The sequence below is a fragment of the Sphingomonas lacunae genome (genome assembly GCF_012979535.1).
GTDB lineage: Bacteria > Pseudomonadota > Alphaproteobacteria > Sphingomonadales > Sphingomonadaceae > Sphingopyxis > Sphingopyxis lacunae.
On the sequence record NZ_CP053015.1, the window covers coordinates 2,843,964 to 2,900,708 of the forward strand.

At 63.0% G+C, this 56,745-nt stretch carries 55 protein-coding genes, 1 tRNA gene and 1 pseudogene (2 of these 57 running past the window's edge); 27 read left to right on the forward strand and 30 right to left on the reverse strand.

Annotated elements, in window-relative coordinates:
- The 4 genes in view from GV829_RS13590 to GV829_RS13605 are tightly spaced (at most 13 nt apart) and all read right to left on the reverse strand, a layout consistent with a single transcriptional unit that may run on beyond the window.
- Nucleotides 1-554 carry the start of an NAD(P)(+) transhydrogenase (Re/Si-specific) subunit beta gene (locus tag GV829_RS13590; protein ID WP_169947505.1) on the reverse strand. It extends 901 nt beyond the left edge of the window, so only the first 554 of its 1,455 coding nucleotides appear in the window; the start codon lies at nt 552-554; its stop codon lies off the left edge, out of view.
- Nucleotides 555-559: 5 nt separating this feature from the next.
- Complete coding sequence (locus tag GV829_RS13595) at nt 560-853, reverse strand: proton-translocating transhydrogenase family protein (RefSeq protein WP_169947507.1); 294 nt, start codon at nt 851-853, stop codon at nt 560-562.
- 10 nt (nt 854-863) lie between these two features.
- Nucleotides 864-1,988, reverse strand: coding sequence for an NAD(P) transhydrogenase subunit alpha (locus GV829_RS13600; RefSeq protein ID WP_169947509.1), 1,125 nt, complete (start codon nt 1,986-1,988; stop codon nt 864-866).
- 13 nt (nt 1,989-2,001) lie between these two features.
- Nucleotides 2,002-2,121: an aa3-type cytochrome c oxidase subunit IV gene (locus tag GV829_RS13605; protein ID WP_169947511.1), complete on the reverse strand. Its 120-nt coding sequence runs from the start codon at nt 2,119-2,121 to the stop codon at nt 2,002-2,004.
- Nucleotides 2,122-2,343: 222 nt separating this feature from the next.
- On the opposite strand from GV829_RS13605, the gene GV829_RS13610 reads away from it, so the two are divergent.
- Together GV829_RS13610 and GV829_RS13615 are read left to right on the forward strand one after the other, a co-directional pair.
- A complete protein-coding gene (locus tag GV829_RS13610) occupies nt 2,344-3,750 on the forward strand; it encodes a sigma-54-dependent transcriptional regulator (RefSeq protein WP_169948393.1) in 1,407 nt (468 codons plus the stop codon).
- Between the two features lie 97 nt (nt 3,751-3,847).
- Nucleotides 3,848-4,636, forward strand: a complete 789-nt coding sequence (locus GV829_RS13615) for an SDR family NAD(P)-dependent oxidoreductase (protein ID WP_169947513.1) — start codon at nt 3,848-3,850, stop codon at nt 4,634-4,636.
- Nucleotides 4,637-4,646: 10 nt separating this feature from the next.
- Here GV829_RS13615 and folP read toward each other — a convergent pair whose 3' ends face one another.
- The 6 genes from folP to glmM all read right to left on the reverse strand — a co-directional run bounded on the left by folP (nt 4,647) and on the right by glmM (nt 10,431).
- The gene (gene folP, locus GV829_RS13620; protein WP_169947515.1) at nt 4,647-5,801 is read right to left on the reverse strand and encodes a dihydropteroate synthase; all 1,155 of its coding nucleotides are present in this window, start codon (nt 5,799-5,801) and stop codon (nt 4,647-4,649) included.
- Entirely contained in the window at nt 5,801-6,922 is a 1,122-nt protein-coding gene (locus GV829_RS13625; protein ID WP_169947517.1) for a site-specific DNA-methyltransferase, read from the reverse strand. Before GV829_RS13625 ends, folP begins: the two co-directional genes overlap by 1 nt.
- A 217-nt stretch (nt 6,923-7,139) precedes the next feature.
- A complete protein-coding gene (locus GV829_RS13630; protein ID WP_425505420.1) occupies nt 7,140-7,727 on the reverse strand; it encodes a ribonuclease HII in 588 nt (195 codons plus the stop codon).
- Nucleotides 7,715-8,863, reverse strand: coding sequence for a bifunctional hydroxymethylpyrimidine kinase/phosphomethylpyrimidine kinase (thiD, locus tag GV829_RS13635; RefSeq protein WP_169947521.1), 1,149 nt, complete (start codon nt 8,861-8,863; stop codon nt 7,715-7,717). The genes GV829_RS13630 and thiD overlap by 13 nt, the downstream gene beginning before the upstream one ends.
- Nucleotides 8,860-9,084: a DUF1272 domain-containing protein gene (locus GV829_RS13640; protein ID WP_169947523.1), complete on the reverse strand. Its 225-nt coding sequence runs from the start codon at nt 9,082-9,084 to the stop codon at nt 8,860-8,862. The genes thiD and GV829_RS13640 overlap by 4 nt, the downstream gene beginning before the upstream one ends.
- Nucleotides 9,085-9,087: 3 nt before the next feature.
- Nucleotides 9,088-10,431: a phosphoglucosamine mutase gene (glmM, locus tag GV829_RS13645; RefSeq protein ID WP_169947525.1), complete on the reverse strand. Its 1,344-nt coding sequence runs from the start codon at nt 10,429-10,431 to the stop codon at nt 9,088-9,090.
- 104 nt (nt 10,432-10,535) lie between these two features.
- Between glmM and GV829_RS13650 the strand changes: the two genes are divergently transcribed.
- On the forward strand, nt 10,536-11,867 hold the full coding sequence (locus GV829_RS13650) for an MFS transporter (protein ID WP_169947527.1): 1,332 nt from the start codon (nt 10,536-10,538) through the stop codon (nt 11,865-11,867).
- Between the two features lie 93 nt (nt 11,868-11,960).
- Nucleotides 11,961-12,410 carry a peptidylprolyl isomerase gene (locus GV829_RS13655; RefSeq protein WP_169947529.1) on the forward strand — a complete coding sequence of 150 codons (450 nt, stop codon included), beginning with the start codon at nt 11,961-11,963 and terminating at the stop codon, nt 12,408-12,410.
- A gap of 69 nt (nt 12,411-12,479) precedes the next feature.
- On the opposite strand, the gene GV829_RS13660 is transcribed toward GV829_RS13655, so the two are convergent.
- The 3 genes and pseudogenes from GV829_RS13660 to GV829_RS13665 all read right to left on the reverse strand — a co-directional run bounded on the left by GV829_RS13660 (nt 12,480) and on the right by GV829_RS13665 (nt 14,086).
- Nucleotides 12,480-13,028 carry a lysozyme inhibitor LprI family protein gene (locus GV829_RS13660; RefSeq protein WP_169947531.1) on the reverse strand — a complete coding sequence of 183 codons (549 nt, stop codon included), beginning with the start codon at nt 13,026-13,028 and terminating at the stop codon, nt 12,480-12,482.
- A gap of 81 nt (nt 13,029-13,109) precedes the next feature.
- Nucleotides 13,110-13,184 (reverse strand): annotated as a pseudogene (locus tag GV829_RS14465) (zinc-ribbon domain-containing protein); the annotation flags it as partial.
- Nucleotides 13,185-13,207: 23 nt separating this feature from the next.
- A complete protein-coding gene (locus GV829_RS13665) occupies nt 13,208-14,086 on the reverse strand; it encodes a LysR substrate-binding domain-containing protein (RefSeq protein WP_169947534.1) in 879 nt (292 codons plus the stop codon).
- Between the two features lie 381 nt (nt 14,087-14,467).
- Here GV829_RS13665 and GV829_RS13670 point away from each other — a divergent pair, with 381 nt between their 5' ends.
- The 6 genes from GV829_RS13670 to GV829_RS13695 all read left to right on the forward strand — a co-directional run bounded on the left by GV829_RS13670 (nt 14,468) and on the right by GV829_RS13695 (nt 25,261).
- On the forward strand, nt 14,468-16,825 hold the full coding sequence (locus tag GV829_RS13670; protein WP_169947536.1) for a CDC48 family AAA ATPase: 2,358 nt from the start codon (nt 14,468-14,470) through the stop codon (nt 16,823-16,825).
- Between the two features lie 208 nt (nt 16,826-17,033).
- Nucleotides 17,034-18,452 (forward strand): magnesium transporter, encoded by a 1,419-nt coding sequence (gene mgtE / locus GV829_RS13675; protein ID WP_169948396.1) that lies wholly within the window; start codon nt 17,034-17,036, stop codon nt 18,450-18,452.
- Nucleotides 18,453-18,528: 76 nt separating this feature from the next.
- Entirely contained in the window at nt 18,529-20,643 is a 2,115-nt protein-coding gene (locus tag GV829_RS13680; protein ID WP_425505421.1) for a dipeptidyl-peptidase 5, read from the forward strand.
- Complete coding sequence (locus tag GV829_RS13685) at nt 20,640-21,059, forward strand: hypothetical protein (protein WP_212612131.1); 420 nt, start codon at nt 20,640-20,642, stop codon at nt 21,057-21,059. Before GV829_RS13680 ends, GV829_RS13685 begins: the two co-directional genes overlap by 4 nt.
- A gap of 52 nt (nt 21,060-21,111) precedes the next feature.
- Nucleotides 21,112-23,817, forward strand: a complete 2,706-nt coding sequence (locus tag GV829_RS13690) for a valine--tRNA ligase (protein WP_169947538.1) — start codon at nt 21,112-21,114, stop codon at nt 23,815-23,817.
- Nucleotides 23,818-23,821: 4 nt separating this feature from the next.
- Nucleotides 23,822-25,261: an MATE family efflux transporter gene (locus tag GV829_RS13695; RefSeq protein ID WP_169947540.1), complete on the forward strand. Its 1,440-nt coding sequence runs from the start codon at nt 23,822-23,824 to the stop codon at nt 25,259-25,261.
- A gap of 265 nt (nt 25,262-25,526) precedes the next feature.
- On the opposite strand, the gene GV829_RS13700 is transcribed toward GV829_RS13695, so the two are convergent.
- Together GV829_RS13700 and GV829_RS13705 are read right to left on the reverse strand one after the other, a co-directional pair.
- Nucleotides 25,527-25,910, reverse strand: coding sequence for a hypothetical protein (locus tag GV829_RS13700; protein ID WP_169947542.1), 384 nt, complete (start codon nt 25,908-25,910; stop codon nt 25,527-25,529).
- 207 nt (nt 25,911-26,117) lie between these two features.
- Nucleotides 26,118-27,710: a hypothetical protein gene (locus tag GV829_RS13705; protein ID WP_169947544.1), complete on the reverse strand. Its 1,593-nt coding sequence runs from the start codon at nt 27,708-27,710 to the stop codon at nt 26,118-26,120.
- A 215-nt stretch (nt 27,711-27,925) separates the two neighbouring features.
- Between GV829_RS13705 and uvrA the strand changes: the two genes are divergently transcribed.
- Entirely contained in the window at nt 27,926-30,913 is a 2,988-nt protein-coding gene (gene uvrA / locus GV829_RS13710) for an excinuclease ABC subunit UvrA (protein WP_169947546.1), read from the forward strand.
- Between the two features lie 189 nt (nt 30,914-31,102).
- Here uvrA and GV829_RS13715 read toward each other — a convergent pair whose 3' ends face one another.
- Together GV829_RS13715 and GV829_RS13720 are read right to left on the reverse strand one after the other, a co-directional pair.
- Nucleotides 31,103-31,426, reverse strand: coding sequence for a TraR/DksA family transcriptional regulator (locus GV829_RS13715; protein ID WP_169947548.1), 324 nt, complete (start codon nt 31,424-31,426; stop codon nt 31,103-31,105).
- Nucleotides 31,423-31,671 carry an HP1242/YdcH family protein gene (locus GV829_RS13720; protein ID WP_169947551.1) on the reverse strand — a complete coding sequence of 83 codons (249 nt, stop codon included), beginning with the start codon at nt 31,669-31,671 and terminating at the stop codon, nt 31,423-31,425. The genes GV829_RS13715 and GV829_RS13720 overlap by 4 nt, the downstream gene beginning before the upstream one ends.
- Nucleotides 31,672-31,886: 215 nt before the next feature.
- On the opposite strand from GV829_RS13720, the gene GV829_RS13725 reads away from it, so the two are divergent.
- Nucleotides 31,887-33,122, forward strand: coding sequence for an acyltransferase family protein (locus tag GV829_RS13725; protein WP_169947553.1), 1,236 nt, complete (start codon nt 31,887-31,889; stop codon nt 33,120-33,122).
- Between the two features lie 242 nt (nt 33,123-33,364).
- Here GV829_RS13725 and GV829_RS13730 read toward each other — a convergent pair whose 3' ends face one another.
- Nucleotides 33,365-33,871: a DUF4402 domain-containing protein gene (locus GV829_RS13730; protein ID WP_246202898.1), complete on the reverse strand. Its 507-nt coding sequence runs from the start codon at nt 33,869-33,871 to the stop codon at nt 33,365-33,367.
- 297 nt (nt 33,872-34,168) lie between these two features.
- Here GV829_RS13730 and GV829_RS13735 point away from each other — a divergent pair, with 297 nt between their 5' ends.
- Complete coding sequence (locus tag GV829_RS13735) at nt 34,169-36,034, forward strand: M1 family metallopeptidase (RefSeq protein ID WP_246202899.1); 1,866 nt, start codon at nt 34,169-34,171, stop codon at nt 36,032-36,034.
- A 41-nt stretch (nt 36,035-36,075) separates the two neighbouring features.
- Here the strand turns inward: GV829_RS13735 and GV829_RS13740 are convergent.
- A tRNA-Gln gene (locus GV829_RS13740) sits at nt 36,076-36,149 on the reverse strand.
- 210 nt (nt 36,150-36,359) lie between these two features.
- On the opposite strand from GV829_RS13740, the gene GV829_RS13745 reads away from it, so the two are divergent.
- The 8 genes from GV829_RS13745 to GV829_RS13780 all read left to right on the forward strand — a co-directional run bounded on the left by GV829_RS13745 (nt 36,360) and on the right by GV829_RS13780 (nt 41,954).
- Complete coding sequence (locus GV829_RS13745; RefSeq protein ID WP_169947557.1) at nt 36,360-37,673, forward strand: FAD-dependent oxidoreductase; 1,314 nt, start codon at nt 36,360-36,362, stop codon at nt 37,671-37,673.
- Nucleotides 37,674-37,747: 74 nt separating this feature from the next.
- Entirely contained in the window at nt 37,748-38,077 is a 330-nt protein-coding gene (locus tag GV829_RS13750; RefSeq protein WP_169947559.1) for a PilZ domain-containing protein, read from the forward strand.
- A 63-nt stretch (nt 38,078-38,140) separates the two neighbouring features.
- Entirely contained in the window at nt 38,141-38,524 is a 384-nt protein-coding gene (gene crcB / locus GV829_RS13755) for a fluoride efflux transporter CrcB (protein WP_169947561.1), read from the forward strand.
- Nucleotides 38,525-38,532: 8 nt separating this feature from the next.
- The gene (locus tag GV829_RS13760) at nt 38,533-39,732 is read left to right on the forward strand and encodes an RluA family pseudouridine synthase (protein ID WP_169948404.1); all 1,200 of its coding nucleotides are present in this window, start codon (nt 38,533-38,535) and stop codon (nt 39,730-39,732) included.
- Nucleotides 39,732-40,349 carry an FMN-binding negative transcriptional regulator gene (locus GV829_RS13765; protein ID WP_169947563.1) on the forward strand — a complete coding sequence of 206 codons (618 nt, stop codon included), beginning with the start codon at nt 39,732-39,734 and terminating at the stop codon, nt 40,347-40,349. Before GV829_RS13760 ends, GV829_RS13765 begins: the two co-directional genes overlap by 1 nt.
- The gene (locus GV829_RS13770) at nt 40,346-41,026 is read left to right on the forward strand and encodes an HAD-IA family hydrolase (RefSeq protein WP_169947565.1); all 681 of its coding nucleotides are present in this window, start codon (nt 40,346-40,348) and stop codon (nt 41,024-41,026) included. The genes GV829_RS13765 and GV829_RS13770 overlap by 4 nt, the downstream gene beginning before the upstream one ends.
- Entirely contained in the window at nt 41,023-41,268 is a 246-nt protein-coding gene (locus GV829_RS13775; RefSeq protein WP_169947567.1) for a hypothetical protein, read from the forward strand. Before GV829_RS13770 ends, GV829_RS13775 begins: the two co-directional genes overlap by 4 nt.
- Nucleotides 41,265-41,954 carry an ATP12 family chaperone protein gene (locus GV829_RS13780; protein ID WP_169947569.1) on the forward strand — a complete coding sequence of 230 codons (690 nt, stop codon included), beginning with the start codon at nt 41,265-41,267 and terminating at the stop codon, nt 41,952-41,954. The genes GV829_RS13775 and GV829_RS13780 overlap by 4 nt, the downstream gene beginning before the upstream one ends.
- Nucleotides 41,955-42,017: 63 nt before the next feature.
- Here GV829_RS13780 and GV829_RS13785 read toward each other — a convergent pair whose 3' ends face one another.
- The 6 genes from GV829_RS13785 to GV829_RS13810 form a co-directional block, all read right to left on the reverse strand.
- Nucleotides 42,018-42,848 carry a crotonase/enoyl-CoA hydratase family protein gene (locus tag GV829_RS13785; protein WP_281356141.1) on the reverse strand — a complete coding sequence of 277 codons (831 nt, stop codon included), beginning with the start codon at nt 42,846-42,848 and terminating at the stop codon, nt 42,018-42,020.
- A complete protein-coding gene (locus tag GV829_RS13790) occupies nt 42,845-44,374 on the reverse strand; it encodes an acyl-CoA synthetase (RefSeq protein WP_169947571.1) in 1,530 nt (509 codons plus the stop codon). The genes GV829_RS13785 and GV829_RS13790 overlap by 4 nt, the downstream gene beginning before the upstream one ends.
- A gap of 109 nt (nt 44,375-44,483) precedes the next feature.
- A complete protein-coding gene (locus tag GV829_RS13795; protein WP_169947573.1) occupies nt 44,484-45,218 on the reverse strand; it encodes a response regulator transcription factor in 735 nt (244 codons plus the stop codon).
- The gene (locus GV829_RS13800; protein WP_169947575.1) at nt 45,202-46,125 is read right to left on the reverse strand and encodes a transposase; all 924 of its coding nucleotides are present in this window, start codon (nt 46,123-46,125) and stop codon (nt 45,202-45,204) included. The genes GV829_RS13795 and GV829_RS13800 overlap by 17 nt, the downstream gene beginning before the upstream one ends.
- Nucleotides 46,115-46,999: a HEAT repeat domain-containing protein gene (locus GV829_RS13805; RefSeq protein WP_169947577.1), complete on the reverse strand. Its 885-nt coding sequence runs from the start codon at nt 46,997-46,999 to the stop codon at nt 46,115-46,117. The genes GV829_RS13800 and GV829_RS13805 overlap by 11 nt, the downstream gene beginning before the upstream one ends.
- Before the next feature lie 118 nt (nt 47,000-47,117).
- The gene (locus GV829_RS13810) at nt 47,118-47,261 is read right to left on the reverse strand and encodes a hypothetical protein (protein ID WP_169947579.1); all 144 of its coding nucleotides are present in this window, start codon (nt 47,259-47,261) and stop codon (nt 47,118-47,120) included.
- Between the two features lie 183 nt (nt 47,262-47,444).
- Here GV829_RS13810 and GV829_RS13815 point away from each other — a divergent pair, with 183 nt between their 5' ends.
- Nucleotides 47,445-47,954, forward strand: a complete 510-nt coding sequence (locus GV829_RS13815; protein WP_169947581.1) for a PaaI family thioesterase — start codon at nt 47,445-47,447, stop codon at nt 47,952-47,954.
- Nucleotides 47,951-48,352, forward strand: coding sequence for a PaaI family thioesterase (locus tag GV829_RS13820; protein WP_169947583.1), 402 nt, complete (start codon nt 47,951-47,953; stop codon nt 48,350-48,352). The genes GV829_RS13815 and GV829_RS13820 overlap by 4 nt, the downstream gene beginning before the upstream one ends.
- A 75-nt stretch (nt 48,353-48,427) precedes the next feature.
- Here the strand turns inward: GV829_RS13820 and GV829_RS13825 are convergent, their stop codons facing one another.
- The 4 genes from GV829_RS13825 to argH form a co-directional block, all read right to left on the reverse strand.
- Complete coding sequence (locus tag GV829_RS13825; protein ID WP_169947586.1) at nt 48,428-49,192, reverse strand: precorrin-2 dehydrogenase/sirohydrochlorin ferrochelatase family protein; 765 nt, start codon at nt 49,190-49,192, stop codon at nt 48,428-48,430.
- Nucleotides 49,193-49,219: 27 nt separating this feature from the next.
- Nucleotides 49,220-50,482 (reverse strand): diaminopimelate decarboxylase, encoded by a 1,263-nt coding sequence (gene lysA / locus GV829_RS13830; RefSeq protein WP_169948410.1) that lies wholly within the window; start codon nt 50,480-50,482, stop codon nt 49,220-49,222.
- 68 nt (nt 50,483-50,550) lie between these two features.
- Nucleotides 50,551-50,799 carry a hypothetical protein gene (locus tag GV829_RS13835; protein WP_246202900.1) on the reverse strand — a complete coding sequence of 83 codons (249 nt, stop codon included), beginning with the start codon at nt 50,797-50,799 and terminating at the stop codon, nt 50,551-50,553.
- A complete protein-coding gene (argH, locus tag GV829_RS13840; RefSeq protein WP_169948415.1) occupies nt 50,796-52,175 on the reverse strand; it encodes an argininosuccinate lyase in 1,380 nt (459 codons plus the stop codon). Before argH ends, GV829_RS13835 begins: the two co-directional genes overlap by 4 nt.
- Before the next feature lie 271 nt (nt 52,176-52,446).
- Between argH and GV829_RS13845 the strand changes: the two genes are divergently transcribed.
- The 4 genes from GV829_RS13845 to GV829_RS13860 all read left to right on the forward strand — a co-directional run bounded on the left by GV829_RS13845 (nt 52,447) and on the right by GV829_RS13860 (nt 56,414).
- The gene (locus tag GV829_RS13845; protein ID WP_169947588.1) at nt 52,447-52,848 is read left to right on the forward strand and encodes a TlpA family protein disulfide reductase; all 402 of its coding nucleotides are present in this window, start codon (nt 52,447-52,449) and stop codon (nt 52,846-52,848) included.
- Nucleotides 52,849-52,931: 83 nt separating this feature from the next.
- The gene (locus GV829_RS13850) at nt 52,932-53,846 is read left to right on the forward strand and encodes a sulfite exporter TauE/SafE family protein (RefSeq protein WP_169947590.1); all 915 of its coding nucleotides are present in this window, start codon (nt 52,932-52,934) and stop codon (nt 53,844-53,846) included.
- Nucleotides 53,837-54,634, forward strand: coding sequence for a TIGR02186 family protein (locus GV829_RS13855; protein WP_425505422.1), 798 nt, complete (start codon nt 53,837-53,839; stop codon nt 54,632-54,634). The genes GV829_RS13850 and GV829_RS13855 overlap by 10 nt, the downstream gene beginning before the upstream one ends.
- A 100-nt stretch (nt 54,635-54,734) precedes the next feature.
- Nucleotides 54,735-56,414, forward strand: coding sequence for an ATP-binding protein (locus GV829_RS13860; protein WP_169947592.1), 1,680 nt, complete (start codon nt 54,735-54,737; stop codon nt 56,412-56,414).
- Nucleotides 56,415-56,480: 66 nt separating this feature from the next.
- Here GV829_RS13860 and GV829_RS13865 read toward each other — a convergent pair whose 3' ends face one another.
- On the reverse strand, nt 56,481-56,745 hold the 3' portion of the coding sequence (locus tag GV829_RS13865; RefSeq protein ID WP_246202901.1) for a cell wall hydrolase. The gene runs 1,007 nt beyond the window's last position; 265 of the gene's 1,272 nt are visible here — the last part of the coding sequence; its start codon lies beyond the right edge, outside the window; its stop codon occupies nt 56,481-56,483.

The window sequence follows — 56,745 nt, forward strand, 5'->3', positions numbered from 1 at the left end:
ATCAGGTGACGGGCGGGCAACAGGATCGGCGCACCCGACATTTTGCCGGCGAGTTTCAGGAAAGCGATGACCGAGCCCGAGAAGGTGATGGCGCCGATGGCTGCGCCCAGGCCCATTTCGACCCGGCTGACCGGGGAAATCACCCCATCTGCGCCAGCAATGCCAAAGCCCTGTGGTGCCAGAAAGGCGGCAGCAGCGACGGCAACAGCCGCAAGGCCGACGAGACTGTGGAAGGCGGCGACCAGCTGCGGCATGTCGGTCATGGCGATGCGGCGGGCGGTGACGATGCCGATGACCGCACCCAGCGCCAGAGCGGCGACGATCATGCCGATGACGGTTATGTCAGGCCCGACATAGCTGTTGGTCGCATCCCCCAGCTTCATCGGCACATGGGTAACCAGCGTGGTGGCCACGGCGATCGCCATGCCGGCCATGCCGAAACGGTTGCCGCGTTGCGAGGTCGATGGGCTCGACAGGCCGCGCAGCGACAGGATGAAGCAGACGCCGGCGACGAGATAGGCGAGCAGCGCCCAGGCGGGAGTGGCGTGTTCCATGGCGCTCAGCGATCCTTCTTCTTGTACATCGCGAGCATCCGCGCGGTGACGGCAAAGCCACCGAAGATGTTGATGCTGGCCATGACAATCGCGGCGAGGCCGAGCCAGCGCGCCGTGGTGCCACCCGCGCCGATCGCGGGCGCGGCCGCCGCAATCAGCGCGCCGACAATGATCACCGAGGAAATGGCGTTGGTCACCGCCATCAGCGGCGTGTGCAGTGCCGGGGTAACCGACCAGACCACATAATAGCCGACGAAACAGGCCATCACGAAAATCGACAGAATCGAGATGAAGTCCATGATCGTCGTCCTAACTGGCGAGCAACCGCTCATTGATGACCTTGCCGCCCTGGGTGAGGCGGATGGCGGTGCCGATTTCCTCGTCAAGGACGGGTTTGCCCGCTTCCTTGTCCCAGAAGGCGGAGAGGAAATTGTACAGATTGCGGCTGAACAGCGCCGAGGTATCGGCGGCGAGCGTCGAGGGGACATTCTGCGCGCCGATTATCTTGACGCCATGCTTGACCACGGTTTTGCCGGGCACTGACCCTTCGACATTGCCTCCGCTTTCCGCCGCGAGGTCAAAGATGACGCTGCCGGCGCGCATGCTGGCGATCTGGGCATCGCTGATCAGGCGCGGGGCGGGACGGCCGGGAATCAGCGCAGTGGTGATGACAATGTCCTGCTTGGCTATGTGGCTGGAGACCAGCTCAGCCTGCGCCGCCTTGTATTCGTCGGACATTTCGGTGGCATAGCCGCCGGCGCCCTCACCCTCGATCCCTGCGACGCTTTCGACGAAGATCGGCTTCGCGCCAAGGCTGAGGATCTGTTCCCTGGTCGCCGAGCGGACGTCGGTAGCGGAAACCTGCGCGCCCATGCGGCGGGCGGTGGCGATGGCTTGCAGTCCGGCAACGCCGACGCCCATGACAAAGCATTTGGCGGCATTCACCGTACCGGCGGCGGTCATCATCATCGGAAAGGCGCGGCCATAGGCGTTGGCGCTTTCAATCACCGCCTTGTAGCCGGCAAGGTTCGCCTGGCTGGAGAGAATGTCCATCGACTGGGCGCGGGTGATGCGCGGCATGAACTCCATCGCCAGCGCTTCGAGACCCATGGCGGCATAGGCATCGACGCGCGCGCGCTCGCCAAAGGGATTGAGACCAGCGACCAGCCATGCGCCGGATTTGGCGCCGGCAAGGCTATCAGGCGACGGTCCCTGCACGCCGAGCAAAATGTCGGAATCGGCGATTGTTTGCGCGCGCGGCGCGACGGTCGCGCCGACTGCGGCATAATCCGCATCCGAGATGGAGGCCCCCTCACCAGCACCGGTTTCGACAGCGACAGTGGCGCCGAGTGAGATGAATTTCTTGATCGTTTCCGGTGTCGCGGCGACCCTGCGTTCGCCCGCTGTGGTTTCACGCAGGACCGCGATTTTCATTACCGCGCTCCGATCAGGAAATCAGGACGATGACGAGACCAGCAACAAGAACGCAGCCGATCGTTCCCCATTTGGTGAGGGTGAGAAAACCGGAATAGGTCTGTTCGGCAGCCTTGATGTCATTGTCAGCCATGGCGATTCCCTGAATGAGGCCGACGGCAAAGGTCGGCGCAAGATGGATTTCTCCTTATCCTTAGACCAGGCGGCGCGGCAACGGCAAGGGGCCCTGCCATAGACGAAACGCGCTTAAGAGCGTTTTTACCCTCTTGCCCTATGACGGTTCGGTGACCGGCGGGATAACCGTCCCGACCGGCAGGATGGGGTTTGCGTTTTGGCGACTTTGCAAGGTGACCGGATGCTGCTGCTGGTGGACAGCGAAGAGGCGCAATGCCGCTTCGTGGCGTCGCTGGCTGCCCGCGGCGGATGGCGCACCCTTTTCGCGGCTGATTGCGAGCGCGCTGTAGCCACATTGGGTACGCATGACGGGCTGTTACTCGATGCGGTGCTGATTGACGAACGGGCCGCCCGCGGAGGCATTGCCGAAACGATCGAGATCATGCGGCAATGGCGCCCTTCCCTGCCCATCATTTTTCTTGCCGAAGCTGGACGGCGCGGCCCGGCGCTGGATGCTCTGCGCGCTGGTGCCAGCGATTTCCTCGACAAGCCGCTGACCGCTGAACGTCTTCACGCCGCACTTGACCACGCGATTGCGCCGCGGTTCGGCCATGAGTTGCGGCCTCTCTCGGAAAAATTCGCCGCCCCATTGTCGGTGGAAGAAATCATCGGATCGACGCCAGCCTTTCGCACTGCCCTCGCAATCGCGGCCAAGGCTGCACGCACCCGCGTGCCAGTGCTGATTGAAGGCGAACCGGGAACAGGCAAGGCTCTGGTCGCTGCCGCTATCCACCATGCAGGATTGCGGCCCCGCGCGCCCTTGGTAGCGGTGGATTGCGGCCATCACAGCGATGCGATGATCGGCCCGATGCTGTTCGGCCATGAACGCGGCGCCTTTGCCGGCGCCTTTGAACGGCGGATCGGTGAAATTGCCAAGGCTGATGGCGGTACGTTGATTCTCGACCGGATCGAACGGCTGCCTCTGGATGCACAGGCACTGCTTGCCGACCTCCTCGAAACCAGCATCGTCACGCCGATCGGCGGCACGATGAGCCAGCCTGTCGATGTGCGGTTCGTAGCCAGCTCTACCGTTTCGCTGAAACAACGTGCCCGCGACGGCCTGTTCCGCGAGGATCTGCTCGCCCGGATAAGCATTGCTGAGGTCAATCTCCCGCCACTGCGCGACCGGCGCGTGGATATTGCCGCACTGGCGCGCCATTTGATGGCTCGTATCGGTACATTGCCGGGCATGAGCGCCATGTCGCTGTCCCACGATCTGTTGGACGCCTTTGCCGGGTGGCGCTGGCCAGGCAATGTTCGCCAACTCCACGACGCATTGGTCCGCGCCGCCTGCAACGCCCAAGGACCACAGCTGGGGCTTGAAGATTTTCCGGGACTTGCCGCCGAGCGGGCCCGCGCGCCTGAGGATATGGGCGGAGCCAGCCTGATGCCGGGCGACGGTATTGGCGTCACCCTTTATCGCGCAGATGGGAATTTGCGGGCGCTGGCTGATATAGAAGCTGACGTCATCCGTCTCGCCATCGGCCATTATCGCGGCCGGATGAGCGAAGTCGCGCGCCGCCTCGGCATCGGCCGCTCGACGCTCTATCGCAAGCTGGCCGACCTCGGCATCGATACCGCAGCCTGATCCGCGACGGCTGATCATCCCGCCGCCACCGGAGGCCAGGGTCGAACGCTCACAGCCCTGGCTTCCAGTGACGGCGGGATTCTTGTAGTCCGGGCCCATGACCCTGCTTTCCCCCGACTTCACCAACGCGCATATACTCATTACCGGTGCCGGATCGGGGATTGGCCGCGCCTGTGCCACGGCCCTGCATGGCATGGGGGCAACCCTGATCCTGGTTGACCGGAACCAGCCGGTGATCGAAGCGGTGCTCGTTGGACAGGAACGGGTGTCCCGTCACGTCGGTGATGTGGCTGACGAATTTTTCTGGGATGACCTGTCCGGGCACCTGAGCCCGCTGACCCATGCGCTGGTCAACGCCGGTATCGCGGGCGCGGGGTCGATTGAGGCCCTGCCCTTTGACGAATGGCGACGGGTGATGGCGGTCAATCTCGACGGTGCCTTTCTGACGCTGCGCGCGGCGATACGGGCGATGATCGCACGCCACGCCCGCGATGGCAGGGGTGGCGCGATTGTCTCCATGGCTTCGGTTTCGGGCATGAAGGCCGAGGCCGGCACGGGGGCCTATGCCGCATCAAAGGCGGGCCTGATCCAGTTGACCAAGGTGGCTGCCAAGGAAGGAGCACTGCATCAGATCCGCGTCAATGCGATAGCGCCCGGCGGGGTCGACACACCGATGTGGGACAGCATGGACGGCTTTAACGAGTTGGTGGCGGCACAGGGCGGTGACCGTGATGCGGCGATCGCCGGCATGGCCGCGATAGGCGTGCCACTGGGCAGCTATGCCAAACCCGATGAAATGGCAGCGCAGGTCGCGTTCCTGTTGAGCAAGGGCGCAGCACATATGACCGGAGCGGTGTTGGTGGCCGACGGCGGTTACAGCCTTTAGCAGCCCGGAGTCACATTCGCGTCAGTGCGGCGTCACGCGTGGCGCGCCAGACGCGCTGCGCCTGACGGGTTTCGCGGACATCATGGACGCGGAGCAGTTGGGCGCCCTGGCTAATCGCCACGGCTGCAACAGCAACGCTTCCGCCAAGACGGTCCTGCGCGTCGGCCTCCCCATCGACGGCGCCGATGAACCGCTTGCGGCTGGCAGCGAAAAGGAGCGGACAGCCGAGCGCATGAAATAGCGACAAGGCATTGATAATACGCAGATTATCCTCAACACCCTTGCCAAAGCCGATACCGGGATCGACAATGATCTTGTCCCGCGCAACGCCTGCGGCAGTGACGGCGGCAATGCGGGCCTCCAGCCAGTCGAACACGTCAAGCGCAGGATCGGCATATTTGCCCCCAGGCAACGCCGAGAGGTCATGCGGGTCGCTCTTCTGGCTTGGTGCGTGCATCAATATGACCGGGCAGCCAGCCTTGGCCACGACATCGGTGGCACGATCATCATAGGCGAGTGCAGAGACATCATTGACGATGCCCGCCCCGGCGGCGAGCGCGGCCTGCATCACCGCGGCCTTGCGCGTATCGACCGAGACGGCGACACCGCCACGGGCCAGTCGTTCGATCACCGGCACGACGCGCTCAATCTCGTCGCCTTCCCAGACCAATGGCGCGCCGGGACGGGTTGATTCCCCGCCCACGTCGATGAGTGCGGCGCCTGCCGATGCCAAGTCGAACCCGGCGTCGGCAGCGGCCTGTGCATCGACATGTTTGCCGCCGTCAGAGAAACTGTCGGGCGTGGCGTTGAGGATGCCCATGATCTGGGGTTCTATGAGGCGGACGGTCCGGCCATTGGCTAGCGTGATGGGTGGCCGCGGCGCGGCCACCGCTGCGAGTTGGGCTGTCGCCCGGGTAGCGACGGGTGCAGGCAGCGCCGCTATCCATTCGGCTATCGAGTCAACAGCGACGAGAGCTTCGCGCTTTGGCGTCGAGGGTCCGCGCACGGTGATGGCCCATGCGGCGAACCAGAGCATGCCATCACCAATGCGCGCCACCCGGCCATCGAGGCCATGCGGACGCTCGACGAAACAGGCCGGCTGGCAATAGATACGCGTGTCGGGCGCGAGTAACGGGAGGTCGGCTAGGGTCAGTGGTTCAAACATCAAGCCTCGTTGGCCAGCAGCCAGTCCTGACGCACCTTGTCGATTTCGCGCAGTTTCTGGCCGTCATCGACATGCCAGAAGGTCCAGCCATTGCAGCTGGGCGCACCTTGCAGCGTCGCGCCGAGCTTGTGGATCGAACCAGCGTCATTGCCGCAGGCAAGGCTGCCATCGGCGCGGACCTGGGCCTTCCAGCGGCGCTTGCTGTCGGTGAGGATGGTGCCCGGCGGGATCATACCGCCCTCGACCAGAGTTCCAAAGGCGACGCGGGTCGCAGCCTTGGGCGCCTGCATCGTCTTCACCGCGCTTTCGTCGAGCGGCAGCGCCATGGCGATGCGCTCCTCGGCGGCAGCGATATAGCTGTCCTCACGCTCAATGCCGATGAAGTGGCGACCAAGCCGCTTGGCAACCGCGCCGGTGGTGCCAGTGCCAAAGAAGGGATCGAGAATGACGTCGCCGGGGTTCGAGCAGGCTAGCAGCACGCGATAGAGCAAAGCTTCGGGCTTTTGCGTCGGGTGAACCTTTGACCCGCCTTTCTTGAGGCGTTCCTGGCCGCCGCAGATGGGGATCAGCCAGTCGGACCGCATTTGCAGCTCGTCATTGAGGGTCTTCATCGCGCGATAGTTGAAAGTGTAGCGCGCGTCCTCGCCCATGCTCGCCCAGATCAGCGTTTCATGCGCGTTGGTGAAGCGGGTGCCCTTGAAATTGGGCATCGGGTTGGCCTTACGCCAGACGATGTCGTTGAGGATCCAATAGCCCTGATCCTGCAACGCGGCACCGACGCGGAAGATGTTGTGATAGCTGCCGATCACCCAGATGCTGCCATTGGGCTTGAGGATGCGCTTGGCTTCCTTGAGCCAGGCGTGGGTGAAGCGGTCATAGGTGGAGAGGCTGTCGAACTTGTCCCACTCGTCATCGACGGCATCGACCTGGCTGCCATCGGGGCGGAACAGGTCGCCACCGAGCTGGAGGTTATAGGGCGGATCGGCAAAGATCATGTCGATGCTGCTGGCCGGGAGCGATCGCATATGGGCGATGCAGTCGCCCTTGAGGATGCTGTCCAGCGGCAGGTCAACGGGCTGTGCCGCCGACTTCCTCACCCTGACCTTTTCCATCACACCCATGACTTGCCCCTTAAAAACACAAGGATTCCAGCCTGAATCAGCGCGAGTCCGCGGTCAAGAGTCATGGTAAGCGAAGGGTTTCGCAGAAAGGTTAACTCAAAGGGGAACAGAAGGAGTCTGACCGCGACATGGTGGGGGTGGGTGAGTCAGCGGGACTCAATCCCTAGTGGTGTGGCGAAAAAGACTCGGGCATGAAAAATATTTTCGGGGTGGGCTATCAGAGCCCCAATTCCAGCTGCGCCCGCACCGGCGCGAAGCTTTGCCGGTGCAGCGGACAGGGGCCGAGGCGATCAAGCGCCTCCATATGCTCGGCGGTGCCATAGCCCTTGTGCCGGGAGAAACCGTAACCGGGGAAGGTGGCGCAGGCTTCGATCATCATCGCGTCACGCGCCTGTTTGGCGATGATCGAGGCGGCGGAGATGCTGGGCTCCAGCGCGTCACCCCCGACGATGGCCCGCGCCGGCCAGCGCCATGCCTCCACCCTGCCTTGTGGCGTCATATTGCCGTCGATGAGGATTTCGGCGTCTCCCTCTATGCCAAGCGCCGCCACCGCCCGGGTCATCGCCAGCATCGTCGCCTGGAAGATGTTGATGCGGTCAATTTCGGCGACATCGACGATGCCAATCGCCCAGCGGCACTTGGCCTTGATCTCGGCCTCGAGGTGGATGCGGCGCTTTTCGGAGAGTTTCTTGCTGTCGTTGAGGCCGGTTATGCCATCCGGACACAGCAACACCGCCGCCGCCACGACCGGTCCGGCAAGCGGGCCGCGCCCGGCTTCATCGACGCCGATGATCACACCCGCCACGGAGGAAACCGGCGATATTCCGCGGCCTGATAGAGGCAGATTTCGTTGCCCGCCGGGTCGGTCAGGCGGGCTTCGCGCCAGCCCCATTCCTCGTCGCGGGGTTGGTGGTCAAAGCGGACGCCGCGGCGCGAGAGATAGGCGCACCATGCGTCGAGCGCGCCGCTTTCTAGATAGGTGGTCGCGCCGGGCGCGCCTTCGCCGACGTGGATCGACAGGGTCACGCCGTTTGCCGCCTCGAAGCGGGCATACCCATTGTCGGGACTGTCAACGATCTGGGTGAGGCCAAGCTGGCGGTAGAAAGCGACCGACTGGTCATAATCGGCGGCTGCGAGCGTGATCTGGTTGAGCGCCGGGCCGGTAAACAGGCCATCGTTGCGCACACTCGCGTGCCCCATCGGCCCATGGCCCTGCCCCAGCCCCGGCGCATTGTGGAGCGCGAGGCGGACAAAATCGCGGGCGCGGGCGACAGCGGCTTCGAGTGGCAGACCGTCACCAAGGCCGGTGGCAATGGCGCTGGCGAGCGTGCAGCCGGTGCCGTGGGTGCTGGTCGTGTTGATGCGCGGCGCCTGCCAGGCCGCGAGTTGCACTTTCTCGCCATCGACAATTGCGAGCAGGTGATCGGTGATCAGCTCATCATCGCTATGCCCGCCCTTGGCGAGCAGCGCGCAGCCGTGCGCCAACACTGCGTCATCCCCGCCAAGCGCGGCGAGTTCGGGCAGGTTGGGCGTAACAACAGTGGCACGGTCCATCAGCGGGCCAAAGGCGGCGATGGTCGCCTCATCGGCGAGCGACGAGCCGCTGGTGGCGACCATGACAGGGTCAAAGACCAGCGGGACCGAGGCGAGGTCAGGCGCGGAGAGGCGCGCGGCGACGGCGTTCAATGTGTCGACGCTGCCGATCATGCCGATCTTGATGGCATCGACGCCAATGTCCGCGACGACGCTGTCGATCTGGGCAATGACCATCCCGGTCGGGATGGCGTGGACGCCCTGCACGCCAAGCGTATTTTGCGCGGTAATCGCGGTGATCGCGGTCATGGCATGGCCGCCGAGCATGGTGACGGTCTTTATATCCGCCTGGATGCCCGCGCCGCCGCCGCTGTCCGACCCGGCGATGATGAGGATGCGGGGAGTCACCCCTTGTGCTTCCGCTCGGTCGAGGCCGGGTGCGCGGCGAGATGCTTCTTTGCCCGCGTCGGCCGGTCCATCAGTTCCCCGCCGCAATTGGGGCAGCGCTCGTCAAGCTCATCGGCGCATTCGGCGCAAAAGGTGCATTCGAACGAGCAGATGAACGCGCCATGGGCATGGGCGGGCAGGTCCGTGCCGCAGCGTTCACAATCGGGGCGCATTTCAAGCATGGCTTATCCTGCCGCCTTTTCCACCGCTTCGCAGATACGGTCGACCACCGCCGTCACCGTGTCACCATTGTCGCCTTCGGCCATGACGCGGATGACGGGTTCGGTGCCAGAGGGACGGATGACGATGCGGCCTGAACCGGCGAGGTCGCGTTCGCCATCGGCAATCGCCGCCTTGACGCTGTCAGCATCGAGCGGCTTGGCGCCAGAGGCGTAACGGACATTTTTGAGCAGTTGCGGGACCGGATCGAACAGCTTGAGGAATTCGCTCGCCCGCTTGCCGCTGTCGATCATCGCGGCGAGCACTTGCAGCGCGGCCATGGTGCCGTCGCCGGTGGTGGCATGGTCAATGAGGATCATGTGGCCCGACTGTTCGCCGCCGACGTTAAAGCCACCCTCACGCATCCGTTCGAGGACGTAGCGGTCACCCACCTTGGTCCGTTCCAGCGTCAGCCCTTCGGCCTGCAGGCGGCGTTCGAGGCCGAGGTTCGACATGATGGTGGCGACAATACCACCGCCGCGCAGACGCCCCGCGCCATGCCAGCTGAGGCCAAGCGCGGCCATGATCTGGTCGCCATCGACAATGGTGCCATGTTCATCGACGACGATCAGCCGGTCGGCGTCGCCATCAAGCGCGATGCCGATATCAGCACCGCTGGCGACTACGGTTTCCCGGAGCAGCTGCGGATGCGTCGAACCGCACTGGTCGTTGATGTTGCGGCCATTGGGTTCGACGCCGATGGCGATGACCTCGGCACCCAGTTCCCACAGCGCGGTCGGTGCGCTGTTGTAGGCGGCGCCATTGGCACAATCGATGACGATCTTTAGCCCGTCGAGCCGGACGCTTTCGGGCAGGCTGCCCTTGACCGCGTGGATGTAGCGACCACGCGCGTCCTCGATGCGGCGGGCGCGACCGATGTCATTGGGCTTGGCGAGATTGGGGGTGCTTTCAAGCAAGGCTTCAATGGCATGCTCATCCTCGTCAGACAGTTTGAAACCGTCGGGACCGAACAGCTTGATGCCATTGTCATGAAAGGGGTTGTGGCTGGCCGAGATCATGACGCCCAGGTCGGCGCGCATCGAACGGGTGAGCAGCGCAACGGCAGGCGTCGGCATCGGACCGACCTGCACCACGTCCATGCCGACAGCGGTGAAGCCGGCGACCATGGCATTTTCGAGCATGTAACCCGACAGTCGGGTATCCTTGCCAACCACGACGCGATGCTTGTGGCTGCCGCGCAGGAAATGGGTGCCCGCCGCCATGCCGACCCGCATCGCCACTTCAGCTGTCATCGGTGCGCTGTTGGTCAGTCCGCGAATGCCATCAGTGCCGAAAAAGCGTTTTCCCATCGTCCATCCCTGTCCTTGTCTGGTCCTGTGACAGTTCCGATAGGACGCGACGAAGCGAATGCCAAGCGTTGCACCCACCCCGGCGCTGTGGCACGGCTGGAGGCATGGCCAATATACCAACGCCGACTGTCGCCAGCATTCCCAACGGCCGCCTCGCCGTGCTGTTCATGGTGATGCTGGTCGCGGCAGCGGGCAATACGGCGATGCAGTCAATCCTCCCGGCACTGGGAGCGAAGCTGGGCATCGCCGATGTCTGGGTCAGCCTGGCCTTCAGCTGGTCGGCGCTGTTGTGGGTGATCACCGCGCCAAAGTGGGCGCGACAGTCGGACAAGCGGGGCCGCAAGGCGTTGATGGCGGTGGGCATCATCGGCTTTGTCTCGTCTATGCTGTTCTGCGGTCTGACCTTGTGGGCCGGCCTCGAAGGCTGGTTGAGCGCCGGGGTGACCTTTGCCTTTTTCGCCCTGTTCCGCAGCCTTTATGGCGGGTTCGGATCAGCGGCGCCGCCGGCGGTGCAGGCCTATGTTGCCGCCCGCACCGAAGCGGCTGAGCGGACCAAGGCGCTGAGCCTCGTTGCCTCGTCGTTCGGACTTGGCACGGTGATCGGCCCGACCATCGCACCCTATCTGATCCTGCCGGTGCTGGGCCTTTCGGGGCCACTGTTTGTCTTTGCCGGGATCGGCGTGGCAGTCATCATTGCGCTGCGCCTCGTGCTGCCCGATGACACGCCACGGTTTGAAGTGCGCGGGCAGGTGAGCGCCTATCCGGCTGCGGGCGGCGGCGGACAGATTGTCGATTCCGACGGCGATGGCGAAATGGACCAGGACGACCGCTCGTCCACCGAACGGATCGGCTGGTTTGACCCGCGTGTGCGCGGCTGGAACATCGCCGGACTGGTCGGCGGCCATGCGCAAGCAATGACCATGGGGGTAATCGGATTCCTGATCCTCGATCGGCTCAACCTGCGCCAGACTCCCGACCTCGCCGCCGAACCGACCGGCCATGTGCTGTGGGTCGGCGCCATCGCAACGCTCTTGGCGCAATGGGCGCTGATCCCCCTGCTCTCGCTCAAACCCCGCACGGCAGTCATTTCAGGATGTGCGGTCGGTGGCATGGGGGCCTTGCTGGTCGGGCTGGGTGACACGCTGCCGACGATCAGCACCGGCTTTGCCTTTGCCATGCTGGGCTTTGGCCTGTTCCGGCCCGGCTTCACTGCCGGCGCCTCGCTGGCGGTGCCCCGCCCATTGCAGGGACAGGTGGCCGGGCAGACAGCGTCGATCAATGGTGCGGCCTATATTGTCGCTCCGGCAATCGGTGTGCTGCTGTATAACTGGCACGCGGAACTGACCTTCCTTTTGATCACCACGCTTTGCCTGGGCATGAGCATCTGGGGCTGGCGCGGCCTCAAGGAAGCGCCTGTCCGCAATCCGGAGCAATAGGCATCGGCTTTTCCTGATGACGCACCGCCGCGCGGTCGCTATGGCAGCCGCCATTCCACCAACGGCGCCTACGCCTCAAGAAGGAAGTCCTCCGTGACCGCACAGACCCTGACCCTGACGCTCGACACCGGTGATGTCGTCATCAAGCTCCGCCCTGACCTTGCGCCCAAGCATGTCGAGCGCATCAGCCAGCTCGCCAGCGAAGGCTTCTACGATGGCGTCGTGTTCCACCGTGTGATCGCCGGTTTCATGGCGCAGGGCGGCGACCCGACCGGCACCGGCATGGGCGGTTCCAAGCTGCCTGACCTGCCCGCCGAATTTTCGACCGAACCGCACGTCCGCGGCGTCTGTTCAATGGCCCGCGCGCAAAATCCGAACAGCGCCAACAGCCAGTTCTTCATCTGCTTTGACGATGCCACTTTCCTTGACCGCCAGTACACCGTGTGGGGCGTGGTCGAGAGCGGCATGGAACATGTCGATGCCCTGCCCAAGGGTGAGCCGCCGCGCGCTCCCGGCAAGATCGTCAAGGCGACTGTCGCCTGAACCAACAGGGATTTTTCACATGTGCAAGGGGCCGGGACCAGAGTTTCGGCCCCTTTGCTTGTTGGCCGCTCAGTAACGCGACAGTTCGTCAATCCTGCCGCGCAACATCTGTTCGATGCAGAGTTCATCCCTGCATTGCGCCACCTGTGACAGGAACAGACGCTGATCAACCAGCACCTGGCGACGCAACTGACGGTTCGAACGGATCTGGCCGTAAAGAGTGCTCATCTGGCGTTCCAGAGCAGCGAGGTTCGCGCTGCCGCAGATCATCAGTTCCACATCGGTCGTCGCCCGCGCGCAGGAAAAACTTGGCCCGCCAGATGCCGCTTTGGGCCGAGAGCGCTCTGCTGCCGGCATGGTTGGCGAGATTATGATGTCAGCGGCGGGCAACGGCTCAGCTGAAGTGTCGGGTTGCGACGGCGGCACTGCCGTTGTTGGCGTGGCATCGGGCCCTGCACCCACCGGAGCCGGGGCCGGACGCGCTTGACCTGCCACAGGCGCCGCGAGTGCGACATCGGGTTCCTCCCGCATGTACAGGTGCAGGGCCGTGCCAGTCAGGAAAAGCACGGCAAGCCCGGTGACAAGCCACGGCAGAAGCGAGGCAGAAGGGGCGGGCACTGGCGGCGCCAAGGGCGCTGCGGTAGGAACGTAGGGACTGGCTTGAGAAGCAGGACCGGTCGGTAGCCCGCGGACCACCGGAGCGCCACAGGCTCCGCAGAATCGGGCGTCTAAATCCAACGTGGTTCCGCAGACGCTGCAACCTCTTGTCATCATCGTCCCCCCCAACGGTTGGAAGATCAGAGTCCAGCCGCGACCAGCCAATCGTGGAACAGTTTGACGGCCGGTCGTTTGAGCGCGCGTGGGCGGCAAACGAACCAGTAGCTGTAGGGACTGTCTATGTCGAAATCGAACAGCTTTGTCAGGCGCGGGTCATGGGCATCGGTGTAGTGGTGGCCGTGCATGAAGGCGACGCCGACACCCTGTGCGGCTGCCTCGAGCATCAGCGGGCCACTGTCGAAATGGTCGATCCCGGCCGGTTCGAGCCAGGGCATGCCGATGGCATTGCGCCATTCGCTGAAGGTTTCCGGCATTTCGCGGTGAAGAAGCACGGTCATCCGCTGCAACTGTTCGGGCACGCTGATGCGTTCCGAACCCTCGCCAAAGCGTTTCGCGGCAATCGGATAGACCTTGTCTTGATCAAGGCGGACAGCGTGCAAGGCGGGATCAATTTCCTTGGCCAGTGCAATCGCCGCATCAATCCCGTCGCCCAACCGGGTTTCGCCATGACCGACGGTCTCGATGTCGATATGCAGTTTGGGATGGCGCGCGCGCAGTTCGGGCAACCGGGGAAACAGCCGCTGCTGGGCGAACAGCGGCAGGACATTGAGCCTCAACCGCAATTCATCGGTGCGCTTGACTGCACCGTCAACGGCTTCGCGGACCGCGTCAAGCGCGGGACCAAGCGCGGACAACAGCCGCTCACCTGTCTCGTTGAGCCGCATGGCATGGTGGTCGCGGTCGAACAGCGGCTCGCCGATATGCCGTTCCAGTGTCTGAATGCGGCGTGACAGGGCGGGAGTCGACAGGGCCAGTTCCGTCGCCGCCGCCTTGACCGAGCCTAGCCGCGCGACGTGCATGAACGCCTCCAGCCCACTCAGCGAGGGTAAACGACGCATTTCAATCCTCTCCTGCCCCGGCCTTGCCCTAATGCTGCACCGCACATCCGATCGAACGACGGTGCGCGACACCCGCCAGCAGCCCGCAACATGACCTATCGTTCCACATATTGCCACCCCTTAAGTTGCAAAAAATGCAACATGGTTGGATCTTTTCGCACTTGCACAAAAGTTGCAGGTGCAACATTAGGGTCGGGCCTTTCAGGCATCCTCTCCTAAAGAAACTTTCATCGGCCGCCCCTTCGGGTGGCCGTTTTTTTTGCCTGTAGCGCCGGGGGCAACGACCGTGCTCCACTCTGTCAGGACTGGCTGGGGGCTCGAAAGGCCGCAACAGCCTTCCTATGTTGGCGTTGACCAGCAACGCCAGACGAGGAACACCGCGTGGCCGAGAGCGAAAATCAAGAGAAGCAGGACATCCGCCTGCAGGTGGCCAATTCCCGCCCCGAGGAATCTGGCAGCGGCATTGCGCGATTGCCCCGCCCAATGTTTGCCAGATTGGGCCTGACCGAAGGCGACATCATCGAAATCAGCGGCAAGCGCATCACGGCCAGCCGAGCCGTCGGCCCCTATGCCGAGGATGAGGGGATCGAGGTGTTGCGGCTCGACGGGCTGCAGCGCGCCAATGCCGGTGTCGGCACCGGGGATTTTGTCGGCATCCGCAAGATCGAGTCGAAAGCGGCCAAATCGGTGACATTGGCACCGGCTCAACCGAACCTGCGGCTGCAAGGATCGGGGCAGGCGCTCAAGCGCACCTTTATCGGCCGGCCAATGGTGGCGGGGGACATTGTCGCCACCACCGGGCAGCAACGCATGGGGCATGAGGGCCTGCCGCCGCAGTTGCGGCAGATGCTCGCGGCGCCCGCCTATGCCTTGCAGGAAATCCGTCTGACGGTGGTGGAGACCAGTCCCAAGGGTATCGTCCACATCGACGACTCCACCGAAATCGAGCTTTTGCCCGAATATGTCGAGCCCAAGGAATCGCGCCGCGCCGACGTGACCTATGACGATATTGGCGGGATGGGCGAAACCATCGACCAGCTGCGCGAGATGGTCGAGCTGCCGCTGCGTTATCCCGAGCTGTTCCAGCGGCTGGGCGTCGATCCGCCCAAGGGCGTACTGCTCTATGGCCCACCGGGCACGGGCAAGACGAGGCTTGCGCGGGCCGTGGCCAACGAGAGCGAGGCCGAGTTTTTCCTGATCAACGGTCCGGAGATCATGGGCAGCGCCTATGGCGAGTCCGAAAAGGCGTTGCGTGACGTGTTTGAAAAGGCCGCCAAGGCGGCACCGTCCATCATCTTCATCGACGAGATCGACAGTATCGCGCCGAAACGGGGCCAGGTGCAGGGCGAGGCGGAAAAGCGGCTGGTAGCGCAATTGCTGACGCTGATGGACGGGCTGGAACCGCGCGCCAATCTGGTGGTGATCGCCGCCACCAACCGTCCCGACGCGATTGACGAAGCGCTCCGCCGGCCCGGCCGCTTTGACCGGGAAATCGTGGTTGGCGTACCCGACGAGCGCGGCCGGCGCGAAATCATCGCCATCCACAGTCGCGGCATGCCCCTGGCAGAAGATGTCGACGTCGGCGAGCTGGCGCGGACCACCTATGGCTTTGTCGGTGCGGACATCGCCGCGCTCGCCCGTGAGGCGGCGATCGAGGCCGTGCGACGGATCATGCCGCGCCTCAATCTGGAGGCAGGCACCATCCCGCCGGAGGTTCTCGACGAGTTGCAGGTCACCCGCGAGGATTTTGTCGGAGCCCTGAAGCGCGTCCACCCCTCAGCCATGCGCGAGGTGATGGTGCAGGCACCCAATGTCCGCTGGAACGACATTGGCGGGCTGGACGCCTCCGCCGAAAGGCTGCGGGAGGGCGTCGAACTGCCGCTCAAGGACCCGGAGGCCTTCCGCCGCCTCGGCATCCGTCCGGCCAAGGGCTTCCTGCTCTATGGCCCACCGGGCACTGGCAAGACCTTGCTGGCAAAGGCTGTCGCCCGCGAGGCAGAGGCCAATTTCATCGCCACCAAATCGGCTGACCTCCTGTCCAAATGGTATGGCGAGAGCGAGCAGCAGATTGCCCGCCTGTTCGCCCGAGCCCGGCAGGTGGCACCCTGCGTCATCTTCATCGACGAGCTCGACAGCCTTGTGCCGGCGCGCGGATCGGGCGGTGCGGGTGAGCCGCAAGTGACCGAGCGCATCGTCAACACGCTGCTCGCGGAGATGGACGGCATCGAGGAGATGCAATCGGTCGTCGTCATCGGCGCGACCAACCGGCCCAACCTGATTGATCCCGCCCTGCTCCGTCCGGGTCGGCTCGATGAGCTGGTCTATGTCTCGGTGCCCAATGCGGAGGGACGTCGGCGCATTCTCGACATCCACACGGCAAGGATGCCCTTGGCCAAGGATGTCGATCTCGACGCCATTGCCGAAAAGGCCAACCGCTACACGGGCGCCGATCTGGAAGATCTGGTGCGCCGGGCCGGCATGGTTGCCCTGCGCAAGTCGCGCGACGTGCCCGAGGTGACGCAAGAGGATTTTGAGGCCGCGCTCAAGGATACACGGGCGACCGTGACGCCCGAGATGGAGCGGGAATATGAAAAGATCGCCGGCGAGATCAAACAGAATGCCGCCGCGCTCAACCCCATCGGCTTCATCGCGCCGGGAATGCTGACGCCGGCACGCCAGACCAAGCATGGCGACCCTGAAAAGGGCGACAGCGACAAGGCGAGGCCGGTCACCGACTGACCTGGGGTGGCCAAGCGTAGCGCCCCCGGTGGCGGCTTGCAGCAAGCGTAGCGCCCCCGGTGGCGGCTTGCAGCAAAAGCTGCGGGTTGCATGCCGGGGGCGTTGCCTTGACGGGCCAACCGGCCTATTCCGCCGCGACGACAGCAGACAATACAGGGCAGGAGGAGCGGCCATGACTGACATCGACCGCCAGACCCTGCCCGACACCATGGACAGGGTGGACGAGTTGACGCCGGGAGACGCTCTGGCGGCGACCCACGCCGAACGCCTCGATGCGGATGACCGGTTGCGTCCCGATTTTGTTGACCGCGTGCTTGAAGCCGTAGCACGGGGCGAGGCCGAAGCGGCGCGCGACCTTGTCCGCCCGCTCCACCCGGCTGACCGCGCCGACCTTGTCGAACTGACGCCCGAAGAAGACCGTCCTGCCCTCGCCGCCGCACTGGGCGACCTGATCGACGCCGACGTGATTGCCGAGATGAACGATTATGTCCGCGAGGACATTGTCGACACGCTTGAGCCCGAACAGGTCGCCGACATCGCCCGCGAACTCGACACCGACGACGCGGTCGCGATGATTGAGGACATGGACGTCTCCGATCAGGCTGCTGTCCTCGCCGCGCTCGACCCCGAAGACCGTGCCGCCATCGAGGATGCGCTGTCCTACCCCGAGGAGTCCGCCGGCCGCCTGATGCAGCGCGATCTGGTCGCGGTGCCGGAGCATGTCACGGTCGGCGATGTCATCGACCGGCTGCGCCATGATGGCGATCTCGCCACCGACTTTTGGGAAATCTATGTCGTTGATGCCCGGCATCACCCGGTAGGCTATGTGCAGCTGAGCTGGTTGCTGCGGACGCCGCGGGACATAGCCATCTCCGACGCCATGATGCGGCGGCAGACATTGATCCCGGTCGATATGGACCAGGAAGAGGTGGCGCTGCGTTTCCAGAAATATGCCCTGATCTCGGCGGCTGTGGTCGATGGCGATGGCCGGCTGGTCGGGATGATCACCGTCGATGACATCGTCCACATTATCCAGGAAGAGGCGAGCGAAGACGTGCTGCGCCTGTCGGGCGCGGGTGAAGGCGACATCAACGAAAGCCCGACTGAATCTTACCGGGCGCGCATCCGCTGGCTGGTCGCGAACCTTGGCACGGCTCTGGTGGCGTCAACCATCATCAGCTTCTTTGGCGGCGCCATCGAACATATGGTCGCGCTGGCCGTGCTGATGCCGATTGTCGCAGGCGTTGGCGGCAATGCTGGAACACAGACTTTGGCGGTGACTGTGCGTGCCATTGCCACCAATCAGCTGACCCAATCGAACACGCGTCGAGCGATTACCCGCGAACTATCTATCGCGCTGCTCAATGGCGCGACCATAGCGTTGATCGCAGGCATTGGCGTTACCATCTGGTCGGGCGACTGGCATTTGGGCGCGGTGATCGCCGCTGCGATGCTGACCAATATCCTGATCGCCGGTCTTGCCGGTGTAATCATACCGCTGACACTCGATCATTTTGATCAGGACCCGGCGGTGGCGAGCAGCATCTTTGTCACCATGATCACCGACTCGATGGGCTTTCTCGCCTTCCTTGGCCTTGCGGTGCTCAGCGGGCTGGTCAGCCTTTGAGATTTTGCCGGTCGCGACAGCTCGCCACCCTGTTTTCAATTGCAACCACATCCCCGCTGCGCCAGTCAGTGGGGCCATGATGACTCGCACCCTCTTGCGCGCTTCGGCCGCGCTTCTCGCCCTTGCCCCGATCACCCTTACCGGCACCGCCAACGCCCGTCCGCTAACGCCGGAGGATCTGGCGACGTTGGGCCGGCTGGCCTCGCCCGCCGTATCGCCCGACGGACAGTGGGTAGTCTATCAACAGACGGATACCAATGCCGAAACCTACGCGCGGTCGACCGGCCTGTGGCTGGTGCCGAGCAATGGCAGCGCCGAACCGGTGCGCATCGCCGACCTGGAAGGGGCCAATGAAAGCGGCGCCGCCTTCTCGCCCGATGGGCGCCGTCTCTATTTCCTGTCGAACAAGTCGGGCAAGGACCAGCTTTGGACGGCCTCTTTCAGCCCGACCGGCACGGTCGACACGCCGGTCCAGGCGAGCGACACCATTGCCGATGTCGCCGGTTTCCGCATCGCCCCCAATGGCCAAAGGATTGTCATGTGGGGCGACATCGGCATGGATTGCCCGACCTTTGGCTGTGCCAATCAGGCGGACCGCGCCCTGCCCGGTCCCGGCACAGGCCGCGTCTATAACGAGATGTTCGTCCGTCATTGGGATTCATGGGAAACCACCGGCATTCACAGCCGCGCCTTTACCTTTGCCATTGGCGCCGATGGCCGGTTGAGCGGTGACGCCGCCGCCATCGCCCCCGAACTGCGCGGTGACGCGCCGTCCAAGCCCTTTGGCGGGGCCGAGGAAATCGGCTGGAGCGCTGACAGCGCCGTCGTCTATTTCACTCTGCGCGTCGCCGACCGAAACGAACCGCGCTCGACCGACCTCGATATTTACAGCGCCCCTGCGACCGGGGGCGCTGCCGCCAATCTGACGGCGAGCAATGAGGCGACCGACACCATGCCGGCGGCCTCTCCTGATGGCCGCTGGCTCGCCTATGCCGCCATGGCCAGACCGGGCTATGAGGCTGACCGGCTGGTGCTGATGCTGAGAGACTTGCGCAGCGGCACGGTGCGCGCACTGACGCAGGATTGGGACCGCTCGGTATCCAGCATCGCCTGGGCGGCCGACAGCCGCAGCATCATCGTTACCGCGCAGGACACGCTGGAACACCCGGCTTATCGTGTCGATGTGCGCACGGGCCGTGTGACGCGTTTGACCGAACGCGGCAATGTCGGCGACACCATCCCGCTGGCCAACGGTGGGATGATCTACACGATCAATTCGATCACTTCACCTACCGACCTTGTTCGGATGGATCGCCGCGGACAGACAACAGCGCTTACCGCTGTCAACCGCGAGCGCATGGCCCAGATCGACCCGGTCCATTATGAGCAATACAGTTTCGCCGGCGCCAATGGTGACCGCGTCTGGGGCCAAATCCTGACGCCGCAGGGGGCTGCCGGCCCGCTGCCGACAGTTCTGCTGGTGCATGGCGGACCGCAGGGAAGCTTTGGCAATAGCTGGTCAACCCGCTGGAACCCGATGCTGTGGGCGGCGCAAGGCTATGCCGTTGTCACCGTCGATTTCCATGGGTCCACCGGATATGGCCAAGCCTTTACCGACAGCATCAACCGTGACTGGGGTGGCAAGCCGCTCGAGGACCTGCGGCTCGGCATGGCTGCTGCGGCAGCGACCAATGCTTCGGTCAATCCCGCCAACGCCTGCGCCGCCGGCGGCAGCTATGGCGGCTATATGATGAACTGGATCGCCGGCAACTGGCCCGACGGCTTCCGCTGCCTCGTCACCCATGCCGGCGTGTTTGACCTGCGCGCCATGGCGTTCGAGACCGAGGAACTGTGGTTCGATGAATGGGATCATGGCGGCCCATGGTGGGCGCGCGAGAATGCCGAGCGCTGGAACCCGGTCAACCATGTCACCAACTGGCGCACGCCGACCCTCGTCATCCATGGCGAAAAGGATTTCCGCATCCCCTACAGCCAAAGCCTCGCCGCCTTCACCGCGCTCCAGCGGCAGGGCATCCCGTCGCAGCTGCTGATCTATCCCGATGAGAACCACTGGATCCTGAAAGGCCGTAACAGCGTGCAATGGTATCGCACCGTTTTCGACTGGATGCGGCGCTGGACCGGGCCGGGCGATACGGCGGCGGCACCTGCCAGCGGCGGCGGCAACCAGTGATCGCGCTGGCTTCGCTCGCCGGGCTGCTGGCCCTGTCCTCGGCCGCTGTGCAGGAAGCACCGGCGGCGCCAGTGCCGCCACCGACACCTATCTCCCCCGCTCCGCCGCGCGGCGGCGATGTGATCGGCGCGTGGACCGTCGATCTGCGCGTGTCGGAGACGGACGCCCCCTACAACCAGCCGATGCATCTGCAGGTCGATGCCGATGGCAAGGTGACTGGCGATTTCTACAACAGCCCGATCAGCTCCGGCCGCTATGGTCATAATATGGGTCGCAGCTGTGTCGCCTTTGTCACCAGCGACGGCATGGGCGATTATCAGCACAGCGCCTGTCTGGTCGACGGGCGCATGGTCGGGCAAAGCTGGGCCGAGCATCGCGGCTTTGTCCTGCCCTGGACCGCGGTGCGGGAGCAGTAAGCGGCACCCTGCCCCCTTGCCGCGCCGCAGCATGGCTGGCAAAGGCGGGGCCATGACTGATACGCCTGCATCCGCGCCTGAACCCGCCAAGACATTCGATCCCGCCGCCATTGAGGCGCGCTGGGCCGCGCATTGGGAGGCCAATGGCCTGTTCCGCCCCGAACGGCCGGACGCCACGCCCTTCACCATCGTCAACCCGCCGCCCAATGTCACCGGCGCGCTGCACATCGGCCATGCGCTCGACAATACGTTGCAGGACGTGCTGGTTCGCTATGAGCGGCTGCGCGGCAAGGATGCGCTATGGGTCGTTGGCACCGACCATGCCGGTATCGCGACGCAGATGGTCGTTGAACGGCAGATGGCGGAAAAGCAGGACCGGCGCACCAATTACAGCCGCGAGCAGTTCATCGACAAGGTGTGGGAATGGAAGGCGGAAAGCGGCGGCCAGATCACCGGCCAGCTGCGCCGCCTCGGCTGCTCGATGGACTGGAGCCGCGAACAATTCACCATGGACCCGCACTTCACCAAGGCGGTGGTGAAGGTGTTCGTCGATCTCTACAATCAGGGCCTGCTGTATCGCGACAAGCGGCTGGTCAATTGGGACCCGGGCCTCAAGACCGCCATTTCTGACCTTGAGGTCGAGACGCAGGAGGTCAAGGGCAGCTTCTGGCACTTCAAATATCCGCTCGCCGACGGGGTGAAGCGCGACGACGGCCTCGACTATATCGAGGTGGCAACGACCCGGCCCGAAACGATGCTGGCCGACATGGCGATCGCGGTGCACCCCGAGGATGAGCGATACAAGTCAATCATTGGCAAGGACATCCTCCAGCCGATCACTGGCCGGCGCTTCAAGGTGGTGGCCGACGAGCATGCCGACCCCGAACTGGGTTCGGGCGCGGTCAAGATCACGCCGGGGCATGACTTCAACGACTTTGAGGTCGGCAAGCGCGCCGGCATCAAACCCGCCGAAATGCTCAACATGTTCGATGCCGACGCACGGGTCGTGCAGGTCGCCGACGGGCTGATCCCCGCCGAGTTCATCGGCCTCGACCGGTTCGACGCGCGCAAGGCGGTCGTCGAGGCGATGAAGGCGCTGGGTTTCCTGATCCCGCATGTGACCAGGGACAAGGAAGGCAATGAGACCCTCCACGACGCCGAACCGCGCACCATCCAGACCCCATTCGGTGACCGCTCGGGTCAGGTCATCGAACCCTGGCTGACTGACCAATGGTATGTCGATGCCGCCACGCTCGCCCAGCCGGCGATCGAGGCAGTGAAGTCCGGCGCGATCGAGATCGTCCCCAAGACGTGGGAAAAGACCTTCTTCAACTGGATGGAGAATATCCAGCCCTGGTGCGTCTCCCGCCAGTTGTGGTGGGGACACCGGATCCCGGCTTGGTATGCCGAAGATGGTCAGGTGTTTGTCGCCGAAACCGAAGAAGAAGCACAGGCGCTGGCCGGTACAGGGGTTGCCCTCAACCGTGACGAAGACGTGCTCGACACATGGTTCTCCTCCGCCTTGTGGCCCTTTGCCACGCTTGGCTGGCCGGAGCAGAGCGACCTCCTCGCCCGCCACTACCCCAATGATGTGCTGATTTCAGGCTTTGACATCCTGTTCTTCTGGGATGCGCGCATGGCGATGCAGGGGCTGCACTTCATGAAGGAGGTGCCCTGGCGGCGGCTCTATCTCCACGGCCTCGTCCGCGATGCCAAGGGCGCGAAAATGTCCAAGTCCAAGGGCAATGTTGTCGACCCCCTTGGCCTGATCGACCAATATGGCGCCGACGCGCTGCGTTTCTTCATGAGCGCGATGGAAAGCCAGGGCCGCGACATCAAGATGGATGAGGCGCGGCTCGAGGGCTATCGCAACTTTGCCACCAAGCTGTGGAATGCGGCGCGTTTCTGCCAGTCGAACGGCATCGGGGCGAGCAAGACGCTGGCCGCGCCCGCCGCGACCCTGCCGGTCAACCGCTGGATCATCGGTGAAGTGGCGGCGACCGTCACCCGCATGCAAGAGGCCTTTGCCACGCTGCGTTTCGACGATGCCGCCAACGCCATTTACCAGTTCGCCTGGAGCCGTTTCTGCGACTGGTATCTCGAATTGATCAAGGGTCAGATCGATGACGAAACCCGCGCTGTCGCCGGCTGGGTCCTCGATCAGATCCTCGTCATGCTCCACCCCTTCATGCCCTTCATCACCGAAGAGCTGTGGCACAATCTGGGGGATCGCCCCTATGAGCTGATCGTAGCGAAGTGGCCGGAACCCGCCGCCAGCAGCGACGCGGAGGCCAGCGCCGACATCGACTGGCTGATCACGCTGGTGCAGTCGCTGCGCGGGGCAAAGGCGGAGCTGGGCATTGCGCCAGGCGCTCGCCTGCCGCTGTTTGCCGAGGATGCCGATGCCGCCACTCAGGCGCGTATCGCCCGCATGGCAGCCGCGCTGGACCGGGTCGGCCGGATCGAGGCAGTGCATATCGGCGGCGCACCTGCGGGGGCGGCGATGCAGTTGGTGGTGGAGGGCGCGACCTATGTCGTCCCGCTCGAAGGGCTGATCGACATTGACGCCGAACGCGCCCGCCTGACCAAGGCGCTGGCGGCAGCGCAAAAGGAAGCCGCCAGCCTCGCCGGCCGCCTTTCCAACCCCGCCTTCACCGAAAAGGCCAAGCCCGAAGCGGTGGAAAAAGCGCGCGAAGACCACGCCGCCCGCGCCGCGGAGGCCGAACGGCTGGAGGCCGCGCTCAAGCGGCTGGGATAAAGCCATGGAAGAAGATGTGCCGGGCGCTGGCCCTTCCGCCGCGCCCGGCCATGGTCAGGGCCCGCGTGACCTGACGCAAGGGCCCATCGCCCGCACTCTGGTTGCCTTTGCAATGCCGACACTGCTGGCCAATGTCCTGCAATCGCTCAACGGGTCCATCAACGCCATCTGGGTCGGCCGTTTTCTGGGGGAAGGAGCGCTGGCGGCGACGGCCAATGCCCATGTCATCATGTTCCTGATCTTTGCGAGCGTGTTTGGCATTGGCATGGCATCAACGGTGCTGATCGGGCAGGCTATGGGGCGGAGGGACATTGACGCCGCCAGGCGCGCCTTTGGGACGGCCACGGGGTTCAGCCTGATCCTCTCCGTGGTTGCCGGTGCGGGCGGCTGGTTTGCCGCGCCGGCGATCCTGCACACCCTAGCCACGCCGACGGAGGCCTTCCCCCTCGCCCTCACCTATCTGCGGGTCATGTGCATCACCATCCCGTCGTCAATATTGTCGGTTTCGGTGATGATGGCACTGCGCGGCGCGGGGGATTCGGTCACGCCCCTGCGTTTCATGATCGTGTCGGTGGTTCTCGACATCCTCCTCAATCCCGCCCTGATCCTGGGGATCGGTCCCCTGCCGGCGCTGGGCATAGCCGGGTCGGCGCTGGCCACGGTCATTGCTGGCACAGTGAGCCTGACCGCGATGATTATCTGGGTCTATTGGCGCGACCTGCCTCTCAGGTTGCGCGGTCCGGAATGGCGCTATCTCCTGCCTGATCGCGAGATGCTCGGCTTCATCCTGCTCAAGGGCCTGCCGATGGGCATACAGATGGTCATCATTTCGGCAGCCGGCCTGATCATGTCCGGGCTGGTCAATCGGGAAGGCCTGATTACTGCCGCCGCCTATGGCGCGACGTTGCAGTTATGGAACTATGTGCAGATGCCGGCGCTCGCGGTCAGCGCGGCGGTCAGCGCGATGGCGGCGCAGAATATCGGCGCCGGGCGATGGGACAGGGTGGGATCGATCAACCGGGCCGGCATTGTCACCAACCTCTTGATGACAGGGACACTGGTCACGCTGATCCTCTTGTTCGACCGGCCGGTACTGGCCCTTTTCCTCGGCAGCGAAAGCCCGGCGATAGAGGTGGCACGGCACCAGCAGTTGCTGGGCAGCTGGTCGTTCCTCCTGTTCGGGGTGACAATGGTACTGTTTGGCACCATGCGTGCCAATGCGGTGGTCATTCCGCCGCTGATCATCCTCGGCATTTCCATGTATCCGGTGCGGCTCGCCTTTTATTACACGGCCTATCCCTTGATCGGTGCCGATGCCATTTGGTGGAGCTTTCCGATCACATCGATGGCATCAATGCTGATGGCCATTGCCGTTTATCGATGGAGCAAATGGCGCCAGGCCAGCCCTGCACTGCCAATGCATTTGCCCAAGACGATGGACTGACGGCCAAGTTCAAAGGTTTCATAGCCGGATCTGGGGCAAAAACCGCACTGGCGCGACCGGTCTCGGGTCCGGTCGCGCCAATGGGTTGCCTCAGGCAGATGCCTGGGAAAACGGATGCGCCAACCAGCGCAAAACTCTCGCTCCCATGCGGATCGGGACCTTGTCCTCCTGACCCGCCGCTTCGCTGGGGAGCGTTTGCCACCATTTTCGATGAACAAGCGTGACGTGCGTCACGCTTGTCACCATATTTGCTTCAGATGGCTGCTCAGCTAGGGCCGCTGCCCGGCATGCTGCTCTGACAACGGCTATGCTCTCCGGCACGGCACGCGGCCACATCCGCCTGCCAACGGGCATAGGCCGCATCATAGGCTGCCTGCGCATCGCGATGCGCCTGCATCTCTCGTTCGTAACGCGCCTGGGCTTCAGCAGCGGCAGTCCGCGCTGCCTGATAATCAGCGGTGGCCGAGTTATAGGTGGTGGCACTGTCCGCATTGGCTGCGTTTTGCGCGCGGGCATTGTCTGCCTGGATGCGGTTCAACGATCGCGTGCCGGGGTCAGCGGCACTTGAACCGGCAGCGCCCGATGCAGACGCTGCAGGCGGGGCTGGCTCCGATCCTGTTTTCTGGGCCAGGACCGGCGATGCAGCCAACAAAAGCGCACTCGGCAAAAGCGCGCTGGTCAAAAGCACCAAACGGGCTGTCGGCCGAGCCTTCGACTTGTGATGAGTGCATTGCATTATCCGGTTCCTATCCTGTTCGGGCATAATTTCGCGTGCATGACGCTGAAACGTCAACATGCCGCATGCTGTTTGGTTCCGCCAGATGCTCTGTTGCTAGGCATGGCTGATCTGGGCCCGTCACTGCGGTTCGGCATTCGCTTCCTCCAGCGTCGGCGCGCGGACGCGGGCGGCGGCATTGGCCTGTTCGCGTTGCTCCGCTTCGAGCGCAGCGCGCGCGTCCGCTTCGGCCCGGGCGCGCGCCTCTGCTTGGGCCCGCGCTTCTGCTTGCGCCTGCGCCCTGTCCCGCGCTTCGGCCTGTGCATCAGCCTCGGCTTGCGCCTGTGCCCGCGCCTGCTCCTGCGCCAGCGCCAGCGCCTGTGCCTGTGCCTGAGCGCGGGCAGCATCGGCACGCGCTTCGGCTTCGGCCCGGCGCCGGGCGATTTCGGCCTGCATCCGTTGCTCGGCCCGATCGTCCGGTGCTGGCGCAACCGGCGCGGGCACAGGGGCTCCGCGACCATAGTCAGGCAGGGGTTCAGGCCGGATCTCGACCGGCAAGGGTTGGGGGGCAACAGGCGCAACGCGCCCGCGCTCACCGCGGGGCGGGCGTGCCGTGTCCCTTGCCGGCGCAGTTACCGGGGGCACCACCGTCACTGGCGAAACCGGCTCGGGAATTGTCGTCGTTGGTGGCGGCATGACCGGCTGTGGACTGGCAGGCGGTGCATTGACCCGTGGCGGCGCCGATGGGGCAATGACGGTACCACCCGGATTGTCTCCGGGTTGACGGGGCGGACGTGGCCGCGGGGTTGCTGGCGGAGGCAAGCCCTGCGCAGGGCTGGACGTTGTGACGCTTCCCGCTGTTTCCGGCGTCATTGCGACAGTCGGAGGGCTGCCCCGGCTGCCGCGCCGCCGCCAATCGTCGAAGCGGGCGCGGGCCTCGCGCCGGGCCTGCCGCTCTTCATCAAGCGCACGGCCGGGACGGCTCGATCGCCGTTGTTGTTCGAAACTGCTCCAATCCGGCCGGGTCCGCCAGTCATCGCGCCAGCCACCGCCCCACCCGCCTGCCCAGATCGCGCCATAGCCGGGGTCCAATGAATAGCGCGCCCAACTGTTGGCGGTCCGGTTGTCCCACTGGCGCTGCCGCCAGGCCGAAGAAACTATCTCCCTGCCGCGATCCCGCAACCGGTCGATGTCATCACGTTGCGTGCGGCCCAACGTTCCCCACCACAAGCGCCCTTCATTGTCATAGATACGGACCAGATCCGGCCCTTCAAACGCATAGCTGTAATAGCTGTCGCGGATCAGATAGGGTGCCGTGGCCCGCGGGGCGCAGTAATATTGGACGATTCCGCTGCGACCCGGCTCGACGATCAACGTTTCGCCAGCGCGGCTGACCCAGGCCCAGCTGTCGATACCGTCATGGCGGAATCCGAAATCGGGCGGCGCATCGCCGATTGCCTCGGCGAAACCATCGGCCTGATCAATCCAGAAAAAGTCGGCTGCGCTGGTCACGCCTTGCTGAACCGGCCCCGATTCCGTTGGCACGGGCATGGGCGGGCGCATTGCCTGACGCTGGGGCATGGGCCGCGGAACGGACGCCACTGGCGGCGCCTCGGCGAGTGGCGGCGGCGTCACACAGCCGCTGAGCATCATGCCGGATGCGCACAATCCACTGACCGATGCGACCAATCTGGCGGTCAACCGCTTGCCCACTTTGCCATATGGCATCGTCATTCTGCTCCCCCTTACAAAGCTGAAGCCCGATAAGGCTTGGCCATACTGTTGCCTATCCGACATGGCCGCAAAATGAACGGATTGGATGTTTGGTTTGACTATGCGACCGGCTTTGCAGCCTTGACCATTGTCCGCTGTCCGCTCATCTGCTCGCGCTGCTTGCATGTAGCGGTCCCGCCTTGCCCACTTCGAACAAATATGGAACATAAGCGCCCATGAGTCTGACACATATCTCGGTCCGCGGCGCGCGGGAACATAATCTCAAGGGCATCGATGTCGATCTGCCGCGCGATAAGCTGGTGGTCATCACCGGCCTGTCCGGTTCCGGCAAATCCAGCCTCGCCTTTGATACCATCTATGCCGAAGGACAGCGCCGCTATGTCGAGAGCCTGAGCGCCTATGCGCGGCAGTTCCTCGAAATGATGCAAAAGCCGGATGTCGAGCATATCGACGGCCTGTCCCCCGCGATCAGCATCGAGCAAAAGACGACCAGCCGCAATCCGCGCTCGACAGTCGCGACCGTCACGGAAATCTATGACTATATGCGCTTGCTCTGGGCGCGGGTCGGAATTCCTTACTCGCCGGCCACCGGTCTGCCCATCTCGGCGCAGACCGTCAGCCAGATGGTCGACCGGGTGATGGCCCTGCCGGAAGGAACGCGGGCCTATCTGCTCGCCCCGGTCGTGCGCGGCCGAAAAGGTGAATATCGCAAGGAACTGGCTCTCTGGCAAAAGGAGGGGTTCACCCGCGTCCGCATCGATGGCGAATTTTACGAGATTGACGAGGCCCCTGCCCTCGACAAGAAGTACAAGCATGACATTGAAGTGGTGGTTGACCGCATCGTCGTGCGCGAAGGGCTGGAAAGCCGGCTCGCCGACAGTTTCGAAACCGCGCTGAAGCTGGCCGAGGGTCTCGCCTATGTTGACCTGGCCGACGGAGTGGCTCCGGGCCGGGAGCAAGATGCAGCGGGCGCCGGAGCGATGAAGAATGCCGGTCTGCCCGCCAACCGCATCGTCTTCTCGGAAAAATTCGCCTGCCCCGTCTCGGGCTTTACCATTGCTGAAGTTGAACCCCGCCTGTTCAGCTTCAACGCGCCGCAGGGCGCCTGTCCGGCTTGCGATGGCCTTGGCGAGAAGCTCGAATTCGACGACGAACTGGTCGTCCCCAACGAGGCGCTGAGCCTCAAACAGGGGGCGATAGTTCCCTGGGCCAAGTCCAACCCGCCATCCCCCTATTACATGCAGGTGTTGGGCAGTCTCGCGCGTGAATTCGGCTTTGACCTGACCACGCCGTGGAGCGACCTGCCCGGCGAAATCCGCCTGATTATCCTGCATGGCACTGGCGGCCGCCCGGTCAACCTGACCTTTCAGGACGGGCGCAAGAGCTATACGGTCAAAAAGCCCTTCGAAGGCGTTATCGGCAATCTCAACCGCCGGATGCTCCAGACCGAAAGCGCCTGGATGCGCGAGGAACTGGGCAAATATCAGCGGCCGCACCCTTGCGAAACCTGCGGCGGTGCCCGCCTCAAGCCCGAAGCACTGGCCGTGAGGATAGCCGGAGAGGACATCAGCCTGTCCGCCCGGCGCAGCGTCGCGGATGCCCTCGCCTGGTTCAGGGCCCTCGCGCCGCAATTGACGCCCCAGCAGCAACAGATTGCGACGCCGATCCTGAAGGAAATTATCGAACGTCTGGGTTTCCTCGACAATGTCGGGCTCGATTATCTCAACCTTGACCGCACCTCGGGCACATTGTCGGGCGGGGAGAGTCAGCGCATCAGACTCGCCAGCCAGATTGGCTCCGGCCTTTCCGGCGTGCTCTATGTCCTTGATGAGCCCAGCATCGGCCTGCACCAGCGCGACAATGACCGCTTGCTGGCGACGCTGCGGCGGCTGCGCGATCTGGGCAATACGGTCATTGTCGTCGAACATGATGAGGACGCCATCCGCTCCGCCGACTGGATCATCGACATGGGACCGGGCGCCGGTGTCCATGGCGGCGAAATCGTCGCTCAGGGCGAATTGAAAACCATCCTCAAGGCAAAGGGCAGCCTGACCGCCGACTATCTCACCGGCACCCGGCGCATCGACGTGCCCCGGGAACGGCGCATCGCTGCCAAAGGGGACGGCAGCCAGATCCGCACCCGCGCCAAACCCGCTGCGAAGCCGACCAAGAAGCAGCTCAAACTGCTCGAAACGCAGGGCAAGTTCATTGAACTGGCCAACGCCCGTGCCAATAATCTGCGCAATGTCACCGCGCGTATCCCGGTCGGCACCTTCACTTGTGTCACGGGCGTGTCGGGTTCGGGCAAATCGTCGCTGATCATCGACACGTTGCAGGCGTCGGCCAGTCGCATCCTCAATGGCGCACGGGTCCTTTCCGGCCCGCATGACAGCCTGACCGGCCTGGAGTTTTTCGACAAGGTGATCGACATTGACCAGTCGCCGATTGGCCGCACCCCGCGTTCCAATCCTGCGACCTATACCGGTGCCTTCACCACCATCCGTGACTGGTTCGCCGGCCTGCCCGAAAGCCAGGCACGCGGCTACAAGCCGGGCCGGTTCAGCTTCAACGTCAAGGGGGGCCGGTGCGAGGCTTGTCAGGGCGATGGGCTGATCAAGATCGAGATGCACTTCCTGCCCGACGTCTATGTCACCTGTGAGCAGTGTCACGGCAAGCGCTACAACCGGGAAACGCTCGAGGTGAAGTTCAAGGGCATGAGCATCGCCGATGTGCTCGACATGACGGTTGAGGATGCGGTCGATTTCTTCAAGGCGGTGCCACCTATCCGCGACCGCATGGCGATGTTGCAGGAAGTCGGCCTGGGTTACCTCAAGGTCGGGCAACAGGCGACAACCCTGTCAGGCGGCGAAGCGCAGCGTGTCAAGCTGAGCAAGGAATTGAGCCGCCGCGCCACCGGCAACACGCTCTACATCCTCGACGAGCCGACTACCGGCCTTCACTTTGAGGATGTCCGCAAATTGCTCGAAGTGCTCCACGCACTCGTCGATCAGGGCAATACGGTGGTGGTCATCGAACATAATCTCGACGTCATAAAGACGGCCGACTGGATCCTCGATCTTGGCCCTGATGGCGGAGTCAATGGCGGCGAAATCGTCGCCGAAGGCACGCCAGAGGACGTGGCGGCCAATCCGCGCAGCCATACCGGGCAATATCTGAAAGCGATGTTGGGCAGCTCCGCCTGACCAGCCTCGCATCCCCAAGGTGCGACGGGGAAGGCGCCCGACAATGAGCCACCTTCCCCGTCATTTTCGGCCGGGAAGCCCCCCGGCACCGGCCGAAAACCGGTCAATTCCGCCTAGTGCCAGTCCGAGCAGGCGCCATTGGCGTCGCCTCGCGCTAGTCCGCGCAGGCTTCATTAGCGTCGCCTCGCGCTAGTCCGCGCAGGCGATACACTTCGCGGCCGTGGGCAACACCGCCAACCGCTGTGGGCTGATCGCATTGCCGCAGCTGATGCATTCCCCATAAGTGCCGGCATCAATGCGCCCAATCGTCGCCTCAATCCGGCGGATTTCCGCAAGCGCAGCTTTCTCCTGACCCTCCACAGAATCCTGCACTTCCATGTCCACCGCCTGTTCTTCCCAGTCGGCGGAAAGCGGCTGATGCAATTCGGCATCCAGATGTTCGACCCGGGCGCGCAATTCCACCAACCTAGCGCCCAGTTGCGCCTTGATTTCCGGGGTTTTGAGGCCCGTCATGGTTGACGGGCCTTGGCGATCATGGCGCTGACCTCATCCAGCATCGCCAGCCGCTGGCGCTTCAGTTGCTCGACATGATCATCCGATGCCGCTTCGACACCGCTGTCGATCCGGTGGATCTCGCGATTGACCCCATGGTAGCGCTCGGCCAGCGCCGCGAAATGACTGTTGCCGGTTTTCAGGCTGTGCAGGACCTCCGCATCCTGTGGGAATTCAGCGTGCAGGTCGTGCGGGACGTGACTCATTGGGGGCAATCCTTTTGGCTCTTGTTTCGCTGACCAGTCTAGCGAGCATGGCGCGACAGACTTTGCGCTGGGTCAAATCCGACCAAAAAACTGCAGGTTACGGCAGGGTAACGAAATGCAAACGGCCCTGTGCCAATAGTGTCGGTCACTATCCGCTTGATGTCCGCCATGGGGCACGGACGTTCAGTGCACAGCATCGGAGCCTCAAGACCGGCATGAAGCAACAGCCTCCTTCCGCCGCGCCGGTGCAAACCGCGCGCCATTTTGGCCTCGACTGGCTGCGGATCGGGGCGTTTGTCCTGCTCATCTTCTATCATATCGGCATGGTGTTCGCGCCGGGCCACTGGCTGATCAAGATAGACCAGCCGGTTGAAGCCGTCGCCTGGCCGATGGCGCTGATCCAGCCTTGGCGTATGCCCCTGCTCTTTGCCGTATCGGGCTATGCATCCCATGCGTTGTTGCAACGCAGCGCCGGGCTGTTCGGATTTGTGCAGTCGCGGACCCGGCGGCTTTTGCTGCCGCTGCTGTTCGGGTCGCTGGTTATCGTCGCGCCGCAATGGTGGGTGAAATTCAGCATCGATACGGGCGAAACAAGCGATCTGGCGCACTTCTGGTGGAGACACTGGTTGTCTTTCACCACGCTGGACGGTCAGTTCATGCCCGATACCGGCCATCTTTGGTTCATCGCCTATCTGTGGACCTATACCATCGCGCTGGCCCTGCTGGTTTGGTTGGCCAGTGCCCCTGTCCGGACGCCGATGGTCCGGATCGCGCAATGGCTGGGCGATGGTTCACGCTTGTTGTGGGCCCCGCTGTTGCCGCTGCTGCTGATGCGTCTGGTGATGCTGTTCACCCTTCCGGAAACCCATGGGCTGCTGCATGATTGGGTCAGTGATGTGACCTTTCTGCCGCCTTTTCTGTTCGGCTTTGCACTGGCAGCGACACCGGCCTGGTGGCCCGCCATCCGCCGGGTCTGGTGCATCGCGGTCTTGGCTGCCCTGTGCACCGGTGCAATCCTGTTGGCTATTGAGGTCATCTGGCCGGATGGCATCGCCCAACGCAGCCATCTGGTACAGGCCCTCCAGCGCGAATCAGCCTTTGTCATGGCCTGGGTCATGCTGTTCGCCTTGCTCGGCCTCGCTGACCGCTGGCTCAATCATGACCATCGCTGGCGCGCCCGCCTGTGTGAAGCGGTCTTCCCCTTTTACATCGTGCATCAAACGATCATTGTTGTCGCAGCATGGCTGTTGATCGGTCAGGGGCTGGGCAGCAGTATGATCTTCGCTGGGCTTGTCATTGCCACCTTCGGCGGATGCTGGTTGTTCTACCGGCTCGCGGTGCACAGCGGCCCGCTGCGTGAATGGCTGGGATTGGGTCCGCGGCGCAAACCGGCGGTTGCCGCCCTACCGACGGTCAGCCCTGTCACACGGGCCCAGCCCGTCGAACACTGATCTTCCTGTCCCGGCATGGCTTGCCGCCGACAATCCAAACCCGCGCACCGCGCGCACATCAATCAACGCACAAAAAAGGGGAGCGGGAGGCGGCGGCCTCCTGCTCCCCGTTTCAACCGAGCCCGGTCCCCAAGGTTCCGGGAATGAGCGTCTACGGTTTGTGACTCTCTAACTAACGCATTCAGACGCTTGAGTAAAGCGACCCGACGCCCTGCGGGCGTTCGCGTCGCCCTACTTCGCCTTCACTGATAGTTGACCGAAACGTTGAACGTGCCGGTGTAAGCGCCATCAGCTTGGTTGGCGGCAAGGCTGAGCGTACCGGCAACCTGGAAGGTGCCGTTGATGGCGCCGTTGGTCAGCGTCAGCGTCGATGCGCTGCGCGTCAGGGCAGCCGACATGGTGCCGCCCGTGCCATTGGCGAGCGAAACCGTATTGTCGCCGGTGATGGTCACCACGGCGGCCGAGGTGCCGGTCACGTTGAAGTTGGCCGACGAAACAGTGCCCGTGCAAGTCAGGCCAGCGCCACAGGTGCGAACGCCACCAGCCGAAACGGCGACGGTCGAGGCCGAGGTTCCGGCAACGATTGTGCCAAAATCGAGATCGGACGTGTTGGTGACGGTGATCTGCTTCAGAACGCGGGCACGGGCAGTAGCCGATGCATTGGCCGGAGCCGCTTCCGCCGCAACGGTGGAAAAGGCGGCAGCAGCCGCAACAGCCATGCTGGCTGCCTTGAAGAGGGTATTGCTCATGGTCATTTGGTCCCTGTGACAAGAAGCAATCAGGCCCCCATGACCTGATCACTTCCCCACCGGGATACGTCCAAAATGGTGAAGACCTTCCTAATTTGGCAGCATTTACAGCCATTATGATTGTATCAAACTGGTTCATTGCCGATAGTGGCCGGGCTGGCTAGAACCGGCCCGATCGGCCTTTCCTGAGGCCGGGGCACCGCATCACAGGGTCTCCGTCTTATGCTCCTTGCCCGGTTTCGTTCGCACCTCATCCTGTGTCTTGTCGGATTGATGATGGGTGCCTGCAGCACGCCAATGACAGCAAGTCCCAACACGCCCGCCCTGGTTCAGCGACCGGTTGCACCGATTCTGGCGACTGCGGATGCCGTTGACACGGCCAGCTTTGCCCGTCCCCAGATCGCGCGGGTCACGCATGTTGCGCTTGACCTTGATCTCGATTTCGCCACCCGCCGGGTCGCAGGCACCGCGACGCTCGACATACTGGCCGCTGATCAGGCCCGGGACATCATCCTCGACAATCGCGGATTGGAGATTGCAACAATCACAGATGGCGCAGGGCGGCCCTTGCCATGGACCGTGGGTGCAGAAGTGGACGGCCTGGGCACGCCCCTGACTGTCACCATGGGTGAGGCACGCCGCATCATCATCCGGTATCGCAGCGGACAGGAAACCGATGCCCTGCAATGGCTGACGCCGGAACAAACCGCCGGCAAGCGCCATCCCTATCTGCTGAGCCAGGGACAGGCGATACTCAACCGGAGCTGGATCCCGACCCAGGACAGCCCCGGCATCCGCCAGACATGGGAAGCACGGATCACCGCGCCAGAGCCGCTGACGGTTGTCATGTCCGGCGACCGCCTGACCCCTCAAGGTGAACCGGCCGGACCGGGCCGCAGGGCGTTTCGTTTCCGCATGGATCATCCGGTTGCACCCTATCTGATTGCCATTGCTGCCGGTGACATTGTCTTCCGCGAACTCGGACCGCGCACTGGCGTCTGGACCGAGCCGGCAATGATCGATGCTGCCGCTTCTGAATTGGCCGATACCGAACAGATGGTTGAAGCCGCCGAACAGCTCTACGGGCCCTATCGCTGGGGCCGCTATGATGTGATCGTCCTTCCGCCGAGCTTTCCCTATGGCGGAATGGAAAATCCCACCCTCACCTTCCTGACCCCGACATTCATTGCCGGTGACAAGAGCCTGGTCGGGCTGGTGGCGCATGAACTGGCGCACAGCTGGTCCGGCAACCTTGTCACCAATGCCAACTGGAGCGACAGCTGGCTCAACGAGGGCGTGACCAGCTATTTCGAAAACCGGATCATGGAACAACTGTATGGTCCCCGCCGCGCAGCTCAGGAAGCAGCGCTGAGTTATGACGACATGATTGCGGCCTTTGCCGACTATGGCATGGAGTCGTCCGCCACCCGCCTTCACCTCGTCGGACCAGACGGATCACCCGATGGCGGCGCCGGTGGCGTCATCTATGACAAGGGCGCGCTGTTCCTGCGCACGTTGGAGCAGATCACCGGAAGGGAGCGCTTTGACGCGTGGCTGCGGCAATGGTTTGACAATCACGCCTTTCAGCCAGCGACATCAGCGATGATATTGGCTGACCTGCGCGCCAATCTGGTGCAGGGCGATTCCGAACTGGAAAGCCGCCTGCTGCTCGACGACTGGATCCATGCGCCGGGCCTGCCCGCCAATGCCGCCCGGCCTGATCCCGCTGCCTTTTCCCATATTGATGCGGCGGTTGCGGCCTTTGCCGCCGGTGGCCCGGTCGAAACCACCGCATGGGCTGGCTGGACCACCGCCGAACGGCTGCGGTTCGTCAACCGGCTGCCCCGCGCCATGGACCAGGGCCGCCTTGCCCTTCTTGACGAGTCGCTTGGCCTTTCGGCGATCGGCAATAATGAAGTGCTCTTCGCATGGCTCAAACTGGCGCTGGCCAACCGCTATGAACCGGCAGTGGCTCCAGCCGAGGCCTTTCTTGAGCGGGTAGGCCGCCGAAAATTCGTTCTTCCGCTGTTCGAAACCCTGCTTGGCCAGGGCGATTGGGGACAAATGATCGCGCGCCGTGTCTACACCAGAACGCGGCCCGGCTATCATCCGGTCACGTCAACATCGGTCGATCGAGCCATGGCTGCCACGCCGACCGACTGACCCCATGCAACGGGGCATGCCAACGATGGTGCGATTGGGATTGGATGCCCCGCGAGGATTCGAACCTCGATAGACGGAATCAGAATCCGTAGTCTTACCTTTAGACGACGGGGCAGTGAGGCGGCGCAATTATCCGTCGGGCGGGGGCAAGTCAAGCGCCGCGCGGCGCATTGCGCCCCTGTGTCGCGGGCAGGCAGGCTGAATCCGCGCTTGCGCTTCCCTTTGGCTAGGTTAGCATGTCAGGCCGCGTCATTTCCTGCGAGGATCAGGCCTGTAGGCCCGGCTCCGGCATGACAGGAAAAACGTGAAGGGGAGGAGGCGGTCTATGCGTCACGTCGCTGTCGTTGGATCGGGGCCGGCAGGCTATTATACTGCCGAGGCCCTTCAAAAAGGACTGGGTGACCGGGTCCGCATCGACATTCTCGATCGGTTACCGGTTCCTTTTGGCCTGATCCGGACAGGTGTTGCCCCTGACCATCAATCGATCAAAGCCGTCTCTCGCCGCTATGAAGCGGTCAACCTTACCGAACATGTCCGTTTTGTCGGCCATGTGAATGTGGGTACAGATGTCAGTGTCGATGAACTGATGGGCCTGTATGACGCGGTCGTGCTGGCAACCGGCGCTCCGGCAGACCGTTCACTCGACATTCCCGGCTGTGACCTGCCCGGCGTGATTGGCAGTGCGGCCTTTGTTGGCTGGTACAACGGCCATCCCGATTTCGCCCGCCTCGACCCGCCGCTCGACACCACCAATGTCGCGGTGATTGGCAATGGCAATGTGGCCCTGGATGTCGCCCGCATCCTTTCGAAAACACCGGATGAATTCCACGGCAGCGATATTGTCGCCCACGCCCTCGAATTGCTCGCCGACAGCCATGTCCGCACTATCCGCCTGATCGGCCGGCGCGGACCGCATCAGATCGCCATGACACCCAAGGAACTCGGCGAACTGGGTCATCTGTCGCGGGCCGCACCGCGTGTCGACCCGCTTGATTTTCCTGACATAGGTGAAGACGCCCTGCTCGAACCGGGTATGCGCAAGTCGGTCAGCCATCTGCGTGAATTTGCCGCCAACCCGATTGCCAAACCCGTGACCATCGAATTTGATTTCTTTGCAATGCCAGTAGCCGTCGAAGGCAAGGGCCGGGCGGAGCGTCTGGTGCTTGAAAAGACACGACTCGATGAAGACCTGCGCTCTGTCGGGACCGGGGAGCATTATACCGTTCCGGCAGGTCTGGTGATCGCCTGCATCGGGTATCGCACACCACCGATCAGCGATGTCCCCTATGAACATGGTCGCGGCCGCTTTGCCAATGATGCCGGACTGATCCTTCCTGGCCTCTATTGTGTTGGCTGGGCGCGGCGCGGACCGTCAGGCACGATTGGCACAAACAAGCCGGATGGCGCCGCCATAGCCGAGCGGATCATCGCCGAGACGGGAGGCCCCGATGCGGCCGGGAGTGGCAAGCGCGGCCGGGCTGGCCTGGACGATCTTATCGCGTTGCGAGGCCTTGATATTGTGACGTTTCGTGACTGGCAAAAGATTGACGCGGCTGAAATTGCCGCCGCCCGGGCAGGTGCCCCGCGCGAAAAACTGGTCCACATCCCGCACATGCTCGATGCACGCGATTTAAAATGAACAATTTGTTTAGGATTTCCGGCTAGTTGCTTCGCATTGACCGAGTGAAAGGCGGAACGAATCACGTGGGTATCATGCCTGACTTTCCTGCACATTTGCGTTCGGCCGACGTCGATCGTCGTGGCGGAGATCGTGCGGGCGTGGCTATCGACGCGGATATTCGCAAAATGGGTCGCACGCCCTTCAAGGTGCAGGTTCGTGACCTGTCCCAGACTGGCTGTCGTGCGGAAACCCTGACCAAGACCATTCCGGGCGACCGCATTTGGCTCACCATTCCCGGTTTTCAGGCAATCGAAGCGACCATCCGTTGGTCCAACGCGCGCGGCTGTGGCATCCAGTGGAACCAGCCACTGCATCCGTCGGTGTTCGACCATATCCGGATGCGTTACCCTGACGCTTTTTAAGCGCGGGTAATCCGGCTGTTCGTCAAACTGGCGCTGGCCCGCATAACGCGCTAGATGCGCGCCATGTCTTCCACCTTGATCGTCATGCTCGGCGGCGCCCTTGGCGCAGCCATGCGCTATCATCTGAGCCGCAGCGCCACGCATTGGCTTTCTGGTGGCCTGCTGGCAGGCTGGCCGGCGGCGACGCTGCTGGTCAATGTATCGGGCAGCCTTGCCATGGGTGTGCTGGTGGGCTGGCTGCACCGTCACGGTCCTGCTGAGCCGTGGCGATTGCTTTTGGGTGTCGGCCTGCTTGGCGGCTTTACAACCTTTTCCGCATTCAGTCTTGAAACCATCGGTCTGATTCAATCAGATCGCTGGCTGGCGGCGTTTGTTTACATTGGCCTGTCGGTTTTTCTTTCCCTCGCCGGGCTGTTGGCCGGCATGAATTTGGTGCGTGCCCTGTGAGTGAAGACATCCCCCTATCGCCAGACGCGCCGGCGTCGGCCAAGGCACGCAAATTGGCGGTCAACGAGTATCGCATTGCTGCCGACGATGACGGCATCCGGCTTGACCGGTGGTTCAAGCGGCATCGCGACGATGTGCCGCATGCGCTGATTGCCCGCTGGTGCCGAACGGGTGCGATCCGCCTTGATGGATCAAAGACCGACCCAGCCGAGCGCATTTCCGCCGGCCAATTGCTCAGTGTGCCCCAACCGGGCGTCAACGCCCACACGCCGCGTCCGCGCACCACCCGCAAGCCGATGACGCCAGAGGCGATCGAACTGGCGCAGTCGATGGTGCTGCACCAGGACAGCGATGCCATCGTCCTCAACAAGCTGCCCGGTCTCGCAACCCAGGGTGGCACTGGCACGACCAGCCATGTTGACGGATTGCTCGACGCCTTTTTTGATGAGGACAAGGGTCGGCCAAAACTGGTTCACCGGCTGGACAAGGACACATCGGGGGTCCTGCTTGTTGCCCGCAGTCCCGGCGCGGCGGCCAAATTCTCCAAAAGCTTTGCCGGCCGTTCCGCGCGCAAGACCTATTGGGCTATCATCACCGGCGTGCCCTCAATCGAAAGCGGACAGATCGACCTGCCACTCGCCAAACAGCCGGGAAGCGGCGGCGAAAAAATGCATGTCGACGAGGAAAATGGCCTGCCCTCGCGTACCCGCTATCGCATCATCGAACGAGCGGGGAATGCCGCGGCCTTTGTCGAATTGCAACCGCTCACCGGGCGGACTCACCAATTGCGCGTCCACATGGCAGCCATCGGGCACCCGATTGTCGGTGACGGCAAATATGGCGGCAAAGCGGCTTTTCTGACCGGTAGCATCTCGCGCAAGCTCCACCTCCACGCCCGCCGGCTGCGCATTGATCATCCGGCGGGGGGAAAAATCGATGTCACCGCGCCCCTGCCTGATCATTTTGCCGAGTCCCTCGCTGCCCTCGGTTTTGACGAACTGGCTGGTGACGCGCTGGCCAATGTCGCCGATTTTGTGCCGCCTGATCCCGACGCCAAGAAGCGGGCCCAGGCCCGTGATGCCCGCCGGGCGCGCAAGGGTGAACGTCGCGCCCGTGGCACTGCCGCCCCGGCACGCGCCCCCGCCGGCAAGCGTCCTGCTAAGTCGGGCACACCCCGGCGCCCCGGTGGCAGCACAAGGAGCCGCTGATGCACCCGAACCGGGCATTCCACTGGGAAGACCGCGACGCCATGCGCCGGCTGGTCGCCGACATCGGCTTTGGCACGCTGTTCGCTGCGACACCGGATGGACCGCGCGCAGTGCACCTTCCCGTGGTAATCGACGGTAATGTGCTCAGCTTTCATCTGGCACGCGGCAATGCACTGACCCGGCATCTCCATGGCACGCCCGCCCTGTTCAGCCTGCTTGGACCGGATGCCTATGTCAGCCCGGACTGGTATGGCATCGGGCCTGACCAGGTACCGACTTGGAACTATCTGGCAGTCGAGCTGGAGGGTCCGGTCCGGCGGCTCGATGAAGCCGACATGCTCGCACAGGTCGATGCGCTGGCGGACCAGCATGAACGGCGGATCATGGACAAGCAGCCGTGGACGCGGGACAAGGCGGACCCGGCCTATGTCCGAAAGCTGCTGGCAGGCATCACGGGCTTCGCGCTCGACATCACCGCCTGGCGCGGCACCATGAAGCTTGCCCAGAACAAGCCGGTGGAGGCCCGGCTCGCCGTCGCTGACGCACTGGAAGGCGAAGGCCGCCGGTCGATGGCCCATTTGATGCGCAGTCTGGTGCTCAGCGAGGACAAGGCATGAGCAGCCAGCGCCTTGCCCTGTTTGACTGCGACGGAACGCTGGCAGACAGCCAGCATGAGATTGTCACCGCAATGACAGAGGCGTTTGCCGCGCTGAACCTTGACTGCCCGCCACCGCAATCGGTCCGCGCGATCATCGGGCTCAGCGTGCCGCGCGCCATCCGGATGCTGGCGCCCGACCTGGACGATGCCATGCAAGACCGGCTGTCAGATGCCTATCGCGACGCCTACTTCGCCGCACGGACGACCGCTGGCGCGCAGCCTGAGCCTCTCTATGACGGGATCGTCGCGATGCTCGATCAGCTGACGGCAGATGGATGGCTGCTCGGCGTTGCCACTGGCAAGTCCCAACGCGGCCTGCTTCGCCTGTTGGGCGCGCACGGCATAGGTGACCGCTTCGTCACCTTGCAGACTGCCGATTTCCACCCGTCCAAACCTCACCCCTCGATGGTGGAGGCGGCTTTGGCCGAAACCGGCTGCACGGCGCGATCGACCGTCGTCATTGGCGATACCGCCTTTGACATGGCCATGGCGCAGGCAGCGGGCGCGCTCGCGCTTGGCGTTGGCTGGGGCTATCATGAGGCTGACGATCTTGTTGCCCATGGCGCGATGATGGTGGCCGAACAGGTTGGCGACATTCCCGCGTTACTTCATTCCCTTCTGGATATACCGGCATGACCACTCCCGCACCCGACCCTGCCCGCGCCCGCTTTGCCATGCTGATGGCCGTCCGCATTTCGGCTGTGCTGATGGTGATGGGCGGAATGCTGATCGCCAGTGACCGCTTTCCTTCCATCGCGCCTCCGCTGGCGCAGTGGCTCGGCTATGCAATGATGGCCATTGGCTTTCTTGAACTTGTGATCATCGTCCCGATGCTGCACCGCCGCTGGCGGTCACCGCGTGACGGGGACGCCCAATGAAACGCTTTTACAAGGCGGTGACCCATGCCCCTGCCGAGCAGGGGTTCGCCATATTGCTCGACGGGCGGTCGATCCGCACCCCGAAAAAGGAAGCCTTGATTGTCCCAACCGCCCCGCTGGCTGCGGCCATTGCTGCCGAATGGGACGCGCAGGACGAGGATATCCTGCCCGCCACCATGCCCCTCACCGGCATGGCCAATGCCGCTATCGACCTGATCGCCCCAGACATTGCTGCTTTTGCCGCCCCACTCGCAGCCTATGGCGAAACCGATCTTCTCTGCTATCGGGCCCCGGAGGCCGATCTTGCCGCCACCGAAGCGGAGGTCTGGAACCCGATCCTGGCCTGGGCAGAGACACGGCACGGGGTCGAATTCACGCTGGTCAACGGCATCATGCACCAGCCACAACCACCAGCAACGCTGGCTGCCTTGTCCTCAGCACTGGCCGCGTACGATCCCTTTCGCCTTGCTGCCCTGTCGCCGCTCATCACCATCGGTGGCAGCCTGGTCGTTGCCCTGGCGCTCGTCGAGCGCGCCTTTGACAGCGAACAGCTGTGGCAGGCGGTCACGCTTGACGAAGTCTGGCAGGAAAATCGCTGGGGCGCCGATGAGGAAGCGCTCAAGGCCCGCGCGAACAAGCATGTCGAATGGCAGGCGGCGACGCGTTTCCTTGCCCTGCTTGCCTGAGGGCACCGGTCGGCAGGAAGGCGCGGCATTCCCAGGGATCCCAGGGACGCCGCAATCCCAGACTTATTGCTTCAGCGGAACCGGATCGACATAGACAGGCGTACGCTTTTCGAACACCGACATCACCGCCTCACGCTGATTGGGCGTGCGGATGATGGCATCCTGCTCGACACTTTCGGCCATCAACAAGGCTTCGGCGCTCTCGAATTGCGCAACATTGGCCAGCCGCTTCATGCCCCGAATGGCATCAGGATTCTTGCCGGCAATCTCCCGCGCCAAAGCCATGGCTTCAGCCAGCGGATCAGCCGACACATGCGTCACAAAGCCAAGGGCCTTGCCCTCTTCGCCGGTGAAGATGCGGGCGGTATAGCTGAGTTCGCGCAGCACATCGTCACGAACAATGCCGCGCCACAGCGGCAGGCCGGCCATGTCGGGCACCAGACCCCATTTCAATTCGAGGATCGCCAATTTGGTGTCGGGGTGGACAAAACGGATGTCGGCCCCGCTTAGCACCTGAAACCCGCCACCCAGCGCCACACCATGGGCGGCGGCTATCACCGGCACCGGCAATTCGCGCCAGCCCCAGCACACATGCTGCGGATGGTTGGCAATGCCATGGCTGCGGTCGGTCAACTTGCGCGACGGGTCGGATCCGCCACTGGCCATGCTTTCCATGTCCAGGCCCGCGCAAAAGGCCCTGCCCTCGCCGGACAGGACAACCACGCGCAATCCCGGCAGACTGCCGAGATACTCGATGGCTGCCGCCAGCCCGGCAAACATGTGCGGATCAAGCGCGTTCATCTTGTCGGTGCGGATCATCCGCACATCGGCAATGCCATCCTCCATACTGATGGAGACTCGCTGATTACCGTCAGTCCATTGGATCGCACTCACTGTCCCTGCTCCTTGGCCTTGGCCCAATATTCGTCGCGCAACAGTCGTTTGTAGAGCTTGCCGGTCGGGTGACGGGGCAATTCCTCGCGGAAATCGATGCGGCGCGGAGTCTTCACGCCGGACAGCGCGGTCCGGCAATAAGCAACCAGTTCAGCGGCCAGATCGTCACCGGCATCGGCCATATCCTTTGGCTGAACAATGGCAATCACCTCTTCACCCATTTCGGGATGCGGTCCGCCGATCACTGCCACATCCGTCACCTTCGGGTGATTGATCATGTGGTTTTCGATTTCCTGCGGATAGATGTTCACACCGCCTGAAATGATCATGAAGCTCTTGCGGTCAGTCAGGAACAGGAACCCGTCCTCATCCACCCAGCCAATGTCGCCCAGCGTCGACCAGCCATGCTTGTTGCGCGCCTCGGCGGTCTTGCCCGGGTCATTGTGATATTCGAATTCGGTGCCACCCTCGAAATAGATGGTGCCTTCGGTCCGCGCCGGCACCTCGTTGCCATCTTCATCACAGATGTGGAGGATGCCGTGGATCGCCTTGCCGACCGTGCCCGGCCGCTCCAGCCATTGCCCGGCGGTCACCCAGGTCAGGCCATTGCCTTCGGACCCGGCATAATATTCATTGATGACCGGTCCCCACCATTCGATCATCGCCCGCTTGACCGGCACAGGGCACGGGGCGGCGGCGTGAATGGCCAGCTTGATGCTGCTGACGTCATATTTCGCGCGCACATCATCGGGCAGCTTCAACATCCGGATGAAGTGGGTGGGCACGAACTGGCCGCAGGTGACGCCAAATTTCTCTATCGCTTCCAGCGTCTTTTCCGCGTCGAAATGCGGCATCAGCACGACGGTGGCGCCCAGACGCTGGGCGGTCATCGACCAGCGAAGCGGCGCGGCATGATACATGGGCGCCGGGGTCAGATAGACACTGTTTTCGCCAATGCCGAACATGCGGGCGATGTCCATCAGCGTATTCGACTGGTCGATGGCCGGATCCTCCGGCAGCGCGACCTTCACACCCTTGGGCCGGCCAGTGGTGCCGGAGGAATAGAGCATGTCGACCCCGGCGCGCTCGTCAGCAATCGGCGTCGCGGGCTGCTTGGCCAGCGCCTCTTCAAGGCTGGCAAAACCGTCGATCGCGCCGTTCTGGGCATAGCGGATGCCGTCGAACTCGACCTTGCTGGCTTGTGCCGCCAGACTGCCGCTGGCGACGAACAGCTTCGCGCCGGAATCCGACAGGATATAATCGACTTCAGCCTTGGTAAGCCGTGTCGAAATACAGACATAAAACAGGCCAGATCGTTGCGCACCCCAGGTCAGGTTGAAATATTCGGGGCAGTTTTCGATCATCAGGGCAATGACATCCCCCGCCTGCAATCCGTGCGAACGCAGCAGGTTGGCAAATCGGTTCGACCCTTCGTCCATTTCCTTGAACGTCAGGATGCGTCCGGTTTCGCTGTCGATCACGGCGGCATGGTCGGGGCGGCTTTGGGCAATGGTCTTAGGATGCACGGCGGCTCTCTCCACTGACTCTCTGGTCGTTGATCGCTATTGGATGGGGATGCCCACTCCAAAGGTCAACCTAGTGGTTCCGACATGATCATAAACACGGCAATTCGCGTCAAAAACTGCCCAATTGTTGAAGCATCCGGGCTCCCGACCGGCTGACCAGCGCATAACCGCTGCCCTTGACCGTGCGCAGCATGGCATGCTCGTGCCCGGCGTCGATCCGCTGGCGCAGGCGTGACATATGCACTTCAATCCGGTTGGTGCCGGGATCGAAGTCAATCCGCCACACTGCCCGCAACAAGTCATGCCGGGTGACGACCCGGTCGGCCGAGCGCGCCAGCCAGGCGAGCAGGTCAAATTCGCGCAGGGGCATGGCAATGTTCCGACCGGCACGATTCACCGAACGGCGGATCAGGTCGATAGTCAACTCATCACAGGCGAGCATGGTTGCGGACGGCGTCCGTCGTCGCAACAGCGCCGACAGCCGGGCCATCATCTCCCGGGGGTCTCCGCTGACGGCAAAGGCATCATCGGCGCCGGCCTGCATCGCCATGATCCGCTGTTCGGCAACATCATCGGGCGTCAACGCCAAGAATGCGCGGCACCCCGCCATCTCGCGGAACAGGGTGATGGCGGTCCGGGGGTCGGCACGGCTGCGAAACGGATTGGCGATGATCGCCTCATGCGCTTCGTCCTGCCAGGCACGCGACGCAATCGCCGGGTCGGGCATCAGCACCGGCAGGGCGCCATGGGCACGCAACAGGCAGGCCAGCTTGGCCGACGCGGTTGGCTCCGGCTCGAACAAGGCGAGCCGAACGGGCGGCTGGCCATCAGCGGCTATCATCATGCAGGGCCCTCGCGTCCATGCGGTCGAGGAACAATTTTGCCATGCCGCTGACAAGCGGGGATGACTCCATTGTGGCCCGTTCATAGAGGCGCCGGCGGCCAGCCTCATCACGCACCCCTGCCATTGCCTGCCAGGCGCTCCATCGTGCCCGCTCGCTGGGATGGCTCCGGGCCAGGTGCGCGGCGAGTTCCATTGCCTCACTGCTACCAAGCCGCACCGCCATGCCGAGCAATATTTCCCCTTGCGATAGCGTCGGCACCCCACTGACATGGTTATGCCGCGTGTCGAACAGATATTGGTCCCGCCACACGGTTCCCGGCTGATCGGCGACAATGTTGAGCGAGACTGACAGGGCGGTTGGCGGCAACTGGTCATGGACATCGCGGTGGGCGCGATAATGCAGCACACGCCCCTCACCCAACTGGCCCTGTTCGACAAGCCGCAGGCCTGCGGCTTCACCCGGCACCCCGCTTATCGGGGTATCGTCCCGCTCATACCAGTTGCTGCGATAGCCCGGCCCCCAATAGCCGACGGTGACAAAGTCGAAATTATGGTCATGCGGGACATGATAGAAATAATGCTCGGCACCGCTGGCATGCAGCACCGGATCATCAGCTGCCGGCCAGAAATTGGCCCGGATGAACCACGCTCCAGGCCGCCGCGCCAGCATCAGCACTTGCGCGCCATAACGGTTGCCGGCCTGCTGTCCCGCGCACCGCTGGCGCAACTCATCCATCGCCAGTCGAGCCAGAAAGCCCCGATTGGCGCACAGTCCTGCCAACAACTCCCCAGCCCGAGCCACCCCGTCCGGGTTGGACAGGTCACACCCCGACTCATCCAGCCGCGCGCTGCATTCCTCCAGATCGATGGCGGCCACGCCCGCAGCATGGCGCAGCTCAACCGGCATGGGCTGCCTCCCTGGTCATGCGCGCGATCAGCGCCATTGTCGCCTTGGCCGCGGTCCGCACCGATGGATCGGCGTCATCATCCGCCATCCTCGTCAGCACTGGCAGGGCATCCCTGGCATCCTCGGCCAGCCAGTAGCGCATCGCCTGCCAGCGCAACATCGGGTCAGCGTCGCGGCACAATCGCGACAGCAACTCGCACCGGCCCTCCGGACCTGCCGTCGGGATCAATGGCAGCAGCAACAGCATTCTCGACACCGCCGGATCGGCCGTGCCGCGCCGCAGCAGTTGTCCCGAATGCGCGTCAAATTCGAGGGTAGGCCCGCTCCTGTCCGGCCCTGCGACTGCCATGTTCAACAGCAGCGCATCGGCGGGCGCGCTGTGGATGATGAGTTGTTCGGTGCGGTTGTCCTGCGCCAAAAGCGCACCTCGCCCCATCCGGCAAGTTCGTTCCAAACACGCGTTGCCGTTGCCCCTGTCGAGCCGCCAAAGCTCCACCTCGATTGTGCCGGCCACCACAAAGACCAGCGAAAAGCCACTGTCGAACACCAGCCGGCGCGCTTGGCCGGCCCCGGCTTGCACGGCGAGCCGTTCGGCGCCCAACTGCGCCAATGTTGCATACGCGCCCCCTGCCTCGATCAGCGCCAGCGCCTGCATCAGCCCACCGGACTGCATCCCCATCGGTAACTCGGCCAGCGCGTCGGCCGAAAGGGACTGACAAAATGTGCCTATCAGATCCCGATACCAGCCATCGTTCACCAGCCACGGCATCAATGCATCGGCAAACGCCATCGCATCAGCTGGCAAGGCTGCATCCATTGCCATCAGCCGGTCGCGCAGGGCCCGGACATCCTCACGCGCCTGCCAAGCGCCCATCAACTCCGCGCCAATTGCCCTCGCCCTCTCAAGCCGGTCCCGGTCCGCTAACGCACAGGCCAGCGAACCGGGCACAGCCGATGCTGGCAGGCTGTCGCCGCCAGACAGTCCTGCCGCATCAGGATGCGGAGACGATGACGGCGATGACAATGTCGAACACCGTGCCACCGCTGATCTGCAACGGGGCGTTGATCGCGCCATAGGCAGCCGGCACCACGTCCAGTTGCGGCACGAGCTCAATCGAAAGCGAAACCAGGTCCATCTTGACCCCCTTTGGCTATGGGCCGGACTGCGACCCCATGCCGCATCCGGACACAGGGCAGGCTAGGCACGGGACGGCGAGGTGCAAATGAACTTTGCTTAATCGCCGGGCCATGCCGGGCGTCGGCCTGCCTGTCGCAAACAGGGGGTTGCCGCCCCTGACGCAGCGGCTAAGGCAAGGGGCATGAGCGATGCACCGCCCACCTTTGTGTTTGATCCCGCCCGCATGTTCCGGACGATGGAGAAATATGGGCACAGTCATGCGCTGGGTCTCAAATATGTCGCCCATGGCCAGGATTGGGCCGAAATCCGCATGCCGTGGAAAGCCGAACTGGTCGGCGACGCTGCGGCTCAGACCCTGTCGACCGGAGCGATCATCGGCCTGATGGACATGTGCGCCGGCGTATCGGTATGGACCCGCCTGTCGGTGTTCCGGCCACAGGCGACGCTTGATCTCAGGATCGATTACATGCGTGCGGCTGCACCGCGTGCCGATCTCGTCGCCCATTGCGAATGCTATCGTGTCGCCCGGGACATCGCCTTTGTCCGGGGCCTCGCCCATGATGGGGACATGGCGGACCCCGTTGCTACCATGGCTGCGAGCTTCATGTTTACCGGACCGCCGATGCCGCCCCGCGGCAGCAAGGGCAATCCCCTGCCCGACCATGCCGCCAAGGCGGAGCGCGGGGCATGAACAAACCGGCTGTCACCTTGCCGCCCTATGCCGACCTGCTCGGCGCGACCATTGTCGAAAGCTCGCCCGACGATGCGCCGGTGCTGCGCATGGAGTTCAATCCCGGTCTTTCAGGCCGCCCCGGCTATCTGCATGGCGGTGCCATTGCCGGCCTGCTGGAGATGGCTGCCCATGCAGCCCTCACCGCCTCACTCATTGCGTCCGGTCAGGAGCCCCGCTTCAAGCCGATCGGCATCACCATAGATTATGTGCGCGGAGGCAAGGAACAGCCGACCTTTGCCCGTGGCCGGGTCACCCGCGTCGGCAAGCGGGTCGCGACTGTGGTGGTCGAGGCATGGCAGGAGGAAGGCGGACCCCATATCGCCGCCGCGCGTCTCCACATGCTCATGGTCGACTAGGGAATCAAGCGCCCAATTGCAGCTCTCGCTTGCCCTGACGGGTTGATTGGTGCCTGTTTTCCGCGCTTTCCTCGCTTACAGCTCCAGCCAGACCGCAAGGCCGCTGGCAGGCGGCGGCGGCAGCGCATCGGCGACATGCCGCTCGGCATCGGCGCGGGCGCGGTTCAATATGGCGTCAGGCACATTGCCCCGGTGCCACAGCGCATCGGCACGGCCCAGCAAGCGGGCCACGCGCAGGGTCAAGTCATCAGGGTCGCCGCTGGCAAGCTGCACCACTACCAATTGCCCTGCCGGTGGTTCACCTGCCTCGACCAGCCAACGGTCAACCACGCCCTTGCCATGGTCAGCAAAGGGGTCCAGCGCTCCTCCTTCGGCCAGCGCCGCATCAATCGCCCGCCGACGGTCACCGCCATCGGGCCAGCGCCGCCGCATCTCTCCCCGCAATTGGCTCAAACCTTCAGCGATGGAACCAAGGCCGGCTGGCAGCAGGGCCTCCAGCCGCTGGCGCAGCGTCTTGGCGAGGCCAGCCGAGGCGCCGCCCGTGCCGATGGCGATGATCACCGGACCCCGTTCCACAATCGCCGGCGTGGTAAAATCACACAGTTCGGGCCGGTCGACGACATTGACCAGCAGGCCGCGCGCTTTCAGCCGGTCCGCGGCGGCTCGCGCGGCGTCACCGTCGAGCGCGACAACCGCCAGCGCTGCCTCGCCATCCTCTTCGCCAACGATGCGGGCGCCGGCCCGGTCAAGCAACCGCCGCTTGGCATCAGCGGCCTCACCTTCGCCGACAAGAATAACCGGCCGGCCTGACAGCCTGACAAACAGCGGCAGGCTGTGCATCAGCGCTGCCCCGCTGACGTCAAATCGTCAGTCATTGAGGAAGTCCGGCACACGTTCGGCCGCTACCGTTGCTGCGGCCGGAATCCGGTCGGCGACAATCGCCCACTGGTCACCATCGACCATCACCTCGGGCACCATCGCCCGGCTGTTATAGAAACTCGCCATGGTCGCCCCATAGGCGCCGGCGGACCTGAAGATGGCAAGGTCACCGGCAGCCACCACATCAATATCCCGCGCCATGGCAAAGGTATCGCCTGTCTCGCAGACCGGACCGACGACATTGGCAACCATCCGCTCGCCCGACGGCTGCACAGCCTCAAAATCGTGCCAGGCGTCATACAACGCGGGCCGCGCCAGATCATTCATCGCGGCATCAACAATGACGAACGGATTTTCCACGCCCGGCTTGACCCGGATCACCTCGGTCACCAGCACGCCGGCATTGGCGGCGATCACCCGACCCGGTTCGAACATCAGCGTCACGCCCCAGTTGCCAGTGATGCGGGCGACCATCGCGCCATATTCCTCAGGCATTCGGGGGTCGTCAGCCGCCTTGTACTTGACACCCAACCCACCGCCGAGGTCCACATGGGTCACCTCATGACCGGCGGCGCGCAATTCCTGGACCAGCACACCGACCTTGTCGAACGCCGCCTCAAGCGGGTCCAGTGTCAGCAACTGGCTGCCAATGTGCAGCGCCACGCCGCGCAACTTGAGGCCCGGCAATGCCGCGAGACGGCCATAAATCGCCAGTGCATCGCTGATCGGCACGCCGAATTTATTCTCCGATTTGCCGGTTGAAATCTTGGCATGGGTGCGGGCATCGACATCAGGATTGATGCGCAGGGTGCAGACCGCTTTCTGTCCGCGCGCGACGGCAATCGCCGACAACTCCGCGCCCTCGATTTCGGACTCGATGTTGAACTGGCCGATCCCCGCGTCCAGGGCTGCAACCATTTCACGCTTGGACTTGCCAACACCTGAAAAGACAATCTCTTCCGGCGGCACACCCGCCGCCAGGGCGCGCACCATCTCACCCTCGGATACTACGTCAGCGCCCAGCCCGCGTTTGGCAAGAACGTTGAGCACGGCCAGGTTGGGATTGGCCTTGATCGCAAAGGCGACGTGCACGTCACCGGCCTGGGCAACGCCTGCCTTGAACGCATCGGCATGGCGTTCCAGCGTCGCGCGCGAATAGACATAGACAGGTGTTCCGACGGCATCGGCGATGGTGCGCAGCGACACATTCTCGCAGTGCAATTCGCCGTCGATCAGATTGAAATGATCCATGATTTCAACTTCTTTGCTCAAATAATCAGGTCAGTCACCCGGCAATCAGGCCGGGCCATATCCGGCTATCAGGAAGGTGGCAGATCAAATTCGTCGGTCTGCCGCTCCTCGGACCGTTTGAGCAATTCGTCACTACGCATTGGTCGTGCCTGTGGGGATGGCGTCATCAACTCAGCGGGTGTCGGGGCGCGCGTTTCGCCAGTCGGCACTGCCGGACCCGGCGCGCCGGACGGATAGGTCAGATCAGCGCGACGACCACAGCCGGTGAGTGCCGCGACCAGCGCGGTGCCAAGCATCAGCTTTGTTACCATCCTCATCGCCCGCCTCCTTCCAGCATGGCCCGGGCGGCATCAATCCGCTCGCTCACCCGCACCGGCGCGGTCCCGCCATGGCTGGTCCGGCTGGCAACCGATGCCTCAACAGTCAGCGCCGCCAAAACCTCCGCGTCAAGGCGTTCGTCAATCGCCTTTGCTGTGGCGAGGGGCAGGTCAGGCAGATCGCATCCCTCGGCTTCTGCCGCCTTCACCGCCGCGCCGACGATATGGTGGGCCTCGCGGAAGGGTACATTGCGCTCACGGACCAGCCAGTCGGCCAGGTCGGTCGCGGTGCTGAAACCGGTGGCGGCTGCGGCCCGCATCCGTTCGGTCCGGAATGTGGCCGTTTCGATCATGCCGGTCATCGCTGTCAGGCAAAGCTCCAGCAGGTCATGCGCTTCAAAAACCGGCGGCTTGTCGTCCTGCATGTCCTTGGAATAGGCCAGCGGCAGCCCCTTCATCGTGATCATGAGGGATGTGAAACAGCCGATGATCCGGCCGCTATGGCCACGGACCAGTTCCGCCGCGTCCGGGTTGCGCTTTTGCGGCATGATCGAACTGCCGGTCGAATAGGCGTCCGGCAAGGCCACGAAACCAAAGGGCTGGCTCGCCCAGATGACAAATTCCTCGGCCAGTCGCGACAGGTGCAGCGCGCACTGGCTGGCGGCGGACAGATAATCCAGAGCGAAATCGCGGTCAGACACACTGTCCAGGCTATTGTCGGTGGGGCCATCGAAACCAAGCATCGTTGCTGTAACGAAACGATCAGTGTCAAATCCGGTTCCGGCCAGTGCCGCGGCACCCAGCGGGCATCGGTTCAAACGCGCCCTGGCATCGGCAAAACGCGACCGGTCACGATTAAACATCTCAAAATAGGCCATTAAATGGTGGCCGAGGGTGACCGGTTGGGCCACCTGCAAATGGGTGAACCCCGGCATGATGCTCGCCACATGCTCCCCGGCCCGGTCCACCAGAATGCGCAAAAGTCGCTCTAACTGGGTATCTACCTGATCGATCGCATCACGAACCCACAGACGGAAATCAGTGGCAACTTGGTCGTTCCGGCTGCGCGCGGTGTGCAACCGCCCCGCCACCGGCCCGATCAGCTCGGCCAGCCGGCTTTCAACTGTCATGTGAATGTCTTCAAGCGACAGATCCACCGGCACTCCCTGCTCAGCGAACTCGGCTTCGACCTGTACCAGCCCGGCATCGATCGCCGCGACATCCTCGGACGACAATATCCCCTGCTGACCAAGCATCGCCACATGCGCGCGACTGCCGGCGATATCCTGTTGCCAAAGCCGCTTGTCGAAGGGGATAGACGCATTTATTTCACGCATGACCGCCGCGGGGCCTTCCGCAAAGCGGCCACCCCACATCCCGCTCTTGGCTGGAGATTGTCCGTTGCCGTCCATGATCCTGTCCATTCCCGCCAGACGCCCTGTCCCGGGCATCGTTCGCCAATTGAGGGCCGCCGGCATCGCACTCGCTGCCAGCATGCTTCTGGCCGGGTGCGATAGGGAAAAGGCGCCCGAGCCGCAACCCAAGGAAAACTCGGCCACGCCAAAGAATGACAGCCAGAATAGCTCGGGTCCGCAACGGTACAGGATCGACTTGAGCTCGGCGGGATCACCCATCCCTGCGCTCGACATGCTCGCGCCCGATGGCAGCAGGAAATATCTCACAACGCTGAAGGGAAAGCCGATCCTGCTCAACCTCTGGGCAACTTGGTGTGCGCCCTGCATCGAAGAACTTCCGACACTGGAAGCCGTTGCCGTCCGAGCCGGCGATGCTGCGCAAGTAGTGGTTCTGTCTCAGGATATCGGCAGCGATCCCTCTGGCCCGCAAGCCTTCTTGCGGGAAAGGTCGTTAAGTCATGTCCAACCCTGGCACGATCCGGAGAATGAGCTCAGCATTGCCACTGGCGGAGCCTTGCCCACCACCATCATCTACGATCGCGAAGGCGAGGAAGTGGGCCGTGTAATAGGCCCATTGGACTGGAACGGCCCCGAGGCATCAGAATTGCTTGCCAAAGCCGGTTTCCCGGCTTGAAGCCATGCGAGATCACGGGCCAGTCAACAGACAGGCGCGCTGCAGAGGTTGACTTATCGGTCATAATCTAGCGGAAGTGGCGAATGGACCTCTATCTGCCTGTCGCAAACATGTCAGTGAACATTTTCGTCATCATTGCCTTGGGTGGCATGGTGGGCGTTCTGTCTGGCATGTTCGGCGTCGGCGGGGGCTTTCTCACCACACCATTGCTCATTTTCTATGGCATTCCCCCAACCGTAGCAGCTGCCAGCGCCGCCACCCAGGTAACCGGCTCCAGTGTCTCTGGCATGCTGGCGCATTGGAGGCGCGATGCAGTTGACATGCACTTGGGAGCCGTACTGGTTGCCGGTGGCGTTCTAGGGTCCATAATCGGCGCCGCCCTGTTTGAATGGCTGGAATCCAAGGGCCAGATCGATACGGTCATTTCCATCTTATATTTGGTTCTGTTGGGATCGATTGGTGCGATGATGCTTCGCGAATCTCTCGACACCTTGAAAGCAGAGCGAACGGGTTTTCGGCCGCAAGTCCGCAAGCGCCGCCACCATCCCTTGGTGCTGATGCTGCCTTTCCGATGGCGCTTTTACAAATCTGGCCTGTATATGTCACCGCTCGCACCGCTAATCCTTGGGATCATTACCGGCATTATGACAATGCTGTTGGGTGTAGGCGGCGGTTTCATAATGGTGCCAGCCATGCTCTATATTCTGGGCATGGGAGCGCAGGTTGTAGTCGGCACATCTTTGTTCCAGATACTTTTCACAACCATTGCCACGACGATGATCCACAGCGTTACGACAAGAGCGGTGGACATTGTACTGGCGTTACTCCTGCTGGCAGGTGGGGTTGTCGGAGCCCAATTTGGCGCAAGATTCGCGATGAAGGCAAACCCCGCCAGACTTCGGTTGGGGCTCGCGATCATCGTTCTGCTTGTCGCGACGCAAATGGCCATAGGACTGGCCTGGCGGCCAAGCGAGATTTACTCGATCCAATGGCTGTGATGTTCCGCCCAGTCCTGCTCGCCGTGAAAGGGGCTGCATGCTTGTTGGCGATGGCTGCGTCCACTTCGGCGCTTCCTCAATCCAGAGACCCGGTGCTTGTCCCCGATGTCTCTAGCCGCGCAATTGACATCAAATACAGCTTTACAGGAGAGGAACTTCTGCTGTTCGGCGCCATCGTCTATCCTGACGGGAGAGCACCGGACGAGCGCGCCGACATCGTGGTTGTCATCAAAGGACCAACCGAAGCGATCCGATTGAGGGAAAAGCAACGCATTGCGGGTATCTGGGTCAATGCCCAGAGCGTGAGATTTGCGACCGCCCCCGGATATTACGCGATTGCTGCATCCAGACCGATCAATCAGATGATGGATGAGCGAACAGCGGCTATATACGAGCTGGGTCTCGAAAACCTCTCACTATCCCCGGCAAATTTCGAGAATGAGCAACAGCTCAGAACCTTTGAGCGTGGGCTGATTGACTTGCAACGGCGCCGCACCCTTTACGCGGAAAATTTTGGATCCGTGGAAATCAGCAATGGGGTTCTGTATCGGGCAGCCCTCGCCATCCCGGCCCAGGTGCCTGTTGGCAGATACACGGCGGAGACATATCTTGTGTCCAAAGGCCGCGTGCTCGCAGTTGCGGCCCGGGAGATAGACATCCGCAAGACCGGCTTTGATCGGTTTGTTGCAGATGCAGCGGAAAATTATGGCATATTGTATGGGCTTGCCGCTGTTGCGCTATCGCTCGGACTTGGCCTGGGTGCTGGTTATGTGTTTCGACAGCGATAAACCACAATAGCCACTTGTTAACGTCACCAAGCTATTAAGCCTGCTGCGGGACAGCCTTGAGCATAGGCATCCGGACCAATGGCCAAATGAGTGATGACGCATGGACTCTCAATCTGCCCCACAAGCTGCCCCTAGTGCAGAGGCACTGACCCATCTGGCGGAAGCCAGAACTGCCAGCACGGAACGGCTTCGTATCGGCGAGGTCATGGACATAGCGGGTTCTTCGTCGGCAGTCCTTTTGAGTGCCGAGGCATTGCATCATTTATCGACCAGTCAGGATTCAGCCGTTTCGATGGCCGGCCAAGTGGGAAGCCAGATCAAGATACGGGTTGGCAACACCTGGCTTGTAGCCGGCATCCGAAATCAGAAACTGCATCCGCGCGACCATGCCTTGATCGTTGCGACAGTGGATTTCCTCGGCGAAGGCGACGAAGAAGTTCTCACAGGCAAAATCAACAATTTCCGTCGTGGCGTCACCCGCTTTCCGATCCCCGGCAGCCCGGTCTATGCGGCGACATCCAGTGACCTCAAACAGATTTATGCTGCGGACAATCGCAGCCATGTGGAAATCGGAACAATCTATCCGACAAAGGACACGAGGGCAGCGCTCTATATTGACCCATTGCTTGGCAAACATTTTGCCCTGCTCGGTTCTACCGGCACCGGTAAATCGACGAGCGCGGCACTGATCCTGCATCGCATCATCGAAACCGCGCCTCAAGGCCATGTGGTCATGATCGATCCGCACGGAGAATATTCGGCGGCCTTTCGCAATCAGGGCGCGATCTTCGACGTTGACAATCTTGCCATGCCCTATTGGCTGCTCAATTTCGAAGAGCATTGCGAAATATTCGTTACGTCAGAAGGCAAGGATCGGCAGATCGATTGTGACATTTTGTCCCGTTGCCTGCTGGCTGCGCGTGCCAAGAACAAGCATGCCGAAGGCATTTCCAAACTGACAATAGATTCCCCAGTTCCCTATCTGCTCTCGGATCTGCTCGGCATAATCCAGAATGAGATGGGCAAGTTGGACAAGTCCACTTCAACAGCACCGTTTCAGCGGCTCAAGAGCAAGATCGAGGAATTGCGGGCTGATCCTCGCTACAACTTCATGTTCTCTGGCATGCTGGTTGGCGACACAATGACCTCGTTCCTCCAGAAGATATTCCGCCTGCCGACCGACGGACGCCCCATTTCGATCGTCGACGTTTCCGGCGTCCCTTCTGATGTCGTCCGCGTCGTTGTTGCAGTGCTTGCCCGAATGGTCTTTGATTATGCCATTTGGTCACGAGACGAGCCGCAGCGACCGATCCTTCTCGTTTGCGAGGAGGCGCACCGCTATGTTCCGAATGAACGCAATGCCGATACGTCTTCTGTTGGACGCATTTTGTCACGTATCGCCAAGGAAGGCCGCAAATACGGTGTTTCGCTCGGCCTGATCACACAGCGACCGTCGGATCTGGCAGAAGGCGTGCTGTCGCAGTGCGGCACTATCATTTCCATGCGGCTCAACAATGAGCGCGACCAGAATTTCGTCAAGGCAGCAATGCCGGAAGGGTCGCGGGGCTTTGTCGAGTCCATTGCGGCACTGCGCAATCGCGAATGTGTGATCTGCGGAGAAGGCGTGGCGATTCCGATTCGGGTGATGCTCGACAATCTGGAGCCGGACAAACGACCCGCGTCGACCGATCCGCTGTTCTCCGAATTGTGGCGTGAATCGGGTGGAGAGCCGGAAATTGTTGATCGCATTGTCCGGCGTTGGCGGAGCCAAGGACGGTAAGTAGACGCCCAGGTAGAGCGGCCACGGCGCCTCTACCTCTTCAGATAATTACATCATTTCAGATAGTTAGCGCCGGATATTGGTGCCACTGTCGCGCCATTCTTCGCGCACGGTGCCGGAACGGTTGAGCCGCGGGTCGGCATAGCTGGGCGCGGGCTGTGCGGCGACCGGAACCGGCGGCTGCGAAAAGCCGGGCGTATTGATCGGCGCGGGCACGGGTGCTGCAGCTGTAGCCGCGGTCCCGGCCACTGGCACGTTGCGCGCCGCATTGATCGCGGCCACCGTCGCCGCATCAGGCGCACCGGCGGGCGCACCAGCCGGCATGGCAGGC

Bases quoted from the DNA above. Each gene is read 5' to 3' on its own strand.
- argH (WP_169948415.1), bottom strand. From the start codon at position 52,175: ATGTGGGGTGGCCGCTTTGCGGAAGGCCCCGCGGCGGTCATGCGTGAA.
- mgtE (WP_169948396.1), top strand. From the start codon at position 17,034: ATGGACAGGGTGGACGAGTTGACGCCGGGAGACGCTCTGGCGGCGACC.
- GV829_RS13705 (WP_169947544.1), bottom strand. From the start codon at position 27,710: ATGACGATGCCATATGGCAAAGTGGGCAAGCGGTTGACCGCCAGATTG.
- glmM (WP_169947525.1), bottom strand. From the start codon at position 10,431: ATGGGAAAACGCTTTTTCGGCACTGATGGCATTCGCGGACTGACCAAC.
- GV829_RS13720 (WP_169947551.1), bottom strand. From the start codon at position 31,671: ATGAGTCACGTCCCGCACGACCTGCACGCTGAATTCCCACAGGATGCG.
- GV829_RS13835 (WP_246202900.1), bottom strand. From the start codon at position 50,799: ATGAGGATGGTAACAAAGCTGATGCTTGGCACCGCGCTGGTCGCGGCA.
- uvrA (WP_169947546.1), top strand. From the start codon at position 27,926: ATGAGTCTGACACATATCTCGGTCCGCGGCGCGCGGGAACATAATCTC.
- GV829_RS13640 (WP_169947523.1), bottom strand. From the start codon at position 9,084: ATGCTTGAAATGCGCCCCGATTGTGAACGCTGCGGCACGGACCTGCCC.
- GV829_RS13680 (WP_425505421.1), top strand. From the start codon at position 18,529: ATGATGACTCGCACCCTCTTGCGCGCTTCGGCCGCGCTTCTCGCCCTT.
- GV829_RS13610 (WP_169948393.1), top strand. From the start codon at position 2,344: ATGCTGCTGCTGGTGGACAGCGAAGAGGCGCAATGCCGCTTCGTGGCG.
- GV829_RS13825 (WP_169947586.1), bottom strand. From the start codon at position 49,192: ATGCACAGCCTGCCGCTGTTTGTCAGGCTGTCAGGCCGGCCGGTTATT.
- GV829_RS13770 (WP_169947565.1), top strand. From the start codon at position 40,346: ATGAGCAGCCAGCGCCTTGCCCTGTTTGACTGCGACGGAACGCTGGCA.
- GV829_RS13750 (WP_169947559.1), top strand. From the start codon at position 37,748: ATGCCTGACTTTCCTGCACATTTGCGTTCGGCCGACGTCGATCGTCGT.
- GV829_RS13845 (WP_169947588.1), top strand. From the start codon at position 52,447: ATGCTCGCGCCCGATGGCAGCAGGAAATATCTCACAACGCTGAAGGGA.
- GV829_RS13625 (WP_169947517.1), bottom strand. From the start codon at position 6,922: ATGGGTGTGATGGAAAAGGTCAGGGTGAGGAAGTCGGCGGCACAGCCC.
- GV829_RS13600 (WP_169947509.1), bottom strand. From the start codon at position 1,988: ATGAAAATCGCGGTCCTGCGTGAAACCACAGCGGGCGAACGCAGGGTC.
- GV829_RS13595 (WP_169947507.1), bottom strand. From the start codon at position 853: ATGGACTTCATCTCGATTCTGTCGATTTTCGTGATGGCCTGTTTCGTC.
- lysA (WP_169948410.1), bottom strand. From the start codon at position 50,482: ATGGATCATTTCAATCTGATCGACGGCGAATTGCACTGCGAGAATGTG.
- GV829_RS13715 (WP_169947548.1), bottom strand. From the start codon at position 31,426: ATGACGGGCCTCAAAACCCCGGAAATCAAGGCGCAACTGGGCGCTAGG.
- GV829_RS13775 (WP_169947567.1), top strand. From the start codon at position 41,023: ATGACCACTCCCGCACCCGACCCTGCCCGCGCCCGCTTTGCCATGCTG.
- GV829_RS13820 (WP_169947583.1), top strand. From the start codon at position 47,951: ATGAACAAACCGGCTGTCACCTTGCCGCCCTATGCCGACCTGCTCGGC.
- GV829_RS13615 (WP_169947513.1), top strand. From the start codon at position 3,848: ATGACCCTGCTTTCCCCCGACTTCACCAACGCGCATATACTCATTACC.
- GV829_RS13650 (WP_169947527.1), top strand. From the start codon at position 10,536: ATGGCCAATATACCAACGCCGACTGTCGCCAGCATTCCCAACGGCCGC.
- GV829_RS13745 (WP_169947557.1), top strand. From the start codon at position 36,360: ATGCGTCACGTCGCTGTCGTTGGATCGGGGCCGGCAGGCTATTATACT.
- GV829_RS13780 (WP_169947569.1), top strand. From the start codon at position 41,265: ATGAAACGCTTTTACAAGGCGGTGACCCATGCCCCTGCCGAGCAGGGG.
- GV829_RS13695 (WP_169947540.1), top strand. From the start codon at position 23,822: ATGGAAGAAGATGTGCCGGGCGCTGGCCCTTCCGCCGCGCCCGGCCAT.
- GV829_RS13810 (WP_169947579.1), bottom strand. From the start codon at position 47,261: ATGGACCTGGTTTCGCTTTCGATTGAGCTCGTGCCGCAACTGGACGTG.
- GV829_RS13735 (WP_246202899.1), top strand. From the start codon at position 34,169: ATGACAGCAAGTCCCAACACGCCCGCCCTGGTTCAGCGACCGGTTGCA.
- GV829_RS13665 (WP_169947534.1), bottom strand. From the start codon at position 14,086: ATGCGTCGTTTACCCTCGCTGAGTGGGCTGGAGGCGTTCATGCACGTC.
- crcB (WP_169947561.1), top strand. From the start codon at position 38,141: ATGTCTTCCACCTTGATCGTCATGCTCGGCGGCGCCCTTGGCGCAGCC.
- GV829_RS13855 (WP_425505422.1), top strand. From the start codon at position 53,837: ATGGCTGTGATGTTCCGCCCAGTCCTGCTCGCCGTGAAAGGGGCTGCA.
- GV829_RS13850 (WP_169947590.1), top strand. From the start codon at position 52,932: ATGGACCTCTATCTGCCTGTCGCAAACATGTCAGTGAACATTTTCGTC.
- GV829_RS13725 (WP_169947553.1), top strand. From the start codon at position 31,887: ATGAAGCAACAGCCTCCTTCCGCCGCGCCGGTGCAAACCGCGCGCCAT.
- GV829_RS13730 (WP_246202898.1), bottom strand. From the start codon at position 33,871: ATGAGCAATACCCTCTTCAAGGCAGCCAGCATGGCTGTTGCGGCTGCT.
- GV829_RS13800 (WP_169947575.1), bottom strand. From the start codon at position 46,125: ATGCCGGTTGAGCTGCGCCATGCTGCGGGCGTGGCCGCCATCGATCTG.
- GV829_RS13795 (WP_169947573.1), bottom strand. From the start codon at position 45,218: ATGATGATAGCCGCTGATGGCCAGCCGCCCGTTCGGCTCGCCTTGTTC.
- GV829_RS13605 (WP_169947511.1), bottom strand. From the start codon at position 2,121: ATGGCTGACAATGACATCAAGGCTGCCGAACAGACCTATTCCGGTTTT.
- GV829_RS13690 (WP_169947538.1), top strand. From the start codon at position 21,112: ATGACTGATACGCCTGCATCCGCGCCTGAACCCGCCAAGACATTCGAT.
- GV829_RS13815 (WP_169947581.1), top strand. From the start codon at position 47,445: ATGAGCGATGCACCGCCCACCTTTGTGTTTGATCCCGCCCGCATGTTC.
- GV829_RS13805 (WP_169947577.1), bottom strand. From the start codon at position 46,999: ATGGGCGCTTGGCAGGCGCGTGAGGATGTCCGGGCCCTGCGCGACCGG.
- GV829_RS13765 (WP_169947563.1), top strand. From the start codon at position 39,732: ATGCACCCGAACCGGGCATTCCACTGGGAAGACCGCGACGCCATGCGC.
- GV829_RS13860 (WP_169947592.1), top strand. From the start codon at position 54,735: ATGGACTCTCAATCTGCCCCACAAGCTGCCCCTAGTGCAGAGGCACTG.
- folP (WP_169947515.1), bottom strand. From the start codon at position 5,801: ATGTTTGAACCACTGACCCTAGCCGACCTCCCGTTACTCGCGCCCGAC.